The 57,553-nt window shown below is 59.8% G+C and carries 50 protein-coding genes and 1 pseudogene (1 of these 51 cut by a window edge); 26 read left to right on the forward strand and 25 right to left on the reverse strand.

Annotation, left to right across the window (positions count from 1 at the left end; translation table 11 throughout):
* Nucleotides 1–107: 107 nt before the first annotated feature.
* From JQF37_RS19850 to JQF37_RS19880, 7 genes and pseudogenes are all read left to right on the forward strand, one after another.
* Nucleotides 108–1,775 carry an AMP-binding protein gene (locus tag JQF37_RS19850; RefSeq protein ID WP_130209508.1) on the forward strand — a complete coding sequence of 556 codons (1,668 nt, stop codon included), beginning with the start codon at nt 108–110 and terminating at the stop codon, nt 1,773–1,775.
* 32 nt (nt 1,776–1,807) lie between these two features.
* On the forward strand, nt 1,808–2,251 hold the full coding sequence (locus JQF37_RS19855; protein ID WP_130209510.1) for a hotdog fold thioesterase: 444 nt from the start codon (nt 1,808–1,810) through the stop codon (nt 2,249–2,251).
* 225 nt (nt 2,252–2,476) lie between these two features.
* The gene (locus JQF37_RS19860; protein ID WP_130209512.1) at nt 2,477–3,283 is read left to right on the forward strand and encodes an alpha/beta hydrolase; all 807 of its coding nucleotides are present in this window, start codon (nt 2,477–2,479) and stop codon (nt 3,281–3,283) included.
* Complete coding sequence (locus JQF37_RS19865) at nt 3,280–4,134, forward strand: alpha/beta hydrolase (protein WP_130209514.1); 855 nt, start codon at nt 3,280–3,282, stop codon at nt 4,132–4,134. Before JQF37_RS19860 ends, JQF37_RS19865 begins: the two co-directional genes overlap by 4 nt.
* Nucleotides 4,135–4,184: 50 nt before the next feature.
* Nucleotides 4,185–4,337, forward strand: a pseudogene (locus JQF37_RS19870) (glutathione S-transferase); the annotation flags it as partial.
* A gap of 53 nt (nt 4,338–4,390) precedes the next feature.
* A complete protein-coding gene (locus JQF37_RS19875) occupies nt 4,391–5,197 on the forward strand; it encodes a DUF4892 domain-containing protein (RefSeq protein WP_130209516.1) in 807 nt (268 codons plus the stop codon).
* 68 nt (nt 5,198–5,265) lie between these two features.
* Complete coding sequence (locus JQF37_RS19880; RefSeq protein ID WP_130209518.1) at nt 5,266–6,318, forward strand: AI-2E family transporter; 1,053 nt, start codon at nt 5,266–5,268, stop codon at nt 6,316–6,318.
* 132 nt (nt 6,319–6,450) lie between these two features.
* On the opposite strand, the gene JQF37_RS19885 is transcribed toward JQF37_RS19880, so the two are convergent.
* Nucleotides 6,451–7,782, reverse strand: a complete 1,332-nt coding sequence (locus tag JQF37_RS19885) for a putative porin (protein WP_130209520.1) — start codon at nt 7,780–7,782, stop codon at nt 6,451–6,453.
* Between the two features lie 283 nt (nt 7,783–8,065).
* On the opposite strand from JQF37_RS19885, the gene JQF37_RS19890 reads away from it, so the two are divergent.
* Nucleotides 8,066–9,190, forward strand: a complete 1,125-nt coding sequence (locus tag JQF37_RS19890) for a GNAT family N-acetyltransferase (RefSeq protein WP_130209522.1) — start codon at nt 8,066–8,068, stop codon at nt 9,188–9,190.
* Nucleotides 9,191–9,246: 56 nt separating this feature from the next.
* Here JQF37_RS19890 and JQF37_RS19895 read toward each other — a convergent pair whose 3' ends face one another.
* The 4 genes from JQF37_RS19895 to JQF37_RS19910 all read right to left on the reverse strand — a co-directional run bounded on the left by JQF37_RS19895 (nt 9,247) and on the right by JQF37_RS19910 (nt 13,477).
* The gene (locus JQF37_RS19895) at nt 9,247–11,079 is read right to left on the reverse strand and encodes an ABC transporter ATP-binding protein (protein WP_130209524.1); all 1,833 of its coding nucleotides are present in this window, start codon (nt 11,077–11,079) and stop codon (nt 9,247–9,249) included.
* Between the two features lie 93 nt (nt 11,080–11,172).
* Complete coding sequence (locus JQF37_RS19900; protein ID WP_090464300.1) at nt 11,173–11,730, reverse strand: peptidylprolyl isomerase; 558 nt, start codon at nt 11,728–11,730, stop codon at nt 11,173–11,175.
* Nucleotides 11,724–12,539, reverse strand: a complete 816-nt coding sequence (locus JQF37_RS19905) for an alpha/beta hydrolase (protein ID WP_090464297.1) — start codon at nt 12,537–12,539, stop codon at nt 11,724–11,726. Before JQF37_RS19905 ends, JQF37_RS19900 begins: the two co-directional genes overlap by 7 nt.
* Before the next feature lie 14 nt (nt 12,540–12,553).
* Nucleotides 12,554–13,477 (reverse strand): LysR family transcriptional regulator, encoded by a 924-nt coding sequence (locus JQF37_RS19910; protein ID WP_130209526.1) that lies wholly within the window; start codon nt 13,475–13,477, stop codon nt 12,554–12,556.
* Between the two features lie 49 nt (nt 13,478–13,526).
* On the opposite strand from JQF37_RS19910, the gene JQF37_RS19915 reads away from it, so the two are divergent.
* From JQF37_RS19915 to JQF37_RS19925, 3 genes are all read left to right on the forward strand, one after another.
* Nucleotides 13,527–13,841, forward strand: coding sequence for a 3-phosphoglycerate kinase (locus JQF37_RS19915; RefSeq protein ID WP_130209528.1), 315 nt, complete (start codon nt 13,527–13,529; stop codon nt 13,839–13,841).
* Nucleotides 13,842–14,056: 215 nt separating this feature from the next.
* Nucleotides 14,057–14,656, forward strand: a complete 600-nt coding sequence (locus JQF37_RS19920; protein ID WP_047532183.1) for an FMN-dependent NADH-azoreductase — start codon at nt 14,057–14,059, stop codon at nt 14,654–14,656.
* Between the two features lie 228 nt (nt 14,657–14,884).
* Complete coding sequence (locus tag JQF37_RS19925; protein WP_130209530.1) at nt 14,885–15,751, forward strand: carboxylate/amino acid/amine transporter; 867 nt, start codon at nt 14,885–14,887, stop codon at nt 15,749–15,751.
* Nucleotides 15,752–15,792: 41 nt separating this feature from the next.
* Here the strand turns inward: JQF37_RS19925 and JQF37_RS19930 are convergent, their stop codons facing one another.
* Nucleotides 15,793–17,091: a mechanosensitive ion channel family protein gene (locus JQF37_RS19930; RefSeq protein WP_130209532.1), complete on the reverse strand. Its 1,299-nt coding sequence runs from the start codon at nt 17,089–17,091 to the stop codon at nt 15,793–15,795.
* Nucleotides 17,092–17,317: 226 nt separating this feature from the next.
* Between JQF37_RS19930 and JQF37_RS19935 the strand changes: the two genes are divergently transcribed.
* Both JQF37_RS19935 and JQF37_RS19940 read left to right on the forward strand, forming a co-directional pair.
* Entirely contained in the window at nt 17,318–17,779 is a 462-nt protein-coding gene (locus tag JQF37_RS19935) for a hypothetical protein (RefSeq protein WP_130209534.1), read from the forward strand.
* 388 nt (nt 17,780–18,167) lie between these two features.
* The gene (locus JQF37_RS19940) at nt 18,168–19,508 is read left to right on the forward strand and encodes a DEAD/DEAH box helicase (RefSeq protein WP_103404941.1); all 1,341 of its coding nucleotides are present in this window, start codon (nt 18,168–18,170) and stop codon (nt 19,506–19,508) included.
* A 111-nt stretch (nt 19,509–19,619) separates the two neighbouring features.
* Here JQF37_RS19940 and JQF37_RS19945 read toward each other — a convergent pair whose 3' ends face one another.
* Nucleotides 19,620–19,895 carry a hypothetical protein gene (locus tag JQF37_RS19945; RefSeq protein ID WP_130211305.1) on the reverse strand — a complete coding sequence of 92 codons (276 nt, stop codon included), beginning with the start codon at nt 19,893–19,895 and terminating at the stop codon, nt 19,620–19,622.
* A 102-nt stretch (nt 19,896–19,997) separates the two neighbouring features.
* Nucleotides 19,998–20,732, reverse strand: coding sequence for a thioredoxin family protein (locus JQF37_RS19950; RefSeq protein ID WP_130211304.1), 735 nt, complete (start codon nt 20,730–20,732; stop codon nt 19,998–20,000).
* A gap of 178 nt (nt 20,733–20,910) precedes the next feature.
* On the opposite strand from JQF37_RS19950, the gene JQF37_RS19955 reads away from it, so the two are divergent.
* Complete coding sequence (locus tag JQF37_RS19955) at nt 20,911–21,300, forward strand: transcriptional regulator (protein WP_103404943.1); 390 nt, start codon at nt 20,911–20,913, stop codon at nt 21,298–21,300.
* A gap of 49 nt (nt 21,301–21,349) precedes the next feature.
* Here the strand turns inward: JQF37_RS19955 and JQF37_RS19960 are convergent, their stop codons facing one another.
* The 3 genes from JQF37_RS19960 to JQF37_RS19970 form a co-directional block, all read right to left on the reverse strand.
* On the reverse strand, nt 21,350–22,219 hold the full coding sequence (locus JQF37_RS19960) for a DUF6279 family lipoprotein (protein ID WP_130211303.1): 870 nt from the start codon (nt 22,217–22,219) through the stop codon (nt 21,350–21,352).
* A gap of 70 nt (nt 22,220–22,289) precedes the next feature.
* Nucleotides 22,290–23,006, reverse strand: a complete 717-nt coding sequence (locus JQF37_RS19965) for a TorF family putative porin (RefSeq protein WP_130211302.1) — start codon at nt 23,004–23,006, stop codon at nt 22,290–22,292.
* Nucleotides 23,007–23,209: 203 nt separating this feature from the next.
* Nucleotides 23,210–23,398, reverse strand: coding sequence for a hypothetical protein (locus JQF37_RS19970; protein WP_017337097.1), 189 nt, complete (start codon nt 23,396–23,398; stop codon nt 23,210–23,212).
* 350 nt (nt 23,399–23,748) lie between these two features.
* Here JQF37_RS19970 and JQF37_RS19975 point away from each other — a divergent pair, with 350 nt between their 5' ends.
* The 4 genes from JQF37_RS19975 to JQF37_RS19990 all read left to right on the forward strand — a co-directional run bounded on the left by JQF37_RS19975 (nt 23,749) and on the right by JQF37_RS19990 (nt 27,955).
* On the forward strand, nt 23,749–24,585 hold the full coding sequence (locus JQF37_RS19975; RefSeq protein ID WP_130211301.1) for a S1-like domain-containing RNA-binding protein: 837 nt from the start codon (nt 23,749–23,751) through the stop codon (nt 24,583–24,585).
* A 59-nt stretch (nt 24,586–24,644) separates the two neighbouring features.
* Complete coding sequence (locus tag JQF37_RS19980) at nt 24,645–25,052, forward strand: DUF2177 family protein (protein WP_223272734.1); 408 nt, start codon at nt 24,645–24,647, stop codon at nt 25,050–25,052.
* 356 nt (nt 25,053–25,408) lie between these two features.
* Nucleotides 25,409–26,854 carry an NCS1 family nucleobase:cation symporter-1 gene (locus tag JQF37_RS19985; protein ID WP_130211299.1) on the forward strand — a complete coding sequence of 482 codons (1,446 nt, stop codon included), beginning with the start codon at nt 25,409–25,411 and terminating at the stop codon, nt 26,852–26,854.
* A 168-nt stretch (nt 26,855–27,022) separates the two neighbouring features.
* Nucleotides 27,023–27,955 (forward strand): DMT family transporter, encoded by a 933-nt coding sequence (locus JQF37_RS19990; RefSeq protein ID WP_130211298.1) that lies wholly within the window; start codon nt 27,023–27,025, stop codon nt 27,953–27,955.
* On the opposite strand, the gene JQF37_RS19995 is transcribed toward JQF37_RS19990, so the two are convergent.
* Entirely contained in the window at nt 27,900–29,081 is a 1,182-nt protein-coding gene (locus JQF37_RS19995) for an MFS transporter (RefSeq protein WP_130211297.1), read from the reverse strand. The two genes, JQF37_RS19990 and JQF37_RS19995, sit on opposite strands and share 56 nt — an antisense overlap.
* A gap of 103 nt (nt 29,082–29,184) precedes the next feature.
* Here JQF37_RS19995 and JQF37_RS20000 point away from each other — a divergent pair, with 103 nt between their 5' ends.
* A complete protein-coding gene (locus JQF37_RS20000; protein WP_130211296.1) occupies nt 29,185–30,078 on the forward strand; it encodes a LysR family transcriptional regulator in 894 nt (297 codons plus the stop codon).
* Nucleotides 30,079–30,217: 139 nt separating this feature from the next.
* A complete protein-coding gene (locus JQF37_RS31730) occupies nt 30,218–30,346 on the forward strand; it encodes a PA1414 family protein (protein ID WP_003184145.1) in 129 nt (42 codons plus the stop codon).
* A 141-nt stretch (nt 30,347–30,487) separates the two neighbouring features.
* On the opposite strand, the gene JQF37_RS20005 is transcribed toward JQF37_RS31730, so the two are convergent.
* The 6 genes from JQF37_RS20005 to speB all read right to left on the reverse strand — a co-directional run bounded on the left by JQF37_RS20005 (nt 30,488) and on the right by speB (nt 36,048).
* Nucleotides 30,488–30,739, reverse strand: a complete 252-nt coding sequence (locus JQF37_RS20005; RefSeq protein ID WP_130211295.1) for a phosphopantetheine-binding protein — start codon at nt 30,737–30,739, stop codon at nt 30,488–30,490.
* 69 nt (nt 30,740–30,808) lie between these two features.
* Nucleotides 30,809–31,534: an MBL fold metallo-hydrolase gene (locus JQF37_RS20010; RefSeq protein WP_130211294.1), complete on the reverse strand. Its 726-nt coding sequence runs from the start codon at nt 31,532–31,534 to the stop codon at nt 30,809–30,811.
* 84 nt (nt 31,535–31,618) lie between these two features.
* On the reverse strand, nt 31,619–32,998 hold the full coding sequence (locus JQF37_RS20015; RefSeq protein WP_130211293.1) for a sodium:solute symporter: 1,380 nt from the start codon (nt 32,996–32,998) through the stop codon (nt 31,619–31,621).
* 103 nt (nt 32,999–33,101) lie between these two features.
* Nucleotides 33,102–34,613: a cytosine permease gene (locus JQF37_RS20020; protein WP_130211292.1), complete on the reverse strand. Its 1,512-nt coding sequence runs from the start codon at nt 34,611–34,613 to the stop codon at nt 33,102–33,104.
* A gap of 52 nt (nt 34,614–34,665) precedes the next feature.
* Entirely contained in the window at nt 34,666–35,088 is a 423-nt protein-coding gene (locus tag JQF37_RS20025) for a nuclear transport factor 2 family protein (protein WP_130211291.1), read from the reverse strand.
* 9 nt (nt 35,089–35,097) lie between these two features.
* On the reverse strand, nt 35,098–36,048 hold the full coding sequence (speB, locus tag JQF37_RS20030) for an agmatinase (protein ID WP_047532133.1): 951 nt from the start codon (nt 36,046–36,048) through the stop codon (nt 35,098–35,100).
* Between the two features lie 343 nt (nt 36,049–36,391).
* Here speB and JQF37_RS20035 point away from each other — a divergent pair, with 343 nt between their 5' ends.
* Nucleotides 36,392–37,288: a LysR family transcriptional regulator gene (locus tag JQF37_RS20035; RefSeq protein ID WP_047532131.1), complete on the forward strand. Its 897-nt coding sequence runs from the start codon at nt 36,392–36,394 to the stop codon at nt 37,286–37,288.
* Nucleotides 37,289–37,300: 12 nt separating this feature from the next.
* Nucleotides 37,301–37,897, forward strand: a complete 597-nt coding sequence (locus tag JQF37_RS20040; protein ID WP_130211288.1) for a DTW domain-containing protein — start codon at nt 37,301–37,303, stop codon at nt 37,895–37,897.
* A 131-nt stretch (nt 37,898–38,028) separates the two neighbouring features.
* Here the strand turns inward: JQF37_RS20040 and JQF37_RS20045 are convergent, their stop codons facing one another.
* The 3 genes from JQF37_RS20045 to JQF37_RS20055 are packed head-to-tail and all read right to left on the reverse strand — an operon-like array spanning nt 38,029 to nt 42,953.
* A complete protein-coding gene (locus JQF37_RS20045; protein ID WP_130211287.1) occupies nt 38,029–39,408 on the reverse strand; it encodes an HlyD family type I secretion periplasmic adaptor subunit in 1,380 nt (459 codons plus the stop codon).
* Nucleotides 39,409–39,417: 9 nt separating this feature from the next.
* Nucleotides 39,418–41,577 carry a type I secretion system permease/ATPase gene (locus JQF37_RS20050; RefSeq protein ID WP_130211286.1) on the reverse strand — a complete coding sequence of 720 codons (2,160 nt, stop codon included), beginning with the start codon at nt 41,575–41,577 and terminating at the stop codon, nt 39,418–39,420.
* Nucleotides 41,578–41,594: 17 nt separating this feature from the next.
* Complete coding sequence (locus JQF37_RS20055) at nt 41,595–42,953, reverse strand: TolC family outer membrane protein (RefSeq protein ID WP_130211285.1); 1,359 nt, start codon at nt 42,951–42,953, stop codon at nt 41,595–41,597.
* 597 nt (nt 42,954–43,550) lie between these two features.
* Between JQF37_RS20055 and JQF37_RS20060 the strand changes: the two genes are divergently transcribed.
* Nucleotides 43,551–49,979 (forward strand): retention module-containing protein, encoded by a 6,429-nt coding sequence (locus JQF37_RS20060; protein ID WP_204149757.1) that lies wholly within the window; start codon nt 43,551–43,553, stop codon nt 49,977–49,979.
* 95 nt (nt 49,980–50,074) lie between these two features.
* On the opposite strand, the gene lapD is transcribed toward JQF37_RS20060, so the two are convergent.
* The 4 genes from lapD to JQF37_RS20080 all read right to left on the reverse strand — a co-directional run bounded on the left by lapD (nt 50,075) and on the right by JQF37_RS20080 (nt 53,857).
* Nucleotides 50,075–52,015, reverse strand: a complete 1,941-nt coding sequence (gene lapD, locus JQF37_RS20065) for a cyclic di-GMP receptor LapD (RefSeq protein WP_130203834.1) — start codon at nt 52,013–52,015, stop codon at nt 50,075–50,077.
* A gap of 22 nt (nt 52,016–52,037) precedes the next feature.
* The gene (lapG, locus tag JQF37_RS20070; RefSeq protein WP_130203833.1) at nt 52,038–52,745 is read right to left on the reverse strand and encodes a cysteine protease LapG; all 708 of its coding nucleotides are present in this window, start codon (nt 52,743–52,745) and stop codon (nt 52,038–52,040) included.
* Between the two features lie 118 nt (nt 52,746–52,863).
* Nucleotides 52,864–53,259 carry a YbaN family protein gene (locus JQF37_RS20075; protein ID WP_047532112.1) on the reverse strand — a complete coding sequence of 132 codons (396 nt, stop codon included), beginning with the start codon at nt 53,257–53,259 and terminating at the stop codon, nt 52,864–52,866.
* A gap of 10 nt (nt 53,260–53,269) precedes the next feature.
* Nucleotides 53,270–53,857: a YecA family protein gene (locus tag JQF37_RS20080; RefSeq protein WP_034146211.1), complete on the reverse strand. Its 588-nt coding sequence runs from the start codon at nt 53,855–53,857 to the stop codon at nt 53,270–53,272.
* A 389-nt stretch (nt 53,858–54,246) separates the two neighbouring features.
* Here JQF37_RS20080 and recQ point away from each other — a divergent pair, with 389 nt between their 5' ends.
* The 3 genes from recQ to JQF37_RS20095 form a co-directional block, all read left to right on the forward strand.
* On the forward strand, nt 54,247–56,373 hold the full coding sequence (gene recQ, locus JQF37_RS20085) for a DNA helicase RecQ (protein ID WP_130203832.1): 2,127 nt from the start codon (nt 54,247–54,249) through the stop codon (nt 56,371–56,373).
* A 119-nt stretch (nt 56,374–56,492) separates the two neighbouring features.
* Entirely contained in the window at nt 56,493–56,927 is a 435-nt protein-coding gene (locus tag JQF37_RS20090) for a MarR family transcriptional regulator (protein WP_047532107.1), read from the forward strand.
* Between the two features lie 126 nt (nt 56,928–57,053).
* On the forward strand, nt 57,054–57,553 hold the 5' end (the start) of the coding sequence (locus JQF37_RS20095) for a peptidoglycan-binding protein LysM (protein ID WP_130203831.1). The gene runs 814 nt beyond the window's last position; the window shows 500 of its 1,314 coding nt (coding positions 1–500); the start codon lies at nt 57,054–57,056; its stop codon lies off the right edge, out of view.

Here is a 57,553-nt window from a genome sequence, read left to right on the forward strand (position 1 = left end):
AGGCGCAGGGCTTCGACCCAGCATGAAAAATTTTGTATGAAATAGCTAACCAAGCACTTGCTTGGTTAGCTACGCTTGCTCCAGAACAAAAATAAGGAGCGAGTCGCATGTCTGCTGCTTTTCGTTTGCCCCTGGATGTCTTCTACGAGCGTGAGGCCCGTCATCCCCGACAGCGCTTTCTGGTTCAACCCATCGGCGGCGGACAGGTCGAGACACTGACGTGGGCCGACGTCGGCCATCAGGCCCGCTGCGCCGCCCATTGGTTGCGTGCGCGGGAACTGCCCCAGGGCAGTCACATCGCGCTTATTTCGAAAAACTGCGCCCACTGGATTATTGCCGACCTGGCAATCTGGATGGCCGGCCACGTTTCCGTGCCGCTGTACCCCAACCTCACCGCCGAGTCCGTGGCCCAGGTGCTCGATCATTCGGAAGCGGCACTGGCCTTTATCGGCAAACTGGACGACTGGCCGGGCATGTCCCGCGGAGTCCGCGAAGATTTGCCGACGATCAGCCTGCCGTTGCATCCACCGGGCATCTTCGATTTCAGCTGGGCCGATCTGCAGCGCAGTTCGCCGATCCAGGACGACCCCAAACCCGCCGCCGATCAACTCGCGACCATCATTTACACCTCCGGCACCACCGGCATGCCCAAAGGCGTGATGCACAGTTTCGCCAACCTGGGATTTGCCACCACCCGGGGCACCCAATTATTCGGCCTCAATGAGTCGGACCGCTTGTTGTCCTACCTGCCGTTGTGTCATGTCGCTGAACGGATGTTCGTCGAACTGGCATCGATTTACACCGGTCAGACAGTGTTCTTCGCTGAAAGCCTCGACACCTTTCTCGACGACCTGCGTCGCGCACGGCCGACCGCGTTGTTCGGCGTGCCGCGAATCTGGACCAAATTCCAGATGGGCGTCTACAGCAAGATTCCGGCAAAACGCCTGGATTTTCTGCTCGGCCTGCCGATCGTCGGCAAACGAGTCGGGCACAAGGTCCTCGCCGGCCTGGGGCTGGATGCCTTGCGCGTGGCCCTCTCCGGCGCGGCGCCAGTGCCTCAGGCCTTGCTGTCGTGGTACCGCAAGCTCGGGCTGGATGTGCTCGAGGTCTATGGCATGACCGAGAGCTGCGGTTACTCGCACATTGGCCTGCCGGGTCAGAACAAACCGGGCTGGATCGGCAAGCCCTGTCCGGAGGTCGAGGTGCGCATCGACGATTCGGGCGAGGTCCTGGTCCGTAGCGGCGCGACCATGCTCGGCTATTTCAAGGAGCCGCAGAAAACCGCCGACACCATCACCGAGGATGGCTTCCTGCGCACCGGCGACAAGGGCGAGCAAGACGCCGAAGGCAACCTGCGCCTGACCGGGCGCCTGAAGGAAATTTTCAAGACCAGCAAAGGCAAATACGTGGCCCCGGCCCCCATCGAAAATCGTCTGGCGGTGCATTCGCGCATTGAGCAGGTGTGTGTAGTCGGCGATGGACTGATTGCGCCACTGGGGTTGTGCGTACTGTCGGCGGTCGGGCAGCAGGATGCGGGCGGCGCGGCGCGCGCCGGCCTGCACTCAAGCCTGGAACAGCTTTTGGATGAGGTCAATGGCGCCCTCGACAAGCACGAACGCTTGCGGCGTCTGGTGGTGGTCAAGGATAGCTGGGCGGTGGAAAACGGCTTCCTCACGCCAACCTTGAAAATCAAGCGCAACGTGATCGAAGCAGCTTATGGCGCCCGTTTCGAGGAATGGAGCGAGCGCAGCGAGGCAGTGCTGTGGCAGGATTGAGTCACGAACAAAACCAACAAAGGAAGTCAGCGATGAGTTTGTGGCGCACCACTCCCAACATCGAGCAATTGAACGCCATCCAGAAAAACACCATTGGCGAGGTGCTGGATATCCGCTTCGAAGCCTTTGATGACGATTCCCTGACGGCGAGCATGGTCATCGATCATCGCACCCATCAGCCTTACGGTCTTTTGCACGGTGGCGCTTCGGTGGTGCTGGCCGAGACGGTCGGCTCCATGGCCAGTTACCTGTGTATCGATGCCAGCAAGTTTTACTGCGTGGGCCTGGAAATCAATGCCAACCATCTGCGTGGCCTGCGCAGCGGGCGGGTGACAGCGGTGGCCAAGGCGATTCACATCGGCCGTACGACCCATGTCTGGGACATTCGGCTGACCAGCGATGAGGGCAAGGCCAGTTGTGTGTCGCGGTTGACCATGGCTGTGGTGCCGCTGGGGCAAAATCCGCCGGCGCGTTGATCCATGTGTTGTGGCGAGGGAGCGTGCTCCCGTCGGGTCGCGAAGCGGCCCCAACCACATTCACCCGGGACATCTGCCCATGACCGCTACTATGCAGCCGAACGCGAGCAAGCCAGGGCTTCATGGGTTTGACCGGACTGTCATCATTCCTGTCAGTTACGGTCATTGCTGCATGGCGCGGACTTACGGACAATCGAGCTCTGTTTTCGTTGATGGATCGTCGGTATGTCGCAGCAGATATTTTTCGCCCACGCCAACGGGTTTCCTTCGGGAACTTATGGCAAGTTGTTCGCGGCGCTGGCGCCCGAGTATCAGGTGACGCATCTGGAGCAGCACGCCCATGACCCGCGTTTCCCGGCGGATGACAATTGGTACAACCTGGTGGACGAATTGATCCATCATCTGGAGCAGCAGCCCGAACCGGTGTGGGGCGTCGGCCACTCCTTTGGCGGCGTACTGCATCAGCACGCGGCGTTGCGCTGCCCTCATCTCTATCGTGGCGTGGTGATGCTCGATTCGCCGGTGCTGACCCGTACCGACCAGTGGGTTATCCGGGCCGCCAAGCGCTTCGGTTTCATCGATCGCCTGACCCCGGCCGGTCGCACCCTGGGACGGCGTGAAGAGTTCGCCGATCTGGAAAGCGCCCGGCGCTATTTCGCCGGCAAGACCCTTTTTCGCGGCTTCGATCCGGACTGCTTCGACGCCTATCTGCAACATGGTTTGCACAGGGTGGGCGACAAGCTGCGCCTGCGCTTCGACCCGGCCACGGAAATCAGTATCTACCGTGGCGTTCCCCACACCAGCCCCGGCCGAACACGGCAATTGAAAGTGCCGCTGGCGGTGGTTCGCGGGCGCAGCAGTCGGGTTGTGATGCGTCATCACGCCAGTTCGGTCGGGCGCATGCCATTGGGCGAATCCTTGACCGTGCCCGGTGGCCACATGTTTCCTCTGGAACGTCCGCAAGACACCGCGATGCTGCTGAAAAACCTGTTCAGCCGCTGGGACCGTCGCCGCCAACAGGATTGCGCATGAGCCATGTCGTCGAAGAAGTCCGCCTGACCCTGCCGCACATCGAGCTGGCGGCGCACCTGTTCGGTCCCGAGGACGGCTTGCCGGTAATCGCCCTGCACGGTTGGCTGGACAACGCCAACAGCTTCGCGCGCCTGGCGCCCAGGCTCAAAGGTTTGCGCATCATCGCGCTGGACATGGCCGGGCACGGTCATTCCGGGCATCGACCGGCGGGGGCCGGTTATGCGATGTGGGACTACGCCCACGATGTGCTGCAAGTCGCCGAACAGCTTGGACTTAACCGGTTTGCGCTGTTGGGGCATTCGATGGGCGCGATCGCTTCCTTGATCATCGCCGGAGCGCTGCCGGAGCGCGTGACTCATCTGGCGTTGATCGACGGTGTCATTCCCCCTACAGACAAAGGCGAAAATGCCGCCGAGCGCATGGGCATGGCCCTGCAAGCGCAACTGGATCTGCGAGACAAACGCAAACCGGTTTACGCCACCCTCGATCGGGCCATCGAGGCGCGAATGAAGGGACTGGTAGCGGTCAGCCGCGAAGCCGCCGAACTGCTGGCGCAACGAGGGCTCATGCCCGTGCCGGGAGGTTACACCTGGCGCACGGACAACCGCCTCACGCTGCCATCGCCGCTTCGTCTCACTACCGAGCAGGCCATGGCCTTCGTTCAGCGGGTCAGTTGTCCCGCCAAGCTGGTGGTTGCCGCCGATGGCATGCTCGCCAAACATCCTGAGCTGCTGGAACGTCTACCCTTTAGCCGTGAACAGCTGCCAGGCGGCCACCATTTGCACCTGAATGACGAGTCCGGTGCCGATCTTGTCGCAGACTGTTTCAATCGGTTCTTCGCCGTTCCTTGACTTGCACCGGGCAACTGTCGAGGCTGGGCGGGTTGAAATGGGAGACAACCATGATAGATCTCTACACCGCTGCGACCCCGAATGGCCACAAGGTCTCTATCGTGCTCGAGGAACCCGACCTGCCCCGCACAGTGCAAGCGTCGAGTTTCAGCAAGGACAAGAAGGAACATAAGTCTGCACACTTTCTCAAGATCAATCCCCATGACGCCAGTGTCGTCAAGGGCGCCCAGGCCATGCTGATCCGATGAGCCTATCGATGCGTTCCCTCAACCTGCTGGCGCTTTGCTGTTTCAGTCCTCTGTTGTTTGCCGCCGATGTTCCAGGCAGTCAGGACCTGCCGATTCTGCCGCGCATGACCGATGCGCAGATCGTCGACTATCGCCCCGCAGCCGAACTCGAGCGGGTCTATCCGCTGGGTTCGATACGCAAGATCAGCGGTCAGTTGCGTTTTGACGGTCAGGTCAGCGCCCGTGGTAACGCCACGTCGGTGACCTACGAGTTGCCACCGGAACACTCGGCGACACAAGCCTTTACCGACGCCCGCGAAGCCTTGCAGAAGCAGGGCGCCCAGTTGCTGTTCTGGTGCCAGGCCCGTGATTGCGGCGAGAGCAGCCTGTGGGCCAACGAAGTGTTCGGCAACGCCAAACTCTATGGCTCCGATAACGAACAGGCGTATTTGCTGCTGCGACTGGCGGCTCCGAAGGACAATACCCTGGTGGCGCTGTACAGCATCACGCGGGGCAATCGCAAAGCCTATCTGCACGTCGAGCAGTTTGACGCCGCGGGGCCGTTGGGCGATTTGCTGCCGACATCCGCCACCTTGCTGCGCGAACTCAAGAGCACCGGCGAACTTGATTTCCCCAAACTGACAGACGCGCCTGACGAGACCTGGCTGCGCTTGATCTCTCGTGGCCTGAATCTGGACACCACCCTGCGGATCAGTCTTTCCGGGCCGAAAGCCGAAGCATGGCGTCAGGCGCTGATCGAGCAGGGCGTACGCGCGGCACGGATGGAAGCCGGCAGTGTCGAAGGCTCTGGCCTGCACGTCGAACTACTGCGGTAGGCTTGATCGGGTGAGCGTGTTCTGCGCGTTCGCCTATTCTTTTGCAGACTGACTTTTTAGAGATTCAGATGATCAATAACGACCGACTGTTGGTGCAGATCCTGCTCCTGGTGCTGTTTGGCGCAAGTTTCTGGGTAATGGCGCCGTTCTGGTCGGCGTTGTTCTGGGGCGCGGTGCTGGCATTTGCCAGTTGGCCACTGATGCGTTTGCTGACTCGCTGGCTCAACGGCCGCGAGTCCCTGGCAGCAGCCATATTGACCGTCGGCTGGATGTTGCTGGTGGCGGTGCCGTTGGTGTGGCTGGGGTTCAACCTGGCGGACCACGTGCGTGATGCCGTGGCATTCATCAAGGACGTGCAGGTCGATGGCTTGCCTGAAGCCCCCGCCTGGCTCGGCAGCGTGCCCTTGGTGGGCACGCGACTGGTCGGAGTCTGGAACAGTATCGATCAGCAGGGCGCGGCGATGATGGTGTCGCTCAAGCCTTATTTCGGGCAGGTCGGAAACTGGCTGTTGGCGCGTAGCGCGCAGATCGGCAGCGGCATCCTCGAGCTGACCTTGAGCATTGTCTTCGTGTTCTTTTTCTATCGGGATGGGCCACGATTGGCGGCGTTTGTCCATGGCTTGCTGGAGCGCCTGATCGGCAAGCGGGCGGGGTATTACATCGAACTGGTGGCGGGTACGGTGCAGCGGGTAGTGAACGGGGTGATCGGGACGGCAGCGGCCCAGGCGGTTCTGGCGCTGATCGGGTTCCTGATTGCCGGCGTACCCGGGGCTCTGGTGCTCGGTATCGTGACCTTCCTGCTCAGCCTGATTCCCATGGGCCCGCCGCTGGTGTGGATTCCGGCCACGGCCTGGCTGGCCTGGAAAGGCGAGTACGGGATGGCGGTGTTCCTGGGCATCTGGGGCACATTCATCATCAGCGGCGTGGACAACGTGCTCAAGCCGTACCTGATCAGCCGAGGCGGCAATCTGCCGTTGGTGATTGTATTGCTGGGGGTGTTTGGCGGGCTGATAGCCTTCGGCTTCATCGGCCTGTTCATTGGCCCTACGTTGCTCGCGGTGGCGTACAGCTTGCTGACCGACTGGAGCAAAAGCCACTCTCGGGTCGAGGATCGTCGCTGATTTGAAAGGGATGGCGGGGGTGGAGAACACAGACTCGCGTTGGTCCATCGCACGGATGATGGGGGACCGACAAACCAACGCCAGGCTGTAAAGGCGGCTCGGGCTTCCTTGCCCGGGTCGTAAGGCGGGGAATCAGAACTTGGCTTCGGCATCCAGTTGCAGGGTGTTGATGTCCGAATCTTTCTTGTTGATGCTGGCGTTGGTGTAGTCGGAGTTCGCCATGTAGTAAGTAGCGCCGACGTTGAAGTTCTTGTCCAACTCGTAGCTCACTTTCAACTTGCTGCCACGCGAACCGGTGTAGCCGTTGGCGAAGTCAGAGTCGGTGAAGGCACCAACCACAGCGTTACGCTGTACGTCGCGGTAGTTGTAGTCGATAGCGAAGCCGTAGACCTTGGTCTTGACGCCGGCCAACCAGCCAGTGTCCTGGCTGTTGCTGGCTTCGGTGTTGTTCACGTATTGACCGTAAACCGACAGCGGCACTGGCAGACCGCTGACGTCCAACTGACCAAAGCCTTCGTACAGTTTGAATTCTTCACGCGGGCTGTTGCCGTTGACGGCCAACGCGCACGGCGAAGTGACGGAGCCAGTGCCAGGGCAGGCGCTGCTATCAGCGTTGTCGTAGGCGTAGATACTGCCGCCCAAGGTCATTTTCAGGTTATCGGTCAAAGCGAAGCGACCGCCCAACTGACCGGCGTACAGACGCAGGTCGTGTTTGAACTGCACGCCCTCGCCGTCGACGTTGTCCTTGAGGGTGTAGTGACCGGCGCTGCCGAACAACTCGGTGCTGCCGCTCAGCGGGTATTTGTAAGACAGCGACAGACCTTCCGGGCTGATGTCGTTATCCCAGATGATGTCGCCCATGCTTACCCATTGCTGTGGCATCTTGCCGCCGACCAGGTGCAGGTTCTTGATCGCATCCGGGTGGTAGTCGACGTAACCCTGGTCCAGCCAGATCTGCTTCTTGTCGAAGTAGTTGTCCAGACTCTGGTTGGTGGAACGTGCGTCATCGTTGCTGCCGGTGGCAATACGAATACCGGTGTCGACTTGCGGGTTGATTTCGCTGTAGGCACCCAGGCGGGCACGAATGCGTTGACGGTTCTGGTCCTTGTTGTTCGATACGCCGTCGTTTTGAACGGTTTCCTGACGGAAGCGCACGTCACCCTTGAACTGAGTCTTGGCAGCCCAGGCCATTTTCTGATCGAAGGTGCTCAGTTCGTTGGTTTTCTTGGCGGTAGCCGCGATTTGTTCGTTGGTTTCCTGTTGAGCCTGGCGGGCGATCTGCTGTTCCTTCTGATCCCTGGCCAACTCTGCTTGCAGTTCGTTGTACTGCGTGTTGGTAATCGAACCGTTAGCCTTGAGCATGTCGAGCAGTTTGGCGTCGACTGCGGCGCTGGCTGGAACACTCATGGCCAGCAGCAAGCCACCACACAGGGCCGCCGCAGTTTTCGTGGAAGCAACACGCATATCAATCTCCGAAGATGAGAGTGGATGGCTGAACCATCCAGGGCACAACCGACCATTGATGGACGGAAAACAGGGCCGGGCTATTCCCCGGCGTTCTAAAAACAGGCGCCAGTATCGCGATGGTTTATGACAGTGAGGTGGCAATGCGATGGCAAGTCGATGACGATACAAAACCGTCCTGAACTATTGAGATAGAGCGCTGTCGTCGATTTGATCGTGTGCAAAGGATGGCGATCGGCGATACTCGGCAGGCCTTTTACGCCATGAACGAGTGAGGATGGTGATGCCGTTGCAACGCCTGCAAAGTCTGTCCGAAATCGCTGCGCAAACGTGGGACGCCCTGGTGCCCGAGACGCAGCCGTTTTTGCGCCATGCATTCTTGAGCGCACTGGAGGACAGTGGCAGCGTCGGCCCCCATTCCGGCTGGCAACCCGAACATTTGCTGCACGTCGAAGGTGATCAATTGATCGCCGCCTTGCCGAGCTACCGCAAATGGCATTCCTATGGTGAGTATGTGTTCGATCACGCCTGGGCCGATGCCTGTGAACGCGCCGGTATCGATTACTACCCCAAGCTGTTGACCGCTGTGCCGTTCAGTCCAGTCAGTGGTCCGCGCTTGCTGGCGGCCAGGGTGGAGGATGGCTTCGAACTGCTCAAAAGCCTGCCGGGTTATCTGGAGATCGAACAGCTTTCCAGCGCTCATATCAATTTCACCGATCCGTTCACCGACGCGGCACTGGCCGAACAGCCAGGCTGGTTGCAGCGCATCGGCTGTCAGTACCACTGGCAGAACCGCGGTTATCGGGATTTCCAGGACTTCCTCGAAGCCCTCAGCTCACGTAAACGCAAACAAATGCGCAAGGAGCGCGAGCAAGTGGCAGGGCAGGGCTTTGATTTCGAATGGCTTGAAGGACGGCAACTGACAGAAGCGCAGTGGGATTTTGTCTACGCTTGCTACGCCAATACTTACGCGGTGCGCAGGCAAAGGCCTTATCTGACGCGGGAGTTTTTCAGTCTGCTGGCCGAGCGCATGCCGCAATCGATTCGCGTGGTGTTTGCCAGGCAAGGCTCTCGGCCGGTCGCCATGGCGTTCAGCCTGGTGGGGGGTGATAGTTTCTATGGTCGTTACTGGGGGTGCCTGGCCGAATTCGATCGGCTGCATTTCGAGACCTGTTTTTATCAGGGCATGGATTATGCGATTGCCAACGGTTTTCAACGCTTCGACGCGGGTGCCCAGGGCGAGCACAAGTTGATTCGTGGGTTCGAACCGGTGATCACCCACTCCTGGCATTATCTGCGCCATCCGGGGTTGAAAGCAGCAGTCAAAGACTTCCTGCAGCAGGAGAGGCTGGGTGTGCTGGCGTATGCCGAGGAAGCGCGGACGGCTTTGCCTTATCGGCAGGCCTGATGTTCACCACAAAACGGTGGACACAAGCTCCCACCGTTTTGTAGTGCCGCCGAGAGTCAATCGATTCCGACGAACCCACCGGTCTGATGCTGCCACAGCCGCGCATACAAACCGCCCAGGGCAAGCAGTTCAGCATGGCTGCCGGTTTCGGCAATCTTGCCATTCTCCAGTACCACCAACCGGTCCATGCGGGCGATGGTCGAGAGCCGGTGGGCGATGGCGATCACGGTTTTACCCTGCATCAGGGTTTCCAGGCTTTCCTGGATCGCGGCTTCGACCTCCGAATCCAGGGCTGAAGTGGCCTCGTCCATGATCAGGATCGGCGCGTCCTTGAGCAGCACGCGGGCGATGGCGATACGCTGGCGCTGACCGCCCGAGAGTTTGACCCCGCGTTCACCGACATGGGCATCGAAACCGGTGCGGCCTTCGGCGTCCGAGAGCGTGGGAATGAAACCGTCGGCGCGCGCCTTGTGCACCGCCTCCCAGAGTTCGGCGTCGGTCGCGTCGGGTTTGCCGTAAAGCAGATTGTCGCGGATCGAGCGATGCAGCAGGGACGTGTCCTGGGTGATCATGCCGATGCGCTCGCGCAGGCTTTCCTGGCTGACCTCGGCGATGTTCTGCCCATCGATCAGAATCCTTCCGCCTTCCACGTCGTAGAGGCGCAGCAGCAAGTTGACCAAGGTCGACTTCCCCGCACCGGACGGCCCGATCAGGCCGATTTTTTCGCCGGGCTTGATGTTCAGGTTGAGACCGCCAATGATCCCGCTCCGTTTGCCGTAGTGAAAGTCCACGTTCTCGAAACGCACTTCGCCACGGGCCACGGTCAAGGGTTTGGCCTGGTCGCGGTCGGTCACCGAGACGGGTTGCGAAATACTCTGCAAACCGTCCTGAACCATGCCGATGTTTTCGAAGATCCCGGTGACCACCCACATGATCCAGCCGGACATGTTGACGATGCGGATCACCAGGCCGGTGGCCAGGGCAATGGCGCCCACGGTGATCAGCGATTGCGTCCACAGCCACAGCGCCAGGCCAGTGGTGCCGACGATCAGCAAGCCGTTCATGCTGGTGATGACCACGTCCATGCTGGTCACCACGCGGCCGGCCAGTTGGGCTTTTTCAGTCTGTTCCTTGATTGCCTCGCGGGCGTATTGCTGCTCGAAATGGGTATGGGCGAACAGCTTCAGCGTGGTGATGTTGGTGTAGCCATCGACAATGCGCCCCATGAGTTTGGAGCGCGCATCGGAGGACACGACCGAACGCTCCTTGACCCGTGGCACGAAGTAATAGAGGGCGCTGATGAAGGCAACGATCCAGGTCAGCAGCGGGATCATCAGGCGCCAGTCGGCCTCGGCGAACAGCACCAGGGAACTGATGGCGTAGATCAGCACGTGCCACAACGCATCCACCGCCTGCACGGCTGAATCGCGCAGGGAGTTGCCGGTCTGCATGATGCGTTGGGCGATGCGCCCGGCGAAGTCGTTCTGGAAGAAATTAAGGCTCTGTTTGAGCACATAACTGTGGTTTTGCCAGCGGATCAGGCTGGTCATGCTGGGGCTCAGGGTCTGGTGCACCAGCAAGTCATGCAGGCCGACGAACACCGGGCGCAGGACCAGCGCCACCACGACCATCCAGGTCAGTTCAAGGCTGTGTTCCTTGAAGAAATTGACGTTTGGCGTGCCTTGGGCCAGGTCGATGATGCGGCTCAGGTAGCTGAACAGCGCGACTTCGATCAGCGCGCCAACCAGGCCGACGATCAACAGGGCCGCGAAGCTCGGCCAGACCTGCTTGAGGTAATAGGTATAAAACGGCAGTACCCGATCTGGCGGAGCGGGCGTCGGGGCGTCGCGGAAGACGTCGATCAGTTTTTCAAAACGGCGATAAAGCATGGGTTTTTCACCCGCGAACGGGCTCTCCTTTAAACGGTTTGAGCGTTGCCGGCATGACCGGCAACGGCTCGGACATCCTTGTCCAGCTTAGTCTCAGTCGATGCGCTTGGCCGACTTGATGAACACCGGATCGGCCGGCACGTCTTTCATGCCGCTTTTGGTTGTTGTTTGCGAGTTGACGATGATGTCCACCACGTCCATGCCTTTGACCACTTTGCCGAACACGGCGTAGCCGTCACCGCTGTCGAGGAAATCGTTGTCCTTGACGTTGATGAAGAACTGGCTGGTGGCCGAATCCGGCACCGAGGTGCGGGCCATGGACAGGGTGCCACGAACATTATGCAGGCCGTTCTTCGATTCGTTCTTGATCGGCGCCTTGGTTTCTTTCTGCTGCATTTGCGAAGTGAAACCGCCGCCCTGGACCATGAAGCCCGGAATCACGCGGTGGAAGATCGTGTTGTTGTAAAAGCCGCTGTCCACGTAATCAAGGAAGTTCTTGGTACTGATCGGGGCTTTGACCGGGTCCAGTTCGATTTCGATCTGGCCGTTGGTGGTTTCCAGCAGAACATGTGGCGCCTTGGTTGGCGTTGCCGCCATCAGGTTGGCGGCAAACAGAACGGAGCCAGCGACAAGGGCGATTTTTTTCAGCATGGGTCAGTGATCCTGAGGGTGGTGGTATCGACGGCGGCAAGAAACTCGAGCAGCGTCTGGTTGAAGTGTTCGGGCTGGTCCAGCGGGGTGGCGTGACGCGAATCGGCAATCACCACCAGCCGCGCATCGGGCAGCAGTTTTACGTAGTTTTCCTTCAGCGAGACCGGCGTGTAGTCATGGTCGGCGCTGACGATGAGGGTTGGACAGGATACCTTCGACAGTCGTTCCTGAACGCCCCATCCCACAATGGCATCGAAGCTGGCGAGATAAGCATGTTTGTCGTTTTTTGCCCAGCGTTCGGCCATTTTTTGTCGCAGATCCGCCTGCTCGGGCTTGGGGAACAATTTTCCGCCCAGGGCTTTGCCGATGGTGCCGAGGCTGAGGACGCGCATCAGGCTCCAGCGCTTGAACCATTGCCAGTAATCATCGCGGCTGCGCAGTTTGACCTCGGGCGCGCTGTTGACGATGCACAGGCTCTTGAGCAATTGCGGCTGATCCACGCCCAGTTGAAAGCCGATCATGCCACCCATCGAAAGCCCCACATAGTGAGTCGGGCCGAGATTCAGATGCTCGATCAACGCGATCAGGTCGGCGCTGAACCCGGCGATGCTGTAGCGCTCGCGGGGTTTGTCCGAGCGACCATGGCCGCGCACGTCCGGGACGATCACCCGGTAACGGGCCGCCAGCGCGGGGATCTGTTTTTCCCAGTCCAGGGTGCTCGAACCCAGGCCGTGGACCAGCAGCAACGGCGTACCGTGGCCATATTCCTCATAGTGCAGGTTGCAACCATCGTGTTCGAAATAGGCCATGCGTGCTCTCCGTGTCAGGCTTGTTCAGGGGCGGCGAACGGTGCGTCCAGTGGTGCGGTATCGAAGGTGCGCAGCAGTTCGATGAGAATCTGCGTGGCGGGTCCGAGTGGTTTGTCCTTGTTCGAATACAGGTAAAAATTCGGATTACGGCTGCCACCCTGATCCAAAGGTAGCAGCTTGAGCGTGCCTTCCTTGAGTTCCCGTTCGATCATGTGCCTTGGCAACCAGGCGAAACCCAGGCCACTGCTGACAAACGTCGCGGCGGTGGCCAGGCTGCCGACGGTCCAGCGCTGTTCGGCACCGAGCCAGCCGACGTCCCGGGGCTGTTGCCGACCGGAGTCGCGGATCACCACTTGCATATGGCTTTCCAGATCCTGGAAATTCAGTTCGCGATTCAGGCGATGCAACGGGTGTTCGGGGTGGGCGACCGCGACGAATTCGACGTCGCTCAATTCCGTCCCCAAATAACCGGGAATGCTGAACCCGGTAATGGCCAGGTCGGCCACGCCTTCGAGCAACACCTCTTCGACCCCCGACAACACTTCCTCGCGCAAGCGGACCCGGCAGCCACGGCTTTGCGGCATGAACGCGGTCAAGGCGCGGACCAGGCGGGCGCTCGGGTACGCCGCGTCGACCACCAGCCGCACCTCGGCTTCCCAGCCTTGCTCCATGTGGTGGGCCAGGTCTTCCAGCTGGCTGGCTTGTTTCACCAGTTGCCGGGAGCGGCGCAGCAGCACGCCACCGGCCTCGGTCAACACCGCTTTGCGGCCGTCGATGCGCAGCAGTGGCACGCCGAGCTGGTCCTGCATGCGCGCCACGGTATAGCTGACCGATGACTGCGAGCGGTGCAGCGCCTCGGCGGCCTGGGCGAAACCACCGTGATCGACCACGGCCTGCAACGTTCGCCATTGATCAAGGGTCACGCGGGGCGCTTTCATGATGAGCTCCTCTTGTCCTAAGCTGTCAGCCCTTATTGGAGACTGCTGAATGAAAAAATTCTGTTGTGTGGTGCTGGCGATGCTGCCGCTGACCGCGTTTGCTTATCCGATTGATGTCGAAAAGCAGCTGAACGGCTTGAGCATTGACTACAACGCGTATGACACCGATAGCGATATCGCCACCCTTCAGGTGAACAATTACGGCAGCACCGATGCGATCTGTAAGGTGGTTTTCAACAACGGCCCGGAAGCGCCGCGCACCCGCAATATCGAAGTGGCTGCTGGCAAACACAAAAATGCGACTGCCAAATTCAACCGTTCCATCATCAAGATGCGTATCAAGCTCACCTGCACCCCGAAATGACTGTAGGAGCCAGCTTGCTCGCGACAGTGTCGGGGTAGTCGACAGCCTTTTTCACCCGTCGCTGTCGCGAGCAAGCTGGCGCCTGCAACTCATGATTCGCTTATAAACGAATTTATCGATAGTTTATAGCAGTTATTTGCGCTTTTTCATCGATATGGCAATGTTTAACCTTCACTCCATCGACTTACAGCATTCTCAGATGGAGGTTACATCCCATGTCCCGCGTTCTGATCATCGAAAGCAGCGCACGTCAGCAAGACTCGGTTTCCCGTCAACTGACCCAGACCTTCATCAAACAGTGGCAAGCCGCTCACCCGAAGGACGAAATCACCGTTCGTGACCTGGCCGTCAACCCGGTGCCGCATCTGGACATCAACCTGCTGGGTGGCTGGATGAAGCCTGCCGATCAGCGCAGCGACATCGAACAGGTTTCCCTGGAACGCTCCAATCAATTGACCGACGAACTGCTGGCCGCCGATGTGCTGGTGATGGCCGCACCGATGTACAACTTCGCCATCCCGAGCACCCTCAAGGCCTGGCTTGACCATGTGCTGCGTGCCGGCGTGACATTCAAGTACACCGAAACCGGTCCTCAAGGTCTGCTCACCGGCAAGCGCGCTTATGTGTTGACCGCTCGTGGCGGGATCTACGCTGGCAGCGCCGCGGATCACCAGGAACCCTACCTGCGTCAGGTCATGGGCTTCATCGGCATCCACGACGTCACGTTCATCCACGCCGAAGGCATGAACCTGGGGGGTGACTTCCAGGAAAAAGGCTTGAACCAGGCGAACGCCAGGCTTGCTCAAGTGGCCTGACCCTTTAATCGCCAGATAATCGCTGGATGGTCTAGTGACCTGGCGCTACCCCTTCAAGCCTGTACGCGCATCGAACCTCCCTTTGCACTTGTTGCTCCTGAGTGCTGCCGCCCGATTGAACGCTTTAGCGAGATCGGGCTTTTTTTTGCCCGGAATTTTGTATCGTTTGAGTGTTCGCGATCACCGGCAAAAACCGCTATCTTCGCCGCCATTCGAAACGAGGCGAGTATGGGCTATCTACTTTTTGTCACGCTGATCCAGGCGTTTTCCTTCAGTTTGATCGGCGAATACCTGGCCGGTCATGTCGACAGTTACTTCGCGGTACTGGTGCGGGTGCTCCTGGCGGGGCTGGTGTTTATACCGCTGACGCGCTGGCGCTCGGTAGAGCCTGCTTTCATGCGCGGCATGTTGCTGATTGGTGCGCTGCAGTTTGGCGTGACCTACGTTTGCCTGTATCTGAGTTTCCGTGTGCTGACGGTGCCGGAAGTGCTGCTGTTCACGGTCCTCACGCCACTGCACGTGACCCTGATCGAAGATGCGCTGAACCGGCGGTTCAATCCATGGGCATTGGTGGCGGCACTGGTGGCGGTGGCCGGGGCTGCGGTGATTCGCTATGACCGGATCAGCCCGGACTTCTTCATGGGGTTCCTGCTGCTGCAACTGGCCAACTTCACCTACGCCGCCGGGCAGGTGCTCTACAAACACCTGGTGGCTCGTCACCCAAGCGATCTGCCGCATTACCGGCGCTTCGGTTATTTCTACCTTGGCGCACTGGCGGTGGCGTTACCGGCATTCCTGCTGTTCGGCAAACAGGACTTCTGGCCGCAAGCGCCGCTGCAATGGGGCGTGCTGGTGTTCCTCGGCCTGGTTTCGACCGCGCTGGGTCTGTACTGGTGGAACAAGGGCGCCTGCCTGGTGAATGGCGGGACGCTGGCGGTGATGAACAACCTGCATGTGCCCGTGGGACTGCTGCTCAATCTGCTGATCTGGAATCAGCATGAGGAACTGGGGCGGTTGCTGCTGGGTGGCAGCGTGATTCTGATGGCGGTGTGGATCAGTCGGTTGGGTATGCGCAAATCTTTGACCGTCCACTAAACCTTGTGGGAGCGAGCTCGCTCCCACAGTTTTTTGTGGTGTCACATCACGTGTTTTTCCGCCTCGGGAATGTGGCTCGTGCCCAACACGGCCGGCAGCAGCCCGGCGCGTAAATCCGTCCCGCTCGGTTGCTGATACAGATTCAGTCCGAACTCCGGTAGCACCGCCAGCAGATAGTCGAAAATATCCCCCTGAATCCGCTCGTAATCGGCCCAGGCCGTGGTGCGGGTGAAGCAATAGATTTCCAGCGGAATCCCCTGAGCGGTGGTCTGCATCTGGCGCACCATGCAGGTCATGTTCGGCTGGATCTCCGGGTGGCTTTTCAAGTACGCCAGGGCATAGGCCCGAAAGGTCCCGATGTTGGTCATCCGGCGACGGTTGGCCGACATCGCCGCGACATTGCCCTGGGCTTCGTTCCAGGCCTTGAGCTCGGCCTTCTTGCGGCTCATGTAGTCGGTCAGTAGATGCACCTGGGACAGTTTCAATTCTTCGTCATCGCGGATGAAACGCACACCACTGGCATCGATAAACAGGCTGCGCTTGATCCGTCGGCCACCTGACTGCTGCATGCCGCGCCAGTTCTTGAACGACTCGGACATCAGGCGCCAGGTCGGGATCGACACGATGGTTTTGTCAAAATTCTGCACCTTGACTGTATGCAGCGTGATATCCACCACATCGCCATCGGCGCCTACCTGCGGCATCTCGATCCAGTCGCCGACGCGCAGCATGTCGTTGCTGGTCAACTGCACACTGGCGACGAAAGACAGCAAGGTGTCCTTGTAGACCAACAGGATCACCGCCGACATCGCACCCAGACCCGACAGCAGTAACAGCGGCGAACGATCGATCAGCGTGGCGACGATGATGATCGCGCCAAACACGTACAAGACCATTTTCGTCAGTTGCACGTAGCCTTTGATCGAGCGGGTGCGGGCGTGTTCGGTGCGGGCGTAGATGTCCAGCAGGGCATTGAGCAACGCTGCAATGGCCAGCAGCAGGAACAGGATGGTGAAGGCCAGTGCGACGTTGCCGAGGAAAACCATCGCCGTTTTGCTCAGAACCGGCACCAGGTGCAGGCCGAACTGGATCACCAGCGACGGGGTGATTTGCGCCAGGCGTTGAAACACTTTGTTGTGGCGAAAGTCGTTGATCCAGTGCAAGGCAGGCTGGCGACCGAGCATCTTGGCGGCGTGCAAAACCAGATAGCGCGCCACCCGTCCTAAGACCAGCGCAATCGCCAACAGCAGCAACAGCGAAAGGCTGGAGTGGACGAGCGGGTGCTGGTCGAGTGCCCCCCAAAGGTCTTGGACTATCAGCCAGAGTTGTTCGAGATCCATAAACTAATACGATTCCTTTGTAGGATAAGGCGGATCGATTAGACCATGGAACCTGGTGGTTGCGAACCTGCACAAATTGTTCGATTGGCAAACGTGTGCTCGCTCGCTCCGACATGCCGCTCGTCAACCCTATCAGTTCTGATAGTAGACCTCGTTGAAGTAAGAACTTTAAATAAATGGGCAGTTTTAGGCTGTTCAATGAGTGCTAACCAGTACGGGTGTTTGTATGAATCACACAAAAAGTGGCAAAGAAGAATTTAACGAAAAATTTGTCCTTGACAGGCAGAATCCTCATCATGATTTCGGTAATGGCTTGACTGTTACGCTTATTGGACAATGGGAGGGTAGGGCAGCAGGTGCGGCGCAAACGGGTGTTGGTGATCCAGATTGGGGCAATATGTGTTTTTATATGAATTACTGCTCAGTCCGTTTTTCGTTTAAAAATCCTGTTTCAAAAGTCGGGTTCTCTGTCATTGGACTATCTCAACAGAATGAGCGTTCGTACTACCGAGTCAAAGAGGTTGGCGTGCTTGAGGGCGGAAAAAACGCCATGCCTGCAAACGGTGGTACGAATAAACCGGCAAAAAAGGTTTTGTTCGAAAGTGCTCTCGGTATTGAGAGCTTTGTAATTGACCAATTCAATAATGATTCCAATGTGTTGTTTTTGGATAATTTGATTTGGGAGTGAGTTGGGCGGTTTCTGATGCGTTGGAATTAAGTTGATGTGAATGGCGTGAAGCATCGGAAGTGGTTTTTTGTGTTAACGATTATGTTTAAGGCTGGTGGGGACGCTGTTCCTCCAGTCTTTTTTTGTTTTCGCGTGCATGCAGATACGATACTTCTCTATCAAAAAATGCCACTTTCAATGGGGAAGCTTTGGTTTCCCCGCTGCCATTATCGTTGTTAAGTTCTGTCGAATTTTGCCATCAATACACGCTGGTGAAAGCGCTATCGGTGGGCGCAGATCGGTGAAAATTCCGGTCTTGCGGCAACATTTACACAAAGAAACTCGGCCTGAGCGCTCGAAACCGTTACCCTATGCAGCTGTTTTTTTGCATTTCTTCGAGGTAGCACCCGTGTTTTCCCAATTCGCCCTGCACGAACGCCTGCTCAAAGCCGTGGCCGAGCTGAAATTTGTCGAGCCAACGCCTGTGCAAGCAGCGGCCATTCCGCTGGCGCTCCAAGGGCGTGACCTGCGGGTGACAGCGCAAACCGGTAGCGGCAAGACCGCTGCATTCGTCTTGCCGATCCTCAACCGCCTGATCGGTCCGGCCAAGATTCGCGTCAGCATCAAGACCCTGATCCTGCTGCCGACCCGCGAGCTGGCCCAGCAGACCCTGAAAGAAGTCGAACGCTTCTCGCAGTTCACCTTCATCAAGTCCGGCCTGATCACTGGTGGTGAAGACTTCAAGGTCCAGGCCGCCATGCTGCGCAAGGTGCCGGACATCCTGATCGGTACGCCGGGCCGGATGATCGAGCAACTGAACGCCGGCAACCTCGACCTGAAAGAAGTCGAAGTGCTGGTGCTCGACGAAGCCGACCGCATGCTCGACATGGGCTTTGCCGACGACGTCCAGCGCCTGGTGGACGAGTGCACCAACCGTCAGCAAACCATGCTGTTCTCCGCCACTACTGGCGGTTCGGGCCTGCGCGAGATGGTCGCCAAGGTGCTGAACAACCCTGAGCACTTGCAGCTCAATGCGGTCAGCCAGCTGAACGAGACCACTCGTCAGCAAATCATCACTGCCGACCACAACCAGCACAAAGAACAGATCGTCAATTGGCTGCTGGCCAACGAGACCTACCAGAAGGCCATCGTGTTCACCAACACCCGGGCCATGGCCGACCGTATCTACGGGCGCCTGGTGGCTCAGGAATACAAAGCGTTCGTGCTGCACGGCGAGAAAGACCAGAAGGATCGCAAACTGGCGATCGACCGTCTGAAGCAGGGCGGGGTGAAAATCCTCGTGGCGACCGACGTCGCCGCTCGTGGCCTGGACGTGGACGGCCTGGACCTGGTGATCAACTTCGACATGCCACGCAGCGGTGACGAATACGTGCACCGCATCGGTCGTACCGGTCGCGCCGGCAACGATGGCCTGGCCATCTCGCTGATCTGCCACGGCGACTGGAACCTGATGTCGAGCATCGAGCGCTACCTCAAGCAGAGCTTCGAGCGCCGCACCATCAAGGAAGTCAAAGGCACCTACGGCGGACCGAAGAAGGTCAAGGCTTCGGGCAAGGCTGTTGGCGTGAAGAAGAAAAAGACCGACGCCAAGGGCGACAAGAAAAAAGCCGCCGCCAAGACCCCGACCAAGCGCAAGAGCGCCAACCGGCCGAAGAGCGATTCCCTGGTCAGCAAGGATGGCATGGCCCCGCTCAAGCGTCGCAAGCCGGAAGCGCCGGCTGCTGAATAAAGCGCCGTAGCGAGCCCATAAAAAACCGGACCCAGGTCCGGTTTTTTTATGCCCGGCAACAGTCCTGCGAAGTCGACGCTAACGCATCGCACTGGCGCGGTCGCCTGCCGTTCAACCCTCGGTCTTTTTCTCCGCCGATCCCAGTTCCTTCAAGCGCTTGTCGATCAACTGGCACTTGTCCGGTAAATCCTTGGACGCAGTCCCAAGGTCCATCTTCTGCAACTCTGCATTGATCTCCTTGGCCTTGGTCGGGTTCTGCTCAGTGAGCCTGGCCACTTCCTGTGCCAGTTGTTCGCGTTTGGCGGTGGCTTCCTCGGGCGTGCAGGCCCAGGCGGGCAGGGCACAGGTCAGAGCGGCGGCGAGGATGAGCGTGAGCTGTGATTTCATGGTGGCAGGCCTCAGATCCGGTTAAGGCGGGATACCCGGTTGAGCGCTGCCCCATGGCAAAAGTTCAGTGTCAGGCGATGGCCGCGCTTCTGTCGCTGCGGGTTAGTCTCCGTGGCAGCAGCTCGACTTCGACCCATCCTCGTAGCGGTCGTGATGCCGCACCCACTCCATGATTTCCTCTTCATTCCTGCCCTTGGGCGTCAGATCAAGGTAGTTGTAGGCGCCGACCAGCATGTCCAGGCCTCGGGCATAGGTGGAGTAAGTGTGGAAAATCTCTCCGGCTTCATTGCGATAAAAAACACTGAGTCCGGGGAGTTCTTCCTCGGAACCGTCGGTTTTTTCGTAGTTGTACGTAGCCGTTCCGGCGGCGACGTCTTCGGCTCGGGCACTGACGCCAAAGTCATAATTGAAATCGCTGCCGGCCGACGATACCCAGTCGAATTTCCAGCCCATGCGTCGCTTGAATGCCTGGAACTCGGCGAAGGGTGCATGGGAAACCGCCACCAGCGCGATGTCATGGTGGGCCAGGTGCTGGTTGGCGCCGTCGATGTGATCGCTGAGAAATGAGCAACCGGGGCAACCTTCATCCCAGCCTTCGGCGAACATGAAGTGGTAAATGACCAGCTGACTGCGCGCGCCGAACAGGTCAGCCAGTTTCAGTTCGCCGCCTGGCCTCTGGAAGCGGTAGTCCTTGTCGATTTTCACCCAGGGCAGGGCGCGGCGCTCGGCGCTGAGTTTGTCCCGTTCCCTGGTGAAGGCTTTTTCGTGGGCCAGATGGTGTTGGCGGGCGACCAGCCATTCTTCCCGGGACACGACGGGATGATTCTGAATGTTCATGGGTTTTTCTCCTGCGCGATGCTTGGAGGTGACGGACACAGCTTAGTCGTTTGATCCCTGTCCAATTCGACATACCGCCGGTCGGTGCTGTTCGAAACCCCGGCTGAACGGCTGCCGTCCACGCCGGTCACAACCTATGAAGGCCCTCTCACTCACGGGCACCGGAGGTTGAATCAGGATGACGACTTATAACTGGGATTTAATTGAGCGCTTGCTGCACGAGGTGCAAAACGGTGCGAGCAGTTTCACGCCTCGACCCTATGCCGAGCAGTACGCTGCGCAGAAGGCTGCTGAAGGTGAGCAGACCGAAAACCTGGATCACCTGAAAGCGGTGGCCGGCGAATACGAAAAGTTGCTGCTGGCGCGGGGTTACATCGAGCCTCGGCCCGAGGAGCAGGGCGGCAGCGGTTCCAATTACATTTTGACGCCTCGTGGCTCAAGCCTGTTGAGCCTGATCGACAGCAGCATTCCGGGCAATGAGCATCCACGCCAGGTTTTGGATGAACAGGAGGATGCGCTGGCGGAGGAGACGTTTGATGCGCTGGCGGCGAAGGCGCAGATTGCCTGATACAAAAGATCGCAGCCTTTTGTCGGCTCTGCCCAAGGCTGCGATCCGTCTACCCCTGTTTCGCCGCCTTCAAGCATTTCAAATCGCTGAAATCCTTGCGCACACCCTCAATTTTCTTCAGCAAACGCTGACGTTGTTTCAGTGTGCTCTCTGCCATCAAATCCACAAATAGCGAGCGCGCCTGGGCTTCGGTGTTGGCGACGGCCTGGCGGTATTGCGGTGTCCACACACTTTCTCGATCGACCAGAAGCGTCTCGATTTGTTGTGGGAATTGTGGGCTCTGACGTTGCGCCACGGCCTCACTGAACTGTTTCTGCCAGTGCGCGCGGTTGGCGATCCATTGGGTGTTTTGGTCGCCCAGCGCGGTCGACCAGGCCATCACCCGTTGTTCCTGGCTGACGCTCAACGGGCCGAGCCAATCGGTTAGGCGCTTGTCCATGCGCGCACCGCGTTCGGCAATCTGTTGAGCCAGCGGCGGTTTGACGTATTCCTTTTCACGTTTGCGCAGATCCTTGGCGAAGGCGTCGTTCATCTCGGCGACTTGCTTGTCATCCAGCCCCTGCAGCAACTCGATGGCCGAAGGCGTGATCTGGCGCGCGGTTTCAGCGATAGCCTTTTTGGCTTCCGTGGTTCGCGCTTGCAGCGCTGCGTCGGTCACCTGATTGGTTTCGACCATGCTCTGCAAGCGATCCAGCCATTCGAGGTAACCCGGCAATTGTGTGGTGCAGTGCCAGTTCAGGTGTTTTTTGAGGCGCTCGTTTAACCAGTCCTTTTGCTCGCCGTTCATGTCGAGGTAGTCGCTGAGCGTCCACGGAATGATCACGTCGAGGTTGCGATAGGCCAGGCCGACGCGGCTGCAGGCGCCGAGGGCGAGGGTGAAGATCAGCAGGATGGCGATGTGCTTGAACCAGCGAGACATGGGCGAATCCTTGCGAGGCCGGGCGTCTGATTCTCATGTGATCGCAGGATGAGCCGGGCAGTTCAGCCAATCAATAGAATGCGCGCTCGGCCTTGAGCGTCACCAGGCCATCGCACTGGCTGTTGTGCCCGGAATACGCCGAGCACTCGCTGCCACTGAGGTTGGAGTTGCTGTAGATCAGGTCAAGGTCGACGCCCATGAACGGGCGTGAAAACTTCACCGACCAATCAGTGAAACTGCTCACATAACCACCGTCCACCGAAACCGGCGAGTTCAACTGATGGGTGGTGTATTTCATGCTGATCCCGATGCCGAACGGCTGATTGCCGCCAAGGTCAGCGAATAGCGTGTTGTTCTGTTTGTCCGGATCGTTGCTGAAAGCCACGCCGAAGCGGCTACCGAGCAGGGTCAGGCCGCCGAACAGTTCCTGGCTGTCGAGGGTGTCCACCTTGGGATAGCTGTAGTGGATCATCCCGACCTCGTAGCCGAGAGTTTGGTCGAAGGGTTGTTTAAAACCGATGTAGGAATCGATTTCGAGGTTCTTGCCCGACGAGATGCCCATGCTCGGTGCGTACTGGCCGAAATACAGGCCACTGTCGTGGCTGAGGTCGAGGCCGCCGTGAAAGGAGCCGACCGCCGAGGGCTTGACCAGCCCTTGGGCCATGCTGCGGCTGGGGGTGGTTCCGAGTTTGAGGTCGAAGTCGCCGAGCTCGCGCTGGAAAATTTGCGCGTGCGCCGATGAGCCGGCCAGCAGGCCTGCAAGCAATAAACAGGTGGATTTGAGCATGCGTCACTCCATGAACAGCGAGCTCAGGGCGTCGGGCCTGCTGAAACGCTTGATCTAGACGCGTGCAAGGATACCGGCGATTCATCGGGGTCGATGGCCGTTCGTCGATTTTTGCGGATTAATTAAACAGAAGAGGTGTGGCGCGGGTGCCAGTCCAGGCGCTTCGAAGCTCAAAGCGCCTCAGGACGGGTGTATTACCGGTATTACTTCTTGCCCAGGGTGATCTGCTTGGACGGGCCGAACGTCTGGCCGCTGACGCCTTTGGCAATTTGCTGGATTTCACCGCCGGATTTGAGGAACGCAGCAATCTGGTTGTTGATCGATTCGCTGGTTTCGACGGCTGGAGCTGGCTTTGCTTTGCTGTTGGATGCTTTTACGCGCATGGCGGCCATTAACCTGTAGAAAATTAACTTGGCCAGGCATCGTACAGGAAAGGCCGGCTATTTGCTTGGTAAATATCCCTTTAAGCACTGCGGGCATGCGCGAGGTCAAGCGCAAGTTATTCTCTTGAAGAATCCCCTAAGCGGCTGTTTTAACTAAGAACAAGGGTGGGAAAATGGCTGTTATGCCGGTGAGTGACCAGGGTTGAAATCGCGGGAATGGACTGACGAGCGGCCACGCCACGCGCCGGAACCCATGGAATTCAAGGCGTCGAGCGAGATTTTCCTGCGCCATCGGGCCGGGCACCGAACGCGCCCGGTAAAACCGGGTAGAATGCGCCCACGCAATGAGGGTATTGAACATGGCTTTAGTCGGGCGTTACAACAGTTTGCAAGTGGTTAAACACACTAACTTCGGTTTATATCTGGACGGTGGCGCGGATGGCGAAATCCTTCTGCCGAATCGTTATATTCCAAAAGATATTCCCAGCGAAGATGAAGATTGGCTCAATGTTTTTGTTTATCTGGACAGCGATGACAAACTCATTGCAACTACGGAAAAACCGAAAGTTCAGGTGGGTGAATTCGCCAGTTTGAAAGTTGTTGAAGTTAACAGTATCGGTGTGTTCCTGGATTGGGGGCTGCCGAAGGATCTGTTGCTGCCGTATTCCGAAGAAAAGCGCCAGATGACCGCGGGCGAATACGTCGTGGTGCATGTCTACCTGGATAAGCACACCCGCCGCATCACCGCGACGGCGCGCCTGGACCGTTACCTGGACAAGACGCCGGCCAACTACACCGCAGGCCAGGAAGTGGATTTGCTGGTCGCCGAAGCCACCGACATGGGGTTCAAGGCGATCATCAACAACAAGCACTGGGGCCTGATCCACAAGAACGAAATCTTCAAGTTCATGCGTGCCGGTAAAGAAGAGAAGGGGTTCATCAAGGAAGTTCGGGCCGACGGCAAGATCAGCCTGAGCCTGCAACCGGTTGGCCAGGAAGCAGCCAGCAGTCTGAACTCGAAGATCCTCGCCAAGTTACGCGAGAACAATGGCACCCTGGCGGTCAGTGACAAGAGCGATCCCACGCTGATCACCAGCATGTTCGGTGTCAGCAAAGGCAACTTCAAGAAAGCCATTGGTGCCTTGTACAAGAATGGCCAGATTGTCATTCATGCCGATCGCATTGAACTAAGCTAAGCGCTTGCCAGCCCCATGCAGGAGCGGCCCGAACCGGCGGCGGCTCCTGTAAGGGCGGGATGATGAAAAAAACACTCATAGCCTATGTCGCCACCCTGGCGGCGTTTCTCGTACTCGATGGCCTCTGGCTGGGCGTCCTTATGGCGTCGACTTATCGGGAGCTGCTCGGTTCGTTGATGCTCGAGCAACCACGGTGGGCCCCGGCCACTGTGTTTTATCTCCTCTATGTCATCGGTTGTGTGGTGTTTGTGGTGTTGCCGGCGCGGAGCTGGCCACACGCCGCACGTCTGGGGGCATTGTTGGGCGCGGTGGCCTACGGCACCTATGACTTGTCCAACTGGGCAACCCTGCAAGGATGGTCGGCGCGGTTGGCATTGATGGACATGGCGTGGGGCGCGGTGGCAAGTGCCGTTGCCTGCATTGTGGGGTTTCGTGTGGCGAATGCGCTGGCTGCGAGCAAGTCATGAACGGTGTTGGCTGGGCGAATGTCATCGCAAGCAGGCTCGCTCCCCTCTTTTGGCCTGCGCAACGGTTCAAGAATCAGATTTGGCCCAATCACGATTGACTGAGCAGCAGTCCGCTATCCCTCTCTGTATACATGACATGTGCACCGTTTGCAGGCGACAGTGCCCTGTTCATGGGCATATCTGAGCAAAGATCGCCGTTTATCTACCTGCATAAAACGCCCGTAGAACCGCGATTTGTCACACATTTATCGTCTATGGCACGCATTCTGCGTGGCAACTCGTATACAAACAATGACAACTCCCGTACGCAGTGTGATGTTGGCATCACGTCGGGAGTGTTTTCGAGGAGCTACGCAATGACCGAGCAAATGCCCGACGGCTACAGCCCGCGCCTGTACAACCAGGACTTGGGACCGCTGCCGCAGAAGTGGAATTGGTACAACATTTTCGCCTTCTGGATGAGTGATGTGCACAGCGTCGGCGGTTATGTATTCGCCGCCAGCCTGTTCGCGCTGGGGCTGGCCAGTTGGCAGGTGTTGATTGCCTTGCTGGGCGGGATTTGCATTGTGCAGTTGATCGCCAACCTGGTGGCCCGGCCGAGTCAGCAAGCGGCCGTGCCGTATCCGGTGATCTGCCGGTTGGCGTTCGGGGTGTTCGGGGCGAATATTCCGGCGGTCATTCGCGGGTTGATCGCGGTGGCCTGGTACGGGATCCAGACATACCTGGCGTCCAGCGCATTGATCATTGTGGTGTTGCGCTTCTTTCCTTCGATGGCGGCCTACGCAGAACCACATTTTGCCGGTTTGTCCTACCTCGGCTGGTTCGGTTTCCTCAGCCTGTGGTTCGTTCAGGCATTGGTGTTCTGGGCAGGCATGGAGTCGATCCGCCGTTTTATCGATTGGGCTGGCCCTGTGGTGTACGGCGTGATGTTCCTGCTCGCCGGGTGGATTGTCTGGCAGGCCGGTTGGAGCAACATCAGTTTCACCCTCGCGGAAAAGTCCCTGTCGGGTTGGGAAGCGTTCGGACAAGTGATCGTGGCCATGGCCCTGGTGGTGTCGTACTTTTCCGGGCCGACCTTGAATTTCGGCGATTTCAGTCGCTACTGCCGGAGTATGAAGGACGTACGTCGCGGAAATTTCTGGGGACTGCCAGTGAATTTTCTGGCGTTCTCCCTGGTGACCGTGGTGATTGTCTCCGGCACCTTGCCTGTCTTCGGTGAAATGCTTCACGACCCGATTGCCACCGTGGCGCGGATCGACAACAGCGTGGCCGTGTTGCTCGGCGCGTTTGCCTTCGTCACCGCCACCGTCGGCATTAACATCGTCGCCAACTTCGTGTCCCCTGCATTCGATTTCGCCAACGTCGCCCCGAGTAAAATCAGTTGGCGTGCCGGCGGCATGATCGCGGCCGTGGCGTCGATCTTCATCACCCCGTGGAACCTGTTCAACAACCCCGAAGTGATTCACTACACCCTTGATGTGCTGGCGGCGTTCATTGGCCCGTTGTTCGGGATTCTGCTGGTGGATTTCTACCTGATCAAAAAACAGCAGATCGACGTTGATGCACTGTTCAACGATGGCCCGACCGGGCGCTATTACTACAGTGGCGGGGTCAACTGGACGGCGGTCAAGGCACTGATTCCGGCGACGTTGATGGGCGTGGCGATCACGTTCACCCCGGTCCTGCAACCAATGGCCAACTTTGCCTGGTTCACCGGTTGTTTCCTCGGGGGCGCACTGTTCTTCGTGCTGGCCAAGCGTGAGCAGGCGCAGCGATCTCTCCCGCTGGTCACGGCGGGATGACGCAAGCGGGAATTTAAAGGTCTCTATCAGGCGGAAATTTCTGGCCGTCTGGTTAATAATCGACAGCATAATTTTTCGCCCCGACGCCGCTTGTTCGACAAGCCGCTCGGGGCTTTGCTTTTACTGTCGAGTCACTGCCATGTTGTGTGTTGTTTTTGAGGTCTTGCGGTGAGCGTCGCCCGGCGTAGCGCCGATGGATTTGCCCTGCAAGTGATGCTCGGGTTGTGCCTGATCTGGGGCGTTCAGCAGGTGATGATCAAGTGGGCGGCACCTGATATCGCACCGGTCATGCAGGCAGCGGGGCGTTCGGGCATGTCCGCGTTGCTCGTCGGGTTGTTGATCTGCTGGAAGGGCGGCTGGGATCAAGTCGGCACTACCTGGCGCGGCGGCCTGTTGGCCGGGGCACTGTTTGGGCTGGAGTTTTTCTTTATCTCCGAAGGCCTGCAACTGACCACGGCGGCCCATATGTCGGTGTTCCTCTATACCGCGCCGATTTTTACCGCGCTGGGTGTGCATTGGCTGTTGCCGAGCGAGCGCTTGAGACCGGTGCAGTGGTTGGGAATCTTCCTCGCCTTCGTCGGTATCGCCATTGCGTTTGCCGGTGGCGTGTCCTGGGCCAACCTCGATCACCGCATGCTGATGGGCGATGCGCTGGGGGTATTGGCGGGTGCCGCCTGGGGGGCCACCACGGTGGTGGTGCGTGCTTCGCGATTGTCGGAAGCACCGGTAACCCTGACCTTGTTTTACCAGTTGATCGTCGGCTTCGTCGGGCTGCTGTTGATCGCGCTGCTCAGCGGTCAGATCACCCACGTCAGCCTGACCACCGTGGCAGTGGCCAGTGTGTTGTTTCAAGGCCTGGTGGTGTCGTTCTTCAGCTATCTGACCTGGTTCTGGCTGTTGCGCCGGTATCTGGCGGCGAACCTGGCGGTTTTTTCGTTCATGACGCCGTTGTTCGGCGTCACGTTCGGCGTGGTGCTGCTGGGCGAAAAACTGAGCCTCAACTTTGTCATCGGGGCAGTGCTGGTGCTGCTCGGCATCACGTTTGTCAGCGCTGAGCAGTGGGTGCGTCGCCGTTTGCGCAAAGCGCTTGGCCAGCACTGACCGGGCTCAGGAGCAACCCGCCGGCCAGCAGCAAGCCACTGCCGGCGATCACCAGCGCAGGTTGCAAGCCACCGCTGAAATGGCTGCTCAATGCTGCCAGCAACGGCCCGCTGAGCTGGCCCACGGCAAAGCAGGCGGTCAGCAACCCGGCGTTGCGTTGGCTGGCGTGGGGCGCCAGCTCCCGTGAACGTTGCATCACCAACTGCATGCAGGCCAGGAACGGTGTGCCACACAAGATCACTCCCAGCGCGAGTCCCGGACCATTGCCCAGCAGGCAAGCGAAGACCCCGGCGGCTTGCATCCATAAGGTCAGGGTCAGCCATTGACGCGTGGTATTGGCCGCTTGTCGGCGCAGACTCACCAACACCACGCCAATCGCCGCTGCCAGGCCGAAGCACGGCCAGAACAGATCGGCCTGCCAATGCCCGTGGAATTGCGCGTTGGCCATTTGCGACAGAAAAGTGGCCGGGATGATGTAGCCCAAGCCGTACAACCCATAGACCACGCCTAAACGGCCGATGCCTCGATTACCCGTACTGACAACGCTTTCAGGGGCGGGCACGGCCGGGCCTGGCTGCGGCAGGAAGCGCAAAACCCCCAACAACATCAGCAGGGCGACGGCGGCATACACCAGCCACAAAGTGGCGGACGTCTGGCCCAAGAGGTTCGCGACCAAGGCCAGCAACCCGGTCAGGAAAATCCCCAGACCCGGTCCGGCAAATACCACGGCGCCGAGACGCGGACGCCCGGCGGCAGCCGCCAGTGGCTGACTCAGCGCGGTAATCATCACCAATACCCAGGCGCTGGCCACGCCGGTGCCAAAGCGCAGCAACAGATGCGACCAGAACCCGTTGGCCCAGAACGACGCCAGGGTCAACAGCACACACAGCCACAGACCGCCCAGCAGGCGACGGCGCACTTGCTCGGGACGACGAGAGAACATCGCGTCCACGGCACCGACGAAGTAGCCCAGGTAATTGGCGGCGGCAATCAGTCCGGCGGCGGTCAGGTCGATCTGGCCTTCGCTGAGCAGATGCGGCAGTTGCGGCGTCAGGGCAAAACGGCCGATGCCCATGGCCATCATTAATGCGACAAAACAGGCAAGCAAGCGGATCAACGGAGACATGGCATGAGTTCCAGCAGAGGATCAATGACCGTCAGGCTAGGACTGATTGACATTCTTTAAAAATGAATAATAGTGAGTAACTTGTTCTTGTTTGGAGAATGGCGTGGAATTCAGTCAATTGCGAATTTTCCAGGCGGTGGCGGAGGAAGAGTCCATCACCCGTGCTGCTGAACGCCTGCACCGGGTGCCGTCCAACCTGTCGACCCGGCTTAAACAGCTGGAAGAGCAACTGGGGGTCGAACTGTTCCTGCGCGAGCGTCAGCGTTTGCAGCTCTCGCCTGCGGGAAAAGTCCTGCTGGACTACACCACCAAGTTGTTTGCCTTGCACGATGAAGCTCACGCCGCCGTTCAGGGGGGGCAACCGGCCGGCGACTTCGTGCTCGGCACCATGTACAGCACCGCTGCGATTCACCTTCCGGCGCTATTGGCGCGTTATCACCGAACCTACCCGGCGGTGAACCTTCAGGTGCAGTCCGGGCCCAGTGGCGAATTGCTGGAGGGCTTGCTGACCGGCCGGCTCGATGCGGCGCTGGTGGACGGGCCGCCGGAGCTGGCGGGATTGGACGGTGTGCTGTTGTGCGAAGAGAAACTGGTACTGGTCAGCGAGGCCGACCACCCACCGGTGCTCAGCGCGCGGGATGTGGAAGGGCGTTCGGTGTTCACCTTTCGTCAGGGCTGCTCTTACCGGATGCGCCTGGAGTCGTGGTTTTCCCATGATCACGCAGCGATGGGGCGGGCCATGGAGATCGAGTCCTATCCCGGGATGCTTGCGTGCGTGATTGCCGGTTCCGGGGTGGCGCTGATGTCGGAGTCGATGCTCGCCAGTCTGCCGGGCCGTGAAAGCGTGGCGGTACACCCGCTGGCCGAGCCTTTTGCCACGGCGACCACGTGGCTGATGTGGCGCAAGGGCATGGTCGGGGCCAACCTGAATGCGTGGATCGAGCAGCAACAGGCGGTCTATCCGTCGGCGCAGAGTCAGGCGCGTGCGATTGCCTGAGTTGACATTGGTCAATTGTGATCGATTCAGTAACAGATCATTGCCAATTTGATTGAGCATTGCACAGCACTTCAGACTATTATCAGTGCGAAGGGGCTACAGAATTCCGGCCTCTCGGCACTACCCTGAAGGGGGCATCATGAAAGAGAAAATTCAGAACTGGCTGCATGACCTGGGTGTCGCACTCGGTTTGATCGAACCGCCTCTGCAACCTGTGCCAATTCGCACGGACGACGAACAACGCCGGCGTCAGCCGCGTCGCCGGTAATCCTGTAGGAGCGAGCCCGCTCGCGATGGACGTTAACGATAACGCTGGTTGTCCGGAAGTACGCGTCGCCTGGGAGTTTTCGCGAGCAACCTTGCTCCTGCAGGGGCGCGTACGGATTGTTTCAAACGGCGATCATGATCGTTAATGTCTGCCAATTTCCAGCAAAAACCGACTCAAGTCTCTGGCCGTCCTGGCCGTCTTGAGCAGTCGGTCCTCTTCGGCGGTAAACGCCGTCAAGCCGAACTCGTCTTCCAGGTGGAAGATCAACTCTTCGATATCCGTTTTATCCAATCCCAACTCCGCCAGGCTGGCGTTGTCGTCGAAGTCATCCTGACTCTCCAGCAGACGGCTGATGAAGTGATGCACTGCGGCACGAACGGCAGCCTTTTTCATGATGGTTCTTCGAGGGCGTTATCGTTGTTGTCCCTGCGTTGAATGTCCTGAAAGTGAGTACAGCAGGCTTCAGCCGTGTGAGCGTTGCCACTCGTCAATCATGTGGCGCAAATGTTCCCCGGAGAAACTGCCGAAATGGCCGCCATGCACTGTGCGGATCGGCAGGGTGCGCAAGCGTTGCAGGCTGCGCGCGTAGTCGTCGAGGTTGGAGTGGTAGGCGTCTTCGATCAACGGTCCGTCATAAATGATGTCGCCGCTGAACAGGGTCTCGGTCGCCGCTTCGTACAGGCAGATGCCGCCCGGCGAGTGTCCTGGCGTGTGCACAACCTGCAATACCCGATTGCCCAGATCCAGTACATCCCCGTCTTCGACAAAACCCGTGGCCGGCGCGGCCTTGACGCTGTATTCGGCGTAGCAAAGCGGGCAGTCCGGATGTGCCTCGAACATATCGTCACCGACGAACGCCCTGCTCAAGTCGTTTTCGCCGTCCGGCGCGGCGAGGATGTCCGCTTCGGCGGGATGCACCAGGCGCTCGGAAAATTCGTGATGCCCGGCGATATGATCGAAATGGCAATGACTGGCCACCGCTACCAACGGCCGCTCGGTGATCCACGGCAATTGCTCGCGCAGGCTGACCAGCCCTGAGCCGCTGTCCAGCAGCAGGTCCTTGTCTCGGCCATGAATGTGCCAGAGGTTGCAGCGGTAGAAGGGCCGGATGAACGGCTCGTGAATCAGGCGGATGCCATCACTGAGCTGTTTGACTTCGAACCACTGATCGCGGCGGACGATTTTCATAAGCGGTTTCCTTCAGACGAAAAAAACGGGTGTGGCAACCGACGCCACACCCGCCGAAGAAAGCATCAAGTCGTTATATTCAGCTTAGGCGGCGCTTGCCAGTGTCACCGGGCGACGGGACATCAGGCTGACCATCACGAAGCTCACCAGGCTGACACCGAGGCTGTAGTAGATCGGTGAGTTGGCATCCATTCCGTCCTTGAACATGAAGATCAGGGCGGTAAAAAAGCCCAATGCCATGGCGGCGATTGCACCGGCCGTGGTGGCGCGTCTCCAGAAAATCGCCCCCATCAGCGGGATCAGCATGCCGCCGACCAGCAGGTTGTAGGCCAGGGTCAGCGCGCTGATCACGTCATTGACCACCAGTGCGATGCCCAGCACGACGATACCGGTCAGCAGGGTGAACAAGCGGTTGGTGGCAATGTTCGACTCTTTACCGCCGCGCAATTTTGGCAGCAAGTCTTCAGTCAAGGTGGTGGACGCCGCCAGCAAGCCGGCGCTGGCGGTGGACATCATGGCCGCCAGGGCAGCTGCGATCACCAGGCCACGGATGCCGTCCGGCAGCGAGATTTTGACGATAGCGGCGAAGGCGTTGTTGACGTTGTCCAGGTCCGGGATCAGCACGTGTGCAGCCATGCCTATCAGTGCGCAAACCAGGCCATAGATGATGCAGTAGATACCCGCCGAGGTGCCGGCGTACTGCGCCACTTTTTCGCTCTTGGCGGTGAACACCCGTTGCCAGATGTCCTGACCGATCAGGATGCCGAAGAAGTAGATCATGAAGTAGGTGATGATGGTGTCCCAGCCAATGCTGGTGAAGTTGAAGCTGGCGGCCGGTAATTGCGCGACCAATTGATCCCAGCCACCCACACGGTACAGGCAGATTGGCAGCAACAGGAACATCAGACCGACGGTCTGGATACCGAACTGGACGATGTCGGTCAGGGTCAATGACCACATGCCGCCGATGGTCGAGTAAATGACGACGATACCGCCACCGACCAGTACAGAGACCCAGAACGGCAGGTCAAACAGCACTTGCAGTACGGTACCGATGGCCAGAATTGAAACCACGCCGATCATCAGGGCGTAGGCCAGCATGATGGTCGCGCTGGCGGTACGGGCCATCGGGTTATAGCGTTTTTCCAGCACTTGGGTGACGGTAAACACTTTCAGTTTCAGCAGTGGTTTGGCGAGGAACAGGTTCAACGCGATGATCCCGCAACCCAGTGCGGCGCAGAGCCAGAAACCGGAGATGCCGTGCACGTAGCCCAGACGCACGGTGCCTACGGTGGACGCGCCACCGAGGACGGTAGCGGCCATGGTGCCCATGTACAGGCCCGGGCCGAGGTTACGACCGGCGACCAGGTAGTCTTCGTGGGTCTTGGCCTTGCGCATGCCGTAGTAGCCGAGTAGCAGCATCGCGGCGGCGTAGATGAGTACGACGAATAAATCCAATGCCATGATGGCGTGTCTCCGATTGTCTTTTTTATAGTGGAACTGAAATCAATCCCTGTGGAACCACCCGTTCCTGTGGGAACGTGTTGACCACAGGTAATGCGTTTGATCAGGCAGCTTGCCGCGTCGCCGGTTTTGCGAGCGGGTCCGTGCTTTTGCTGCGTGGATCATTCGGGCCGAACACCGCAGCCGATTCCGGAAACAGGCTCAGCAATGCCAGGTACACCAGCGAGGCAAGCCCCAGGGTGACCGGCAGGCTGATGTCGATTCCGCCGGCCATTTCGCCCAGCGGCCCGACAAATTGCCCCGGCAGGTTCACGAAGCACAGGCCGACGGCCGCACTCGGGATCCAGGCACCCAGGCCACGCCAGTTCCAGCCGTGGGTGAACCAGTAGCGGCCACCTTTTTCGCCGCGGGTAAACACTTGCAGGTCATCCGGGCAGTAGAAGCCGCGACGCACCAGCAGGCCGATGATCATGATCACCATCCACGGGGTGGTGCAGGTGATGATCAGCACCGCGAAGGTCGACACGCTCTGCACCAGGTTCGCCGCGAAGCGCCCGATGAAGATGAAGGCAATCGACATCACACCGATCAGCAGCGTGGCCTTGACCCGTGACAGCACTCGCGGGAACACGCTGGACATGTCCAGCCCGGTGCCGTAGAGCGACGTGGTGCCGGTGGACATGCCGCCGATCACCGCAATCAGGCACACCGGCAGGAAGAACCAGTTCGGCGAGACCGCCAGCAGGCCGCCGACGTAGTTGTTGGCCGCGATGTAGTCCGGGGCCTTGATCGCTACGATGGTCGCGGTGGCCAGGCCGAACAGGAACGGGATGAATGTCGCGATCTGCGAGATCACCACTGCGGCCATGATCCGGCGCTTGGACGTTTCACGCGGGATGTAGCGCGACCAGTCGCCGAGGAACGCGCCGAAGGAAATCGGGTTGCTCATGGCCACCAGTGCCGCACCGATGAACGCCGCCCAGAAACCTGGCTGGCCCATGTTGACGGTGCCGGCGTAGTTCACATCGAAAGGACCGGCGAAGGCGAAGACACCCAGCAGGAACAGCAGGCTGGCGCTCCACACCGCGATCTTGTTGACCCACAGCAGAAAACGGAAACCATAGATGCAAACGGTCAGCACCAGGATCGCGAACAGACCGTAGGCCAGGCCCAGGGTCAGGTCGGTTTCCGGAAGGCCGATCAGGCGTTTGGCGCCACCGATCAGCGCATCGCCCGAACTCCACACCGAAAGCGAGAAGAAGGCGATGGCGGTCAACAGCGACAGGAACGAACCGACGATCCGCCCGTGCACGCCGAAGTGCGCACCGGAAGACACGGCGTTGTTGGTGCCGTTGATCGGGCCGAACAGGCCCATTGGCGCGAGGATCAGCGAACCCAGCAACACGCCCAGCACAATCGCCCAGACGCCTGCCTGGAAAGACAGGCCGAACAACACCGGGAAGCTGCCGAGTACGGCGGTAGCAAAGGTATTCGAACCACCGAAGATCATCCGGAACAAGTCCGTCGGGCCTGCGGTGCGTTCGTTGTCCGGGATCTGTTCGACCCCGTGGGTTTCAATTTGCGTAAGGCTTTGGTCGTTGTTTTTGTTATTCATGATCTGCTCCGATCATAAAGGCGCGCTCATCGTGTGTGAGCGTCGCCTGTTTCTAAGGGGTTGGCAGCCCTTCCGGCATCGCGGACAAATGTTCGTGGCAGGCCAGCCATAGGCCTTGTTGTTCTTGGCCAGACGCTTGTTTCTTGAAAACAATCGTCTCGCGCTCCTGGCTGAAGTGTTGCTCCCCTTGCATGCGCAGCTCGGTGGCTACGTCATGGATGATAATCGCCACATCACCTTGCAGGCTGACGAAGGCGTTGCTCGAGGTGCACGACAGCACCTCGAAACCATCCTCGGCACGCCAGCTGTCCCACAATGCCTGATAGGCATCGCGCGACAGCAGGGGCTGTTCGAGGGTGTAGAAGACGAAGCTGGCGTCAGAGCTGAAGGCACCGAAGTAGGCTTCGCGATCGTTACGAGCGAAGGCAGACACCAGATCGGCGGCGGCTTTCAATACCTGATCACGTTCGTTCATCACCCATCCTCAGCGATGGACCACGCCAGGCAGTACGCAGAGCATCTCGTACAGCAGGTTGGCGGCCAGCAGCGAGGTGTTGCCGGTGGTGTCGTAAGCGGGCGAGACTTCTACCAGATCGCAACCGACCAGGTCGAGGCCTTGGCAGCCACGCACGATCTCGATTGCCTGAATGGTCGTCAGGCCACCGATTTCCGGGGTGCCGGTCCCAGGCGCCCAGGCCGGGTCGATGCCGTCGATGTCGAAGCTCAGGTACACCGGGCCGCCGCCGACTTTCTCGCGAACTTCGGCCATCAGCGGCGCCAGGGATTTGTGCCAGCACTCTTCGGCCTGAACCACGCGGAAGCCCTGGTTGCGGCTCCAGTTGAAGTCGTCAGCGGTGTAGCCCTGGGCGCGCAGACCGATCTGCACAACTCGGTCCGGATCCAGCAGGCCTTCTTCAACGGCGCGACGGAAGGTGGTGCCATGGGCGATTTTCTCGCCGAACATGTGATCGTTCACATCGGCGTGGGCGTCGATGTGCACCAGGCCGACCTTGCCGTGCTTTTTATGGATGGCGCGCAGGATCGGCAGGGTGATGGTGTGGTCACCGCCCAGGGTCAGCGGGATCACGTCGTGTTCGAGGATGTTGTCGTAGGATTCTTCGATGATCCGTACGGCATCCAGCAGGTTGAAGGTGTTGATCGCGATGTCGCCGATGTCGGCAACCGACAGCGAGTCGAACGGTGCTGCGCCAGTGGCCATGTTGTACGGGCGAATCATGACCGATTCAGCGCGGATTTCGCGAGGCCCGAAACGGGTGCCAGGGCGCAGGGAAGTGCCAATGTCCAATGGCACGCCTACGAAGGCAGCGTCCAGACCGGCAGCGGTATTCAAGTGGGGGAGTCGCATCATGGTGGCGATGCCGCCGAAGCGCGGCATTTCGTTGCCGCCCAGTGGTTGGTGAAGAATCTTGTCCACGGGTAAGGCCTCATCGTCGTTGTTTTATTTATGTCGGATACACCGTTCACAGTAGGCACGGGCACCGCTGGGAGCCGATTCTGCGAAATGTAGTGACGGGGAAGAATCGCTCCGCGCAAATACTTAGTTCAGATTTTTCTAAACTAATGGAGGTGGCAGCGATAGACTTCACGCCAACGCAAACGATGCCAGGAACCAATCTTGTTGGAGCGAGCCTGCTCGCGAAGGCGGTGGGGCTAGTCAACTTCGTTGTTGGCCTAACGCCCTCTTCGCGAACAGGCTCGCTCCCACAAGGTTCTCTATGGATTCGAGCATTGCGCGCCCCCAGTTTTCGGAGTCTTCCATGGCCAACGCTTTACCCGATCTGAAACTATTGCGCATTTTCGTCAGCGTGGTGCGTCATCAGGGTTTCGCCAACGCCCAGCAAGAGCTCAATCTCTCGACGTCGGCCATCAGCACTTACATGAGCCAGCTCGAAGCCGCGCTGGGCCTGGTGCTGTGCCATCGCGGCCGTGGCGGTTTCAGCCTCACCAGCAAGGGCGAGCTGTTTCATCAGGAAACCTTGCGGTTACTGGGCGAGCTGGAGGGCTTCGAACAATACGCCGCCGCGCTCAAGGGCGAATTGCGCGGGACGCTGAACCTGGGGGTGATCGACTCCACCGTCAGCGACAAGGCCTTGCCGTTCGCCGAAGCCATTGGCGCCTACAGTCAGGAACACCCGGCAGTGCATTTGCACTTGTCGGTCATGAGCCCCTACGAATTGCAACTCGGCGTGCAGGACAACCGTCTTGATCTGGCCATCGGTGCGTTCTCCACGCGCATGAGCGGCCTGGTGTACATGCCGCTCTACCGCGAACAGCATTGGTTGTATTGCAGTGCCCGGCATCCGCTGTTCAATGAGCGGCGTATTCCCGAGCAGGTCATCACCCAGCAACGCATGGTCGGTCGCGGTTACTGGAGCCAGGCCGAACTGGCGCGGCACGGCTTCAAGCACAGCGCCGCCACCGTGGAGAGCATGGAGGCGCAGCTGATCCTGGTGCTGTCCGGCGCCTACATCGGTTACTTGCCCGAGCATTACGCCCAGGCCTGGGCGGACAAGGGCGACTTGCGGGTGTTGCTGCCGGCGACCTTCGGTTATCAGGCACCGTTCTCGATGATCGTGCGCCGTGGACGCAGTCGCGAGCCGCTGATCCAGACCTTCCGCGATCTGCTCAAAGCGCAGCTCAACCAGGCCGCTTAAGGAAACGTTGCGATGTCCAGAATTCAATGTCCCCGCTGCCTGCGTCCGCAAAGCCATTGCCTGTGCCCGTTGGTCCCGAGCCTCGACAGCCGCACCCGTGTGTTGTTGCTGCAACACCCGAGTGAAGTGAATCACGCGCTGAACACCGCGCGTCTGGCCGCGTTGGGCTTGAACAATGCCGAACTGATGGTAGGCGAGGTATTCGAGGATTTGCCGGTGCTGTTGAATCAACCGGGGTATCAGGCGCGGTTGCTGTTTCCCGGCGAAGACGCGCAGCCGATTCAAACCAGTGCCGTCACCGATGAACCGATATTGCTGGTGGTCCCGGATGGCACCTGGCGCAAGGCTCGCAAGCTATTGCACCTCAACCCGCTGCTGGCGGCGTTGCCGAGGGTGACCCTGGCCGAGGGGGGCGTGTCCCGCTACCGACTGCGCAAGGCCCCCGGGCCGGGGGCGTTGTCGACGATCGAGGCGATTGTCCAGGCATTGGAAACCCTTGAGGCACCAGCGTCGTTCGAGCCGTTGCTCAGGCCGTTCGAAGCGTTGATCGAGGGGCAGATTGCGGCGATGGGGAAGGAGACTTTTGAGCGTAATCATGGGGCGAAATAATCGTTGTCAGGCGAGTCTCATCGCGAGCAAGCTCGCTCCCACAGGTTTCGCGGCAATCATCGATTTAGCGTTCGCCGCAGAACAGTGTGGGAGCGAGCTTGCTCGCGATGAAGCGCTGAATTTGAAGAGGACTACCTTTCGCGCATCGCCTCGGTCCGCGCTTTGAGCACCGGTTTGAGCAGGTAATCCAGCACACTTTTCTCCCCGGTGATGATATCCACCGTCGCCACCATCCCCGGAATGATCAACAGCGGTTTCGCATCCCCGCCCAGGTGGTTCTTGTCGGTACGCACCTGGATCAGATAGAAGCTGTTGCCCTTGTCATCGGTGATGGTGTCGGCGCTGATCAATTCCAGCTTCGCGCTCAGGCCGCCGTAGATGGTGTAGTCGTAGGCGCTGAACTTGACCATGGCTTTCTGGCCTGGATGCAGGAACGCCACGTCTTGCGGCCGCACTCTGGCCTCGATCAGCAGGTTGTCTTCCAGCGGCACGATTTCCACCATGTCGCTGCCCGGCTGGACCACGCCGCCGATGGTGTTGACCTTCAGCGTTTTGATAATCCCGTGAACCGGCGAGACTACCGTAGTGCGGGTCACGCGGTCGTCGATGGCGATGCTCGACGCGGTGATTTTCGACAGGTCGGTGCGTTTCTCATTCAGCTCCTTGGCGGCTTCCGAACGGAAGGTTTGTTCGGACTCGTCGATCTTGCTCTTGATCTCGTTGATCGCCGATTCGGCGCGGGGAATGGCCAGGGTGGTGGCGTTCAGCGAGCCGCGAATCTCCACCGCGCTGCGTTTGAGGCGCAGGATCTCCACCGGTGACACCGCCCCCGTGCCCACCAGTGGCGTGGACATGTTCATCTCTTGCTGCAGCAGTGCCAGGCTTGAGCTGTATTGCCCCTGTTTCGAGCGAAATTCCGCCAGTTCCTGGGTTTTTTGCCGAAGTTGTTCGCTCAATGTGCGTTGTTCGCTGGCCAGTCGCCGTTGCCGTTGTTCATACAATGAACGTTCGTCTTCGGCCACCTGCGGCGCCTTGGCAATCACTTCGTCCGACAGCTTGAACGGCCGACCTTCGGCCTCCGCCGACAGGCGTTCGACCTGTGCGGTCAGTGCATAGCGATCAGCCTCGCTTTCACCCTTGTTCGACAGATAGCGCGTGTCATCCAGGCGCAGCAAGGTATCGCCCTTGTTCACCATTTGCCCTTCACGCACGAAAATTTCGGTGACGATGCCGCCCTCAAGGTTCTGGATCACCTGAACCTTGCTCGACGGAATCGCCTTGCCTTCGCCCATGGTGACTTCCTGCAGCACCGCGAATTTGGCCCAGACCAGCGCGCTGATCAACAAGCCTGCCGCCAGCCATACGGTGATCCGCGACCAGCGCGGTGAGTCCTGCAGCGAAGCGCCGGCGGTTTCCGGCATGAATTCGCTTTCGGCGCTTTTGGCGAAGCTGCCGAAGTAACCCCGCTCCTTCGAATGGGCAGGCGACTTGTCGGATGATGAACGAGCCATGAGTCGCTCCTAGACGGCCGAAGAGCCGACACGGCCCTTGCGCAGTGCATCGATGACCGCTTCTTTGGGCCCGTCGGCGACAATCCGCCCGTTGTCCAGCACCACCAGCCGATCCACCAGGCTGAGCATCGAGGTTCGGTGGGTGACCAGCAACACGGTTTTGCCCTGGACACAGCCGTGGAGTTTTTGCCGCAAAACGTCTTCGCTGCTGTTGTCCATGGCGCTGGTGGGTTCGTCGAGCAGCAGGATCGGCGGGTCGAGCAACAACGCCCTCGCCAGCAACACGGCCTGACGCTGGCCACCGGACAGCAATTGACCACGCTCGCCCACGGGGCGGTCGAAGCCTTGCGGGTGTTGCCGGGCCAGTTCGGTGACACCGGTGAGTTCGGCGACTTCGAGCATGCGTGAGTCGCTGATGTAGCGCGCGCCGAGGGTGAGGTTATCGCGCAGGCTACCGGCCAGTAGTGGCAGGTCGTGGGCGACGTAACCGATTTGATGACGCAGGTCGGCGACGTCCAGTTGTCGCAAGTCCAGGCCATCGAGCAACAGCTGGCCTTCTTCCGGTTCGTAAAAACCCATCACCAGTCGTGCCAGGGTGCTTTTGCCCGAGCCGCTGCGGCCGATGACGCCGATCCGCTCGCCGGGCTTGACGCTGAAACTGACATTGGCCAGCGCCGCACTGTTCTGGCCGTTGTAGTGGAAGGTCACGCCGACGACATCCAGCGCGCCCTGCAGTTGCGTGCGCTCCAGCGGCCGTTGTTTGGCATCGCGTTCCTGTGGCAGCGACATCAGCGCGTCGGTACTTTTCATGGTCAGTTGCGCTTGCTGGTAGCGGGTGATCAAACCGGCGATCTGGCCCAGTGGCGCCAGCACGCGGCTGCCGAGCATGTAGCTGGCCACCAGTGCGCCGACACTGAGGTTGCCGGCGATGATGCTGTAGACACCGGCAACGATGGTCGCCATGCCGGAAAACTGCTGGATGAACAGCGTGCCGTTGGTGGCCAGCGCCGAGAGGTTACGCGCATGGCTGTCGAGGCGGGTGAGGGCGCCATGGGTGCTTTCCCACTTGTGCTGGCGCTCGCTTTCGGCGCTGCAGGCCTTGAGGGTTTCCAGGCCGCCGAGGGTTTCGATCAGCAGGGCCTGGCGTTCGGCACCGAGGCTGAGGCTCTTCTGCACGGTGTCGCGCAGCCGCCCCTGTATCACCATGGCGAAAATGATCGTGATCGGAAACGCCAGCACCGGAATCACCACCAGCCATCCACCGAGCAGGCCGATCACCACCAGCATGAGCACCACGAAGGGCAGGTCGATGAGGCTGGTGAGGGTGACGGCGGTGAGGAATTCCCGCAGGCCCTGGAAGTCATGAATGCTCTGGGCAAAACCACCGATGGTCGCCGGCCGCGCTTTCATCGACATGCCGGTGATGCGTTCGAACAGGGTCGCCGAGAGGATCACATCGGTTTTCTTCCCGGCGGTGTCCAGCAGATGCGCGCGCACCACCCGTAGCACCAGTTCGAAACCGGTGCCGATCAGCAAGCCGATGGACAGCACCCACAGGGTCGACGTGGCCTGGTTGGGCACCACGCGGTCGTAGGTCTGCATCACGAACAACGGCACCATCAGGCCCAGCAGGTTGATCAGGAAGCTCGCCAGAATGGCATCGCTGTACAGCCATTTCGACAGCTTCAGGGTGTCGCGGAACCAGGCCTGCACACGAGGCACGAGGGGGGAGCGCAAGTCTTCCAGTTCATGCCGTGGTCGGGCGAACAAGGCCTGGCCGGAATAATGCGTTTCAAGTTCCTCTGGGCTGATCCATTGTTCACCGCCGTCGGCTTCGCTGGGCAGGATCAGCACCCGGCCGTCATCGCCAATGCGACGCAAAACCGCAGTACGACCGTTGTCGAGCAACAGCAGGACGGGCAGGTTGAGCGCGGAGATGTCTTTAAGTTCGCGACGCAGCAAGCGCGCCTGCAAACCGGCCCGGGCCGCTGCACGAGGCAGCAGGTCCAGGCTCAGGCGTTGGTGTGCCATTGGCAGCCCGGCACTCAGGCTGGCGCGACTGACCGTCGCGCCATGCAGTTTGCAGAGGATCAACAGACCGTCCAGAAGCGGGTCATCAAAGCTCAGACGCGGATCGACACCGATGTTGCCGGGTTCCATGCTGGTCAAATTGGTCGCTCCAGGTACTACTTCAGTTCAGGCAGACGAGCTTCGTTCTTTACCTCGGCCTTGGCGATCGCATCGGCGGGCAGCACCACCCGCTGTTTGCTCAACAATTGGCCCATGTTCGCCAGTACACGGTACATCGAAAACTCCTCGGTGTAGCGCACTTCGGTGTAGCGGCGGTTGGCGTTGTAGAGCTCGTTTTCACTGTCCAACAGGTCGAGCAGGGTGCGTTGGCCAAGGCCGAACTGATCCTGATAGGCCACGCGCACGCGTTTACTGGTCTCGGCGTATTCACGGGCGGTCGGGGTCTGTTTCTTGGCGTTGACCATGGCGTTCCAGGCCAGGTGGATGTTTTCGTTGAGCTGGCGCAGGGCATTGTTCCGGATGTCCATCGCCTGATTGATCTTGTGCGCATCGGAGGCCATGCGAGCCTTGTCGCTGCCGCCGCGGAACAGGTTGTAGTTCATCACCACGCCCACGCGCCATTCGTTGTCATGGCCTTCTTCGCCCGCAATGTTGTTGTTCGCTCCGACGGCGGCTTCAGCATCGAAGCGCGGGTAGAACGGCGACTTGGCCACTTCGTACTGGCTTTCGGCGGATTGCACGTCAGCCTGGGCGGATTTCAGGTAAGGGTTGTTCTCCACCATGCTCTGCTGCGCTTCCTGCAGCGACGCAGGCACTTCGCCTCGGGTCGACGGCGGCGTTTCAAGCTCATCGGGCATGCGCCCCACGACGCTGTAGAAGTTCGACTCGGCGTCGGCCAGATCGACTTCGGCGGTGTCGAGATTGTTCTCTGCCAATGCCCGGCGAGCATTGGACTGGTCGGCGTCGGCGTTGCTGCCGACACCACGCTGGGTGCGCAGGCCGATCTGGTCGTTGACCCGCAAGTGCGCCTGCAGGTTGTTCTTGGCCAGTGTCACCAGTTCGCGGCGCTTGAGCACGTCGAGGTAGACCTCGATGGTGCGCAGGGCCAGATCCTGGGCGGTGCCCTGAGCGTAATAGGCCCGGGAGTTGACCACCCCTTTGGTGCGTTCGACTTCGTTGGCGGTGTTGAACCCGTCGAAGAGCATCTGCCGAAGGCGCAGTTCCGATTGGGTGTAGTTCAGGATTGCCGTGTGGTGGTTGCCGAGGGCCCGGGTGTTGGTGTTATCGCTGTACCCGCGCCCGTACGCGGCATTCAGGTCAACCGATGGATAAAAGCCCCCCTTGGCGACCTTGACGTCTTCATCAGCCGACAGACGGCTGTCTACTCGCGACGCCAGCTCCGGGTGGGTCGCGATGGTGCTCTGGATCGCCTCGGTCAATGACATGGCCTGCACTTGAGAAGTGCAGGACATGGCCAGCAGAACCGCGCTGCAAAGGGGTGTTAAGAGGCGCATGGGTACATCTCCCTGATTCCTGATGGTGCTTTATCAGTCGCCAATTATTTGACGACTTTTATAGGTAAACCGTTTCATTGTTTTAACATCAGAGCTAAGAACATTCTGGGAAAGAGCTAAGAACTATTTCTCATAATAGTTATTCCAAAAAAAACTTATGCACTCCGCAAAATCCAGCACATTGTTCAATGCGAAAGCCCTTGATTTATGAGCTTTAGGGCGCTCTTCGGGGTTTGAGGAAAGTTCCAATCCACTTATCGACAATGGACGGAGAAGTGCTGGAGGGGAGGGATGCGTAGCAGACTGGAGTGACGGTTTTTTGTCACTTGTGTGGTTCCGGATCGTTACGCTGCGCTCGCAGGACAGGTTGGGCTGGATTTGGATCCCGATGCCATTGATTGCAAACGGGTTTGTCCAGATACGCGAACGATGTCCGTGAGTTTCACGCTGGGCGAGAATGTCGCCATAGGACGGTGGTCTACTCAGGTAAATCCGCTGACCCGCAGACAATCCGCCAGGCAACCCGCCTGAGCCATCAAGCATGTTCTCCGTGATAAATCAGGGTGCCGACAGCGGTTGGCAGCGGAGGAAATGCACATGGCTACGCTCATCGGTATTGTCAGTAAAGTCATCGGTCAGGTGTTCGCGGTGGCGGGCGACGGCACGCGTCGTGTCCTGGTCGAGGGGGACCGGTTGTTCGCCGGCGATCAACTGAATACCGGGGCCGAAGGCGCAGTAGCGGTGCATTTGCAAAATGGCCATGAGCTGACCCTCGGGCGCGGCAGCAGCCTGCAAATGACCCCTCAATTGCTGGCGGATCAGTCGCCCCATGTGGTGGACACCAATGAGTCGGTGACGCCAAGCCAGGCGCAACTCACCGATGTCGAGCAACTTCAAAAGGCCATCGCTGCCGGTGATGACCCGACGCAAACCGCCGAGGCCACGGCGGCCGGTCCAGGTTCGACCGGGCCTGCCGGTGGTGCGCTGGGCGGCGGCCACAGTTTTGTCATGCTCGAAGAAGTGGCGGGACGGGTCGATCCAACCATTGGCTTCCCCACCGCCGGCTTCAATGGCATTCCCGAGTTTCCTGAAGAGCGGTTTAACGGCGATATCAACAATGGCAACAATGGTGCCGGCACGCCGACGGCAGTCGTCACCCCCCCTGACACCACGCCGCCCGTCAACAACCCGGTCACCCTCAACGGCCTGTCCATCGAGGGCGGCGAACTGACCGTCAACGAAGCCAATCTCGCGGATGGCTCGGCCAGCAATCCCGGTGCGTTGACCCAGAGCGGCACGTTTACCGTCACGGCGCTCGACGGGCTCACCAGTCTGAGCGTCGGCGGAATCAACGTGGTCAGCGGCGGTGTGGCTGCGGGTTTTCCCCAGTCGATCACCACACCGCTGGGCAGCACCCTGACCATCACCGGATATAACCCGGCCACCGGTGTGGTGAGTTACAGCTACACCCTCAATGGCAGCGAAAACCACGCGTCCGGGGACGGTACCCAACTCAGTGAACACTTCACAGTGGTTGCCGGCGACAGCAACGGCGACGGCGCCACGGGTTCGCTGGACGTCAATATCAGTGATGACGTCCCTAAAGCCGTCGATGACAGTAACGCGGCCACGGCGTCAGAAACCCATCTGACCCTGAATGGCAGCGTACTGACCAACGATGTGCAAGGCGCCGACCGCATCCCCACCGGACCGGAAAGCGGCCCCGTGGTGGGTGGCACTTTCATCGGGACTTACGGCACGTTGGTGCTCAATGCCAATGGCACGTACACCTACACCCTCGATACCAGTGATGCGGATTTCAAGGCCCTGCATGGCGGTGGCGACGGGACCGAAACGTTCACCTACACGCTTAAGGATGCTGACGGCGATACCAGCACGGCGAATCTGGTTCTGCAGATCCACAACAACGACGACCCGGTGACGATTGGCGGACTGAACGTCGAAGGTGGCGAGCTGACGGTTTACGAAAAAAACCTCACCTACGGCAGCAACCCGGATGCGGCGGCGCTGACCCAGAGCGGCACCTTCACGGTCAATGCGCCGGACGGTTTGCAAAGCCTGACTGTGAGTGGCGTCTCGATAATCAGCGGCGGCGTTCCGGTGGGCTTCCCGCAATCGGGTAGCACTGACACGGGCGCGACCTTCACGGTCACCGGTTACAACCCGGCGACCGGTGTGGTGAGTTACAGCTACACCCTGAATTACACCGACACTCATCCGAATGCCAATGGCGCCAACAGCATCACCGAGCATTTCGAAGTCGTCGCCACCGATACCGATGGCAGCACGGCGCATGCGCAAATCGACGTCAACATCGTCGATGACGTGCCCAAAGCCAATGCCGATACAGCCTCGGTCACCGAGGGCGGTGTGGTCACCGGCAACGTGCTGGCGAACGATGTCGGCGGCGCGGATGGCCCGGCCGCCGGTGGCGGTGTGGTCGGCGTGCGTGCCGGCTCGGACACCTCGACCCCGGTGGTGGGCGGGCTGAACAGCCAGATCAACGGCACCTACGGCTACCTGACCCTGGACGCCCACGGCAACGCCGAATACCACAGCTACCCCAACAGCGTGAACGGCCCCGGCGCGACCGACACTTTCACCTACACCCTGCGTGACGGCGACGGCGACCAGAGCACCACGACCATCACCATCGACGTGAACAACAGCTGCATCAAAGCGGTCAGCGACAACGACGTGACCGTCTACGAAAAAGCCCTCGACGACACCAAGGACGGCCAGGACCTGGCGGCCGGCTACGCCACCGGCAGCGATCCACATAACGCGGGCGAGACCGCCAGCGGCACCCTGGTCGGCGCGGTCACCGGCGCCACCGGTGCGCTCAGCTACAGCCTGGTCGGCAGCGCCCAGGGCCATTTCGGGCTGATCCAGCTCAACTCCGATGGCACCTACACCTACACCCTGACGACACCGGCGAACACCACGCCGCATGCGAACGACGGCCCCAACACCGTCACTGAAACCTTCACCTACCAGGCCACCGATTCCCTGGGCAACGTGGTCACCAGCACCATCGTGGTCAACATCGTCGATGACGTGCCCAAGGCCAATGCCGATACAGCCTCGGTCACCGAGGGCGGCGTGGTCACCGGCAACGTGCTGGCAAACGATGTCGGCGGCGCGGATGGCCCGGCGGCTGGTGGCGGTGTGGTCGGCGTGCGTGCCGGCTCGGACACCTCGACCCCGGTGGTCGGCGGGCTGAACAGCCAGATCAACGGCACCTACGGTTACCTGACCCTGGACGCCCACGGCAACGCCGAATACCACAGCTACCCCAACAGCGTGAACGGCCCCGGCGCGACCGACACTTTCACCTACACCCTGCGTGACGGCGACGGCGACCAGAGCACCACGACCATCACCATCGACGTGAACAACAGCTGCATCAAAGCGGTCAGCGACAACGACGTGACCGTCTACGAAAAAGCCCTCGACGACACCAAGGACGGCCAGGACCTGGCGGCCGGCTACGCCACCGGCAGCGATCCACATAACACGGGCGAGACCGCCAGCGGCACCCTGGTCGGCGCGGTCACCGGCGCCACCGGTGCGCTCAGCTACAGCCTGGTCGGCAGCGCCCAGGGCCATTTCGGGCTGATCCAGCTCAACTCCGACGGCACCTACACCTACACCCTGACGACACCGGCGAACACCACGCCGCACGCGAACGACGGTGCCAACACTGTCACTGAAACCTTCACCTACCAGGCCACCGATTCCCTGGGCAACGTGGTCACCAGCACCATCGTGGTCAACATCGTCGATGACGTGCCCAAGGCCAATGCCGATACAGCCTCGGTCACCGAGGGCGGCGTGGTCACCGGCAACGTGCTGGCGAACGATGTCGGCGGCGCGGATGGCCCGGCCGCCGGTGGCGGTGTGGTCGGCGTGCGTGCCGGCTCGGATACCTCGACCCCGGTGGTCGGCGGGCTGAACAGCCAGATCAACGGCACCTACGGTTACCTGACCCTGGACGCCCACGGCAACGCCGAATACCACAGCTACCCCAACAGCGTGAACGGCCCCGGCGCGACCGACACTTTCACCTACACCCTGCGTGACGGCGACGGCGACCAGAGCACCACGACCATCACCATCGACGTGAACAACAGCTGCATCAAAGCGGTCAGCGACAACGACGTGACCGTCTACGAAAAAGCCCTCGACGACACCAAGGACGGCCAGGACCTGGCGGCCGGCTACGCCACCGGCAGCGATCCACATAACGCGGGCGAGACGGCCAGCGGCACCCTGGTCGGCGCGGTCACCGGCGCCACTGGTGCGATCAGCTACAGCCTGGTCGGCAGCGCTACCGGGACTTACGGGCAGATTCTGCTCAACCCCGATGGCACCTACACCTACACCCTGACCTCGGCACCGAAAACCACCCCAGGTGCCAACGATGGCGCCAACACCCTGAGTGAAAGCTTTACCTACAAAGCCACCGACGCGGCGGGCAACACCACCACCAGCACTATCGTGGTCAATATCGTCGATGACGTGCCCAAGGCCGTGGGTTCGGAGCGCTCAGTGACAGCTGTTGAGATCGACTCCAACCTGCTGCTGGTGATCGACGTGTCTGGCAGTATGGCCGACCCCTCTGGCGTACAAGGTCTGTCGCGGCTGGATCTGGCCAAGCAGGCGATCAGTGCCTTGCTCGACAAGTACGACGACCTCGGCGACGTCAAAGTGCAGATCGTCACCTTCAGCGGCGGTGCCACCGACAAGACCCCGATCTGGGTGGATGTCGCAACGGCAAAATCGATCATCTCCGGCCTGGCGGCGGGCGGTAACACCAACTACGACGCCGCCGTGGCTGCGGCGAAAACGGCATTCGACACCAGTGGCAAACTGACAGGAGCGCAAAACGTCGGCTATTTCTTCTCTGATGGCAAACCCAACGAAGGTGCTATCGGGTCGCAGGACGAGGCTGCCTGGAAGGCATTCCTTGAATCCAGGGACATCAAGAACTATGCGATTGGCCTGGGTGACGGTGTGGGCAATGCCAACCTCGATCCACTGGCGTATGACGGCACCACCACGCCTGGCAACAACACCAACGCGGTAGTGGTCAGCGACCTCAATCAACTGAGTTCGGTACTGTCGGGCACGGTGATTGGCGCACCGGTTACCGGTTCGCTGTTGGGCGAAGGCGGAACGTTCGGTGCCGATGGTGGCTTCATCAAATCGATTACCGTTGATGGCACCACCTACACCTATGACCCGAAAGGCAACCTCAACCAGGGTTCCCTGGGCTTCAGCGGTGGCGCCAACCACGGCACTTTCAACACGGTCGACAACACCCTGAGCATCGCCACCGATAACAAGGGCACCCTGGTGGTGAACCTCGACACCGGTGAATACAACTACGTGTCGCAGAAGGCCACGTCGGTGGTGATCACCGAAAACATCGGCTTCACCGTCAGCGACAACGACGGCGATCTCGCCAGTTCGAACCTGGTGGTCAAAGTCGTTCCGAACGCGCCACCCGTGGCGGTCGATGATCACATCATCACCAACGTACTGTCGGGCAGTGTGACGGTGCCGGGTGAATTGCTGCTGGCTAACGATACTGACGCCAATGGTGATCCGCTCACGGTGTCGCCGACGACCTACAACACCGGCTGGATCTCCAAGGCAGTGGACTTCACCGGTACCGGCGCGATCAACTTCAAGGGAACCAACGCCAACAACAGCGCTAACCAGAACCTGGCCGATGTGCGCAGTTCGTTCTCGGCCAATGCCGCCACCATGACAGCGGTGCTGGTGGTCAGTGGTTACCTCGGTGCGGTGAACAGTTCCAGCGCCAACGTCAACGATGAGGATCGCATCACCGTCAATCTGAAACAGGGCGAAACCCTCAACCTGGATCACAACCTGATGGCCGGTCACGTGGCCATGGAGTACTCGATCAACGGTGGGGCGTGGAACACCCTCGCGGACGGGCAAACCCTTACCGCGACGTCAGATGCGACCTACCAGATTCACATCACCAACATCACCAATAGCAGTGGCAGCAACGCCAACGGGGCGGAAAACTACCAACTGACCATGACCCTCAACTACGCCGGTGCCCATGACATTGCCCCAGATTACCACGGCACCTACACCGCCAGCGACAGCCATGGTGGCAGCGACAGCGCCCACCTGACCATCAGCTACCAGGACAGTCACATCCTCACCGGGACGGCGGGCAATGACACGCTGGTGGCGGGCAACGGCGACAACATCCTCAATGCCGGTGACGGTAATGACATCCTCACGGCAGGCACCGGCGACAACGAGCTGCACGGCGGCGCCGGCAACGACTTGCTCTACAGTGGTCCGGGCAATGATCTGCTCGACGGTGGCATCGGCAACGACACTGCCAGCTACGCCCATGCCACGGCCGGAGTCACGGTCGACCTGAGCCTGCTCGGCGCTCAGAACACCATTGGCGCCGGCACCGATACCCTGACCGGCATCGAAAACCTGACGGGCTCCAACTACAACGACACCCTGACCGGCGACAACAACAGCAACATCATCAATGGTGGCCTCGGAAACGATGTGCTCAATGGCGGGGGCGGCGATGATTTCCTGATCGGCGGCCTGGGCAACAACACCCTCACCGGCGGAGCCGGGGCCGACACTTTCGAGTGGCTCAAGGGCAACAGCGGTCACGACGTAGTTACCGACTTCGCACCGGGCACCGACAAACTGGACTTGTCGCAGTTGCTGCAAGGGGAAAACAACACCGCGGCATCGCTGGATGACTATCTGCACTTCACCGTCAGTGGCAGCGGTGCGTCAGTGGTGACCAGCATCGACGTCAGTGCATTGGCCGGCGCGGCGCCGAACCAGACCATCGATCTGGCAGGCGTCAACCTGGCGAGCCATTACGGAGTGACGCCGGGTGCGGGCGGGGTGATTACAGGGGCGGATACGGCGACCATCATCAACGGGATGCTCAATGATCATTCGTTGAAGGTGGATACCGTTTGATCTGAAAAAGGCCGCAGCCTCCGGTAGCTCCTGCCTGGGATCGTCTGGATCCCGTAGGAGCCGCCGAAGGCTGCGATCTGTTGATCTTGCTGGTCTCACATCGGTTCAGGCGGGCCGATCAATCTTCCCATTACCCCAAATACCCCCAACTCTCTGATCGCCTCCAGCTCACCCTGGGTCTCGACCATTTCTGCAATCAACGGCAGGTCAATGCTGTTGGTGGCCCTGAAGATCGCCTCGATGAACAGCCGTTTGTCTCGCTGCTCATCAATGTGCCTGATGTAGGCTCCATCGATTTTCAAGTAAGCCAGACCCAGTTGCGTCAAGTTGCCGATCTGGCTGAAGCTGCCGCCAAAATGCTGCAGGCCGATGCGGTAACCGGTGTTGAGCACACTGTGACTCAGCCGTTGCAGTTCGTCTGCGGGCGGCAGTTGGCATTCGTCGATTTCCAGGGTCAACAGCGGTGCAAGATCCGGCAGTGATTCGAGCATGTCGAGGATCAGTCGCAGCTGCGCCCGGTCGCGCAGGGTACTGCCGGACAAGCTCAGCGCCAGTGGCCAGCGGTTGGCGGCGAGGTATTCGAGGGTGGCTTCGAGCATCGCCAGATCGAAGCGTGCCGACCAGCCCAGACGCTCGATCCACGGCAGGAAATGTCCGGCGGCAATCGCTTCGCCCTGCGGGTCGATCAGACGCGCGAGGACTTTGTGGTGCAGCACCTGGCGGAGGTCAGCGCATTGCACCACCGGCTGAAAATACAGCTGCAGTTTGCCTTGGGTCAGGGCGTCGTCGAGCCAGGCACGCCAGTCATGTTGAGGCTGATTCGGTACGGTCTCGTGGTGCCCCAGCAGCACCCAGGGGCGGTCGGAGCGTTGCCGGGCTTGAGTCAGTGCATGGTCCAGGCGCATGAGCACGTCGCTGGCCGGCTCACCGGGGTGATAGGCGACAATGCCCAAATGGGCGACGGGCGTGCAATCGCTGGCGCCGGTCTGCCGCAGGTTTTCCAAGGGGGCGCTGATCTCGGCGGCCAGTCGCTCGGCACCCTCGGTGTTCAGTCCCGGCATCAGCAGGCTGAATTCGCCGCCACGGTTGCGTGCCGCCAGCCAGGCGCGCCGTTCGGGCAATTGGGTCAAGCGCTTGAGCAATTCGCCTATCGCGCTGATCAATGCATCGGTGCGTTGCCCGCCAAGACGTTGGTTGAGTCCCACCAGATCGTTGATCTGCAGCATCAGTAAATGGCCGTCGCTGTTTTGCTCATCGACCAGTAAGTAATCGGCCAGTTGCTCATCCAGCAAGCGACGGTTGGCCAACCCGGTCAGGCTGTCCTGATAGGACTCGCGGCGTAGTTGTTCACTGCGTTCGGCTTCTTCGGCGAATAACGCTTTGAGTTTCTCGACCATCTGGTTCATTGCCAGCACCACCCGTTTCAATTCCGGTGTGCGTGGCAATTTCGGCAGGCTCAGGAACTCATGCTTGCTGATGGCTTCGGCCTGTCTGACCAAGGCGTCCAGCGGGCGAAATTGCCGACGCAGCAACCAGCCACCGAAGACGGCACTGAGCAATCCGCATACCAGCAGCCAGATCAGGCTGCCAAGGGTGCTGTCCCAGAGTTTGGCCAGGGCGAATTGCGGGTTGCTCAACACTTCCACGCGTGCCGCTTGCTCCCAGCCGCGCATGATCAGCGCGTCGCCCCCCTCGATACGCAGGTTCACCAGGCTGACGAACCACCCTGGTACGCCCTCGATACGCCCGGCAACGTTGCGCTCTACCAGCACCTGCTGATTCGCGACATCGATAATGCGAATGCTGTTGAAGTAGCCACTGTCGAAAATTGAACTGACCATCAGCTCCATCATGGCCGGATCATCGATCTGTGCCGTCAGCGACAAGCCCAATGCAGTGGCGGCGTCCTGGGCATGGGAACGCAGTTGACCGAGCATCTGTTCGCGGGAGCTTTCCAGGCTGACAAAGAAACTGCCACTGAACGCCACCAGCAGAAACAGGCAAATGGCGAGAAACAATTGGTTGCGCAGTTTCATCGAACGCTCCTTGCTGTGGCCGTTAACCGTTGCCCACGGAGAACCCTTCGGCCTGCATCTTTTTCAGGACGTCTTGCCAGCGCGACAGTTTTTTCGAGTCGCTGCTGCGATTGCCGCCCTTGGCACCGGGTAGGTAGAGGCCTTCGGCATTGAAGGCATACACCGGCAACAAGTCTTTGCGTTGGGAGGCGGGGCGGATGTCACCGATCAGGTTATCCAGCACCAGCGGGTCGGCGGCAGGGCTGCTGTAGAAGGTCAGCACCATATGCGCCTGGTTCTGGGTCAGCGCCTTGACGTAGGTAATGCGCAGTTTCTCGCTGGGAATGCCGAGTTGCCGCAGGCTGAAATATTTCGCCAGTGCGTAGTCCTCACAATCCGCGGCGCCCTTGATCAAGGATTCGGCGGGCGTGGCCCAGTAGTCGGTCTGATGCCAGACGCGGCTATCGTCCTGAAAATTCAGTTGTTGATTGAAGAAGCGATTGACCGCATTGAGTTGTTCGCCCTCAGGCGCGTTGCGTTCGCCCTGGAGCATTTGACTCCAGGCCACGATACGTCTCTCTTCAAGGCCGAGGGGGCCGTAACGCTGTCCGACGCTTTCAAAAATCTGTGCAAAATCCCAATAGGCCGAGACGCTGGTCAGGCCAGTCAACAGAAACGCAGCCAATAGCAGTCGTCCGCCGATCCGAAGTCGGAACGTTGGCCATCCTGGACTTCGCTGGCTGCGGGACATGTCCGGCTGCTCGTGTGTTGAGTGTTGAAGTCTAGGTGGTGTTTGCCGCGAAGAGGGGCAGGTCGTCGGATGAAGGTGTCGCGCAGGGCGGCCTGCGTGGCGAAGGCGACACAGACGTTCAGGATTTGTGCAGGGTTTTCTGGCGAAGGATATAGATCGTCACCAGCACCGCGCTGGTCAGCATGAAGCCGCGAGCCCAGGGCAGGGGCACGAGATAGCAGGAGAACAGGATGCTCGCCCACATCAGGCCGATGGCATAGACCTTGCCCTTGAGCGGAATGCCATTGCCATCGAGGTAGTCGCGAATCCAGGGGCCAAGGTGCCGATGCTCCACCAGCCATCGATAAAAGCGCGGCGAACTGCGGGCGAAACAGGCGGCCGCCAGCAGCAGGAAGGGCGTGGTGGGCAATACCGGCAGAAAAATCCCGATCACCCCCAGCGCTACGCTGAGCCAGCCGATGGTCAGCAACACGTAACGCAACATCAGGGGGCGGTTGCCTATGGGGGCGTCCATAGGCGGGACCTTAGTGGTGACGTGGCTTGAGGATCGCCGGTTTTTCGTCTGGCGCGTTGCACAGCAGGTACAGCGCGGTCAGGGCTTCCGGGATCTGTACGATCATGTCGTCCATCAGGTTGGCGTCGGCGGCGATGTCGGAGAACTCCGGTTGCTCGTCGAACAGGCCCGAACCGACCATGATCGGCAGCAACATCTCGCTGACTTCATCTTCGGCGGTTTCGAACCAGGCTTCTTCGCGCAGGAACACGCCTTCCATGAAACCGATGCACCAGCCGCGCAGATCGGAATCGTCCGGGTCTTCGCCCAGGTCCAGGTCGCAGGGCAACTCGAACTCTTCATCAGACGCCAGTTGACGGGCGATGTGCGCCTTGAGGGCCAGCAACGTGGATTCGATCGCTTCGCGCTCGGTGTCGTCGGCGTAATGCGGCTCTTCGGCGAAGAGTGCGTCGATCCACTCACGATCCGGAACGACTTCGGAACAGATCGACAGCGCGGTGAGGTAGCCGTGGGCGGCCACGTAGTCCAGCGCCTCGTCATGCAGTTCATCGGCGTCGAGGAAGACTTGCAGGCGGGTTAGTTGCTCAGCGAAGGACATTAAAGGACTACCTTGGGGAATTAACAGATGCGGGAATTCTAGGCCTTCTTGAGCGCTCAGGCCAGCCGCGCGGCATATTTGCACCGCATTCCCCGTGGGAGCGAGCTTGCTCGCGATGAGGTCGTCACATCCAGCATCGTCGCTGCCTGATCCGCCGCCATCGCGAGCAAGCTCAAGCCCACAGGATTTGTACGGTGTTGTTGGAGTGTCTTATCAGCGGCGCCCTTTGCCGGACAGTGCTCGGGTATACTCGCGCGTTTTGTGATGCCCTGCTGGCGTCCCGGCTGAAATGTGAAGCGACATGCAACACACACTTACGATTTGTCGGTGTGGTGCTGGCGTTTCTGAACCAGCCTTGCAGGGATGTTTCGGTGATTTTTGGAGTTTTTATGCTCGAACAGGCTCAACGCGTCCTCAAGGACATCTTCGGCTACGACAGTTTCCGTGGCCGTCAGGGTGCAATCATTGAGCGCGTGGCCAGCGGCGGCGATGCCCTGGTTCTGATGCCTACCGGTGGCGGCAAATCCTTGTGCTTCCAGGTGCCGGCGCTGTTGCGCGATGGCCTGGCCGTCGTGGTGTCGCCGCTGATTGCCTTGATGGACGATCAGGTCGCGACGCTCGAAGAGCTGGGCGTGGCCGCCGCCGCGTTGAACTCCACCCTCAGTGCCGAGCAACAGCGCGACCTGGCGGCCCGCATCAAGCGCGGCGAAGTGAAAATGCTCTATCTCGCGCCGGAACGGCTGGTCCAGCCACGCATGCTGGCGTTCCTGCAAGGGTTGAACATCGCTCTGTTCGCCATTGACGAAGCGCACTGTGTGTCGCAATGGGGCCATGATTTCCGCCCGGAGTACCTGCAACTGGGCCAGTTGGCGGAAATGTTCCCCGATGTGCCACGCATCGCCCTGACCGCCACCGCCGACAAACGCACCCGGGAAGAGATTGTCACTCGCCTGCACTTGCAGAACGCCGAGCGCTTCCTGTCGAGCTTTGATCGGCCGAACATCTTTTATCGCATCGTGCCCAAGGAGCAGCCGCGCAAGCAGTTGCTGGCGTTTCTCGCCGAACGGCGCAGCGATGCCGGCATTGTGTATTGCCTGTCGCGCAAAAAGGTCGAGGAGGTGGCGGCATTCCTCAGTGAACAAGGCTTCCCGGCGCTGCCCTACCACGCCGGGTTGCCCAACGATTTGCGCGCCTACCACCAGAAGCGCTTCCTCAACGAGGAAGGCCTGATCATGGTCGCCACCGTGGCGTTCGGCATGGGTATCGACAAACCCAACGTACGTTTTGTCGCACACCTCGATCTGCCGAAATCCCTTGAGGCCTACTACCAGGAAACCGGTCGCGGCGGGCGTGACGGCCTGCCGGCAGACGCCTGGATGGCCTACGGCCTGCAAGACGTGGTGATGCTCAAGCAGATGCTGCAGAACTCCGAAGGCGACGAACGCCACAAGCGCCTGGAGCAGCACAAGCTCGACGCCATGCTCTCGCTGTGCGAAGAAACCCGCTGCCGCCGCCAGACCCTGCTGGCCTATTTCGACGAGGACATGCCCGAGCCCTGTGGTCATTGCGACAACTGTGTCGACGGCGTGCAGACCTGGGACGCCACCGAGCCCGCCCGTCAGGCGCTTTCGGCGATCTACCGCACCGGCCAGCGCTACGGTGTCGGGCATTTGGTGGATGTATTGCTGGGCAAGGACAACGAAAAGGTCCGCAGTTTCGGTCATCAACACCTGTCGGTTTTCGGTGTCGGCAAAGCAATGGCCGAAGGCGAATGGCGCTCGTTGTTCCGACAACTGGTTGCCCGGGGGCTGGCGGATATCGACCTGGAAGGTTACGGCGGCTTGCGCCTGAGTGACAGCTGCCGGCCGCTGCTCAAGGGTGAAGTGACTCTGGAACTGCGCCGCGACCTCAAGGCGCAAACCACGACCAAAAGCAGCAAGAGCCAGGCAAGCCAACTGGTGCGTGGCGAAGAACGCGAACAGTGGGAAGCCTTGCGTGCCCTGCGCCGCAAGCTCGCCGAAGAACACGGTGTGCCGCCTTACGTCATCTTCCCGGATTCCACCTTGCTGGAAATGCTCCGCAGCCAGCCCACGTCCCTGGCGGAAATGGCCACGGTCAGTGGCGTCGGCGCACGCAAGCTGGAACGTTATGGCGAGGCCTTCCTCGAGGTTCTCGGCGGCCAGGTCGAGGCACCGAAGGCAGTGGCCGATGTGCGCCACGAATTGATCACCCTGGCGCGCGCCGGCATGACGCCGCTGCAGATTGCCGGTCAGCTGCAATGCTCGGAAAAGAACGTCTACACCATGCTGGCCGAGGCCATTGGCAAGCAGCAGCTATCGCTGGAACAGGCACTGGATTTGCCCGAGGACTTAATGGGCGAAGTCCAGGATGCGTTCCTCGACGGCGAAGGCGAGTTACCGCCGGTGTCGGAGATTTCCGCGCTGTTTGCAGGCCGGGTGCCGGAAGGTGTTTTGTACTGTGTACGGGCTGCATTGCAGTCCGAATTCGAGATTTGAGTGATCTGTCGTGCTGATGTAACGATTCACTACAGATCAAGCCTTGCCTCAGGGCAAGGCTCATGCTTAGCTGACTAATAATTAGGTTTTCTCTATTTCAGTCTAATCATGAGTGTTTTATGCCGTTAACCGATCAACACCGCTTTGGCATGCAATTGGCACAGATGTCGCGCGGCTGGCGTGCCGAACTCGACCGCCGACTGGCCGGGCTCGGACTGTCCCAGGCGCGTTGGCTGGTGCTGCTGCACCTGGCGCGTTTCGACGAAGCCCCGACGCAACGTGAACTGGCGCAAAGCGTCGGCGTGGAAGGCCCCACCCTGGCCCGCCTGCTCGATAGCCTGGAAAGCCAGGGCCTGGTACAGCGTCAAGCGGTGCTGGAAGACCGTCGAGCAAAGAAGATCGTCCTCTGCGCCCCGGCGCTCCCCCTGATCGAACAAATTGAAACCATTGCCACGCAACTGCGCCACGAGCTGTTCGAAGGCGTGGATGAGGCGGATTTGGCGGTGTGCATGCGGGTTCATGGGCACATTCTTGGCAATCTTGAAAAATCTTGAGGCATAACCCCGCGCCAGGCTTGTGAGAGGCCGCATTGAGCAGACTATAAGAACTACTGCGCGATATCGTGTTCGTACCGGATGTGCGAACACGTGCAGGTTGGTTCTGGTCACTAAGGGATGCTCATGCTTGAGAGTCGGCTTTTCGTTGTACGCTGTTGCACCCGATTGTTGCTGGTCGGTGCCGTTGTCACTTACTCGGCATTGGCGTCAGCGCTGGGACTCGGTGAAATGACCGTTCACTCGGCATTGAATCAGCCGCTGCGAGCCGACATCGCGCTTCTGGATGCCGCAGGTCTGGAGGAGGGCGAACTGTCGGCCAGCCTGGCGACAGCGGACGAATTCAGCCGGGCCGGTGTCGAGCGGGTGCTCTTCCTTGATAACCTGAAGTTCACCCCCATCCTGCGGGGCAACCGTCGCCTGATCCAGGTCACATCTAACAAACCGGTCAATGAACCCTTCCTGAATTTCCTCGTACAGCTCAATCAGCGCAACGGCCGCTTGCTGCGCGAGTACACGGTGCTGATTGACCCTCCGGGATCAACAAATATTGTGCCGGCAACGGATGAACCGTTGATCGGCCGACCCTCTTCCGAATTTCCGAGTGTCCAGCCTGCCGTCGCGCC

The sequence above is a fragment of the Pseudomonas sp. MIL9 genome, assembly GCF_016887925.1.
In the GTDB taxonomy this organism is placed as follows: Bacteria; Pseudomonadota; Gammaproteobacteria; order Pseudomonadales; family Pseudomonadaceae; genus Aquipseudomonas; species Aquipseudomonas mohnii.

Excerpts from the sequence above, each read along its gene's own strand:
- JQF37_RS19850 (WP_130209508.1), top strand. The coding sequence starts at position 108 with ATGTCTGCTGCTTTTCGTTTGCCCCTGGATGTCTTCTACGAGCGTGAG.
- JQF37_RS19855 (WP_130209510.1), top strand. The coding sequence starts at position 1,808 with ATGAGTTTGTGGCGCACCACTCCCAACATCGAGCAATTGAACGCCATC.
- JQF37_RS19860 (WP_130209512.1), top strand. The coding sequence starts at position 2,477 with ATGTCGCAGCAGATATTTTTCGCCCACGCCAACGGGTTTCCTTCGGGA.
- JQF37_RS19865 (WP_130209514.1), top strand. The coding sequence starts at position 3,280 with ATGAGCCATGTCGTCGAAGAAGTCCGCCTGACCCTGCCGCACATCGAG.
- JQF37_RS19875 (WP_130209516.1), top strand. The coding sequence starts at position 4,391 with ATGCGTTCCCTCAACCTGCTGGCGCTTTGCTGTTTCAGTCCTCTGTTG.
- JQF37_RS19880 (WP_130209518.1), top strand. The coding sequence starts at position 5,266 with ATGATCAATAACGACCGACTGTTGGTGCAGATCCTGCTCCTGGTGCTG.
- JQF37_RS19885 (WP_130209520.1), bottom strand. The coding sequence starts at position 7,782 with ATGCGTGTTGCTTCCACGAAAACTGCGGCGGCCCTGTGTGGTGGCTTG.
- JQF37_RS19890 (WP_130209522.1), top strand. The coding sequence starts at position 8,066 with ATGCCGTTGCAACGCCTGCAAAGTCTGTCCGAAATCGCTGCGCAAACG.
- JQF37_RS19895 (WP_130209524.1), bottom strand. The coding sequence starts at position 11,079 with ATGCTTTATCGCCGTTTTGAAAAACTGATCGACGTCTTCCGCGACGCC.
- JQF37_RS19900 (WP_090464300.1), bottom strand. The coding sequence starts at position 11,730 with ATGCTGAAAAAAATCGCCCTTGTCGCTGGCTCCGTTCTGTTTGCCGCC.
- JQF37_RS19905 (WP_090464297.1), bottom strand. The coding sequence starts at position 12,539 with ATGGCCTATTTCGAACACGATGGTTGCAACCTGCACTATGAGGAATAT.
- JQF37_RS19910 (WP_130209526.1), bottom strand. The coding sequence starts at position 13,477 with ATGAAAGCGCCCCGCGTGACCCTTGATCAATGGCGAACGTTGCAGGCC.
- JQF37_RS19915 (WP_130209528.1), top strand. The coding sequence starts at position 13,527 with ATGAAAAAATTCTGTTGTGTGGTGCTGGCGATGCTGCCGCTGACCGCG.
- JQF37_RS19920 (WP_047532183.1), top strand. The coding sequence starts at position 14,057 with ATGTCCCGCGTTCTGATCATCGAAAGCAGCGCACGTCAGCAAGACTCG.
- JQF37_RS19925 (WP_130209530.1), top strand. The coding sequence starts at position 14,885 with ATGGGCTATCTACTTTTTGTCACGCTGATCCAGGCGTTTTCCTTCAGT.
- JQF37_RS19930 (WP_130209532.1), bottom strand. The coding sequence starts at position 17,091 with ATGGATCTCGAACAACTCTGGCTGATAGTCCAAGACCTTTGGGGGGCA.
- JQF37_RS19935 (WP_130209534.1), top strand. The coding sequence starts at position 17,318 with ATGAATCACACAAAAAGTGGCAAAGAAGAATTTAACGAAAAATTTGTC.
- JQF37_RS19945 (WP_130211305.1), bottom strand. The coding sequence starts at position 19,895 with ATGAAATCACAGCTCACGCTCATCCTCGCCGCCGCTCTGACCTGTGCC.
- JQF37_RS19950 (WP_130211304.1), bottom strand. The coding sequence starts at position 20,732 with ATGAACATTCAGAATCATCCCGTCGTGTCCCGGGAAGAATGGCTGGTC.
- JQF37_RS19955 (WP_103404943.1), top strand. The coding sequence starts at position 20,911 with ATGACGACTTATAACTGGGATTTAATTGAGCGCTTGCTGCACGAGGTG.
- JQF37_RS19960 (WP_130211303.1), bottom strand. The coding sequence starts at position 22,219 with ATGTCTCGCTGGTTCAAGCACATCGCCATCCTGCTGATCTTCACCCTC.
- JQF37_RS19965 (WP_130211302.1), bottom strand. The coding sequence starts at position 23,006 with ATGCTCAAATCCACCTGTTTATTGCTTGCAGGCCTGCTGGCCGGCTCA.
- JQF37_RS19970 (WP_017337097.1), bottom strand. The coding sequence starts at position 23,398 with ATGGCCGCCATGCGCGTAAAAGCATCCAACAGCAAAGCAAAGCCAGCT.
- JQF37_RS19975 (WP_130211301.1), top strand. The coding sequence starts at position 23,749 with ATGGCTTTAGTCGGGCGTTACAACAGTTTGCAAGTGGTTAAACACACT.
- JQF37_RS19980 (WP_223272734.1), top strand. The coding sequence starts at position 24,645 with ATGATGAAAAAAACACTCATAGCCTATGTCGCCACCCTGGCGGCGTTT.
- JQF37_RS19985 (WP_130211299.1), top strand. The coding sequence starts at position 25,409 with ATGACCGAGCAAATGCCCGACGGCTACAGCCCGCGCCTGTACAACCAG.
- JQF37_RS19995 (WP_130211297.1), bottom strand. The coding sequence starts at position 29,081 with ATGTCTCCGTTGATCCGCTTGCTTGCCTGTTTTGTCGCATTAATGATG.
- JQF37_RS31730 (WP_003184145.1), top strand. The coding sequence starts at position 30,218 with ATGAAAGAGAAAATTCAGAACTGGCTGCATGACCTGGGTGTCGCACTC.
- JQF37_RS20005 (WP_130211295.1), bottom strand. The coding sequence starts at position 30,739 with ATGAAAAAGGCTGCCGTTCGTGCCGCAGTGCATCACTTCATCAGCCGT.
- JQF37_RS20010 (WP_130211294.1), bottom strand. The coding sequence starts at position 31,534 with ATGAAAATCGTCCGCCGCGATCAGTGGTTCGAAGTCAAACAGCTCAGT.
- JQF37_RS20015 (WP_130211293.1), bottom strand. The coding sequence starts at position 32,998 with ATGGCATTGGATTTATTCGTCGTACTCATCTACGCCGCCGCGATGCTG.
- JQF37_RS20020 (WP_130211292.1), bottom strand. The coding sequence starts at position 34,613 with ATGAATAACAAAAACAACGACCAAAGCCTTACGCAAATTGAAACCCAC.
- JQF37_RS20025 (WP_130211291.1), bottom strand. The coding sequence starts at position 35,088 with ATGAACGAACGTGATCAGGTATTGAAAGCCGCCGCCGATCTGGTGTCT.
- JQF37_RS20035 (WP_047532131.1), top strand. The coding sequence starts at position 36,392 with ATGGCCAACGCTTTACCCGATCTGAAACTATTGCGCATTTTCGTCAGC.
- JQF37_RS20040 (WP_130211288.1), top strand. The coding sequence starts at position 37,301 with ATGTCCAGAATTCAATGTCCCCGCTGCCTGCGTCCGCAAAGCCATTGC.
- JQF37_RS20045 (WP_130211287.1), bottom strand. The coding sequence starts at position 39,408 with ATGGCTCGTTCATCATCCGACAAGTCGCCTGCCCATTCGAAGGAGCGG.
- JQF37_RS20055 (WP_130211285.1), bottom strand. The coding sequence starts at position 42,953 with ATGCGCCTCTTAACACCCCTTTGCAGCGCGGTTCTGCTGGCCATGTCC.
- JQF37_RS20060 (WP_204149757.1), top strand. The coding sequence starts at position 43,551 with ATGGCTACGCTCATCGGTATTGTCAGTAAAGTCATCGGTCAGGTGTTC.
- lapD (WP_130203834.1), bottom strand. The coding sequence starts at position 52,015 with ATGAAACTGCGCAACCAATTGTTTCTCGCCATTTGCCTGTTTCTGCTG.
- lapG (WP_130203833.1), bottom strand. The coding sequence starts at position 52,745 with ATGTCCCGCAGCCAGCGAAGTCCAGGATGGCCAACGTTCCGACTTCGG.
- JQF37_RS20075 (WP_047532112.1), bottom strand. The coding sequence starts at position 53,259 with ATGGACGCCCCCATAGGCAACCGCCCCCTGATGTTGCGTTACGTGTTG.
- JQF37_RS20080 (WP_034146211.1), bottom strand. The coding sequence starts at position 53,857 with ATGTCCTTCGCTGAGCAACTAACCCGCCTGCAAGTCTTCCTCGACGCC.
- recQ (WP_130203832.1), top strand. The coding sequence starts at position 54,247 with ATGCTCGAACAGGCTCAACGCGTCCTCAAGGACATCTTCGGCTACGAC.
- JQF37_RS20090 (WP_047532107.1), top strand. The coding sequence starts at position 56,493 with ATGCCGTTAACCGATCAACACCGCTTTGGCATGCAATTGGCACAGATG.